Source organism: Streptomyces sp. NRRL S-1813 (assembly GCF_000719605.1).
In the GTDB taxonomy this organism is placed as follows: domain Bacteria; phylum Actinomycetota; class Actinomycetes; order Streptomycetales; family Streptomycetaceae; genus Streptomyces; species Streptomyces decoyicus.
The window spans coordinates 281,685-338,995 of sequence record NZ_JOHB01000003.1 but is presented as its reverse complement, the minus strand read 5'-3'; the positions used below and the strand labels follow the sequence as shown (position 1 = coordinate 338,995).

General features: G+C 70.7%; 48 protein-coding genes, 1 pseudogene and 1 riboswitch (2 of these 50 cut by a window edge). Of the genes and pseudogenes, 28 read left to right on the top strand and 21 right to left on the bottom strand.

Annotated elements, in window-relative coordinates:
* From IF67_RS0108670 to IF67_RS0108630, 9 genes are all read left to right on the top strand, one after another.
* Positions 1 to 1,324 carry the 3' portion of a mannose-1-phosphate guanyltransferase gene (locus IF67_RS0108670; protein ID WP_030983756.1) on the top strand. The gene continues 1,172 nt to the left of window position 1, outside the view, so only the last 1,324 of its 2,496 coding nucleotides appear in the window; its start codon lies off the left edge, out of view; its stop codon occupies positions 1,322 to 1,324.
* An 84-nt stretch (positions 1,325 to 1,408) separates the two neighbouring features.
* Entirely contained in the window at positions 1,409 to 2,332 is a 924-nt protein-coding gene (locus IF67_RS0108665) for a DUF881 domain-containing protein (RefSeq protein WP_030983754.1), read from the top strand.
* On the top strand, positions 2,329 to 2,661 hold the full coding sequence (locus IF67_RS0108660) for a small basic family protein (RefSeq protein WP_003984969.1): 333 nt from the start codon (positions 2,329 to 2,331) through the stop codon (positions 2,659 to 2,661). The genes IF67_RS0108665 and IF67_RS0108660 overlap by 4 nt, the downstream gene beginning before the upstream one ends.
* Before the next feature lie 233 nt (positions 2,662 to 2,894).
* Complete coding sequence (locus IF67_RS0108655; protein WP_051817812.1) at positions 2,895 to 3,767, top strand: DUF881 domain-containing protein; 873 nt, start codon at positions 2,895 to 2,897, stop codon at positions 3,765 to 3,767.
* Positions 3,768 to 3,885: 118 nt separating this feature from the next.
* Positions 3,886 to 4,734, top strand: coding sequence for an FHA domain-containing protein (locus IF67_RS41255; RefSeq protein WP_234341030.1), 849 nt, complete (start codon positions 3,886 to 3,888; stop codon positions 4,732 to 4,734).
* Between the two features lie 17 nt (positions 4,735 to 4,751).
* A complete protein-coding gene (locus tag IF67_RS0108645) occupies positions 4,752 to 5,498 on the top strand; it encodes a MerR family transcriptional regulator (RefSeq protein ID WP_030983750.1) in 747 nt (248 codons plus the stop codon).
* 56 nt (positions 5,499 to 5,554) lie between these two features.
* Complete coding sequence (locus IF67_RS0108640) at positions 5,555 to 6,028, top strand: bifunctional nuclease family protein (RefSeq protein WP_006606439.1); 474 nt, start codon at positions 5,555 to 5,557, stop codon at positions 6,026 to 6,028.
* 187 nt (positions 6,029 to 6,215) lie between these two features.
* Complete coding sequence (locus tag IF67_RS0108635; protein ID WP_030983746.1) at positions 6,216 to 6,821, top strand: MerR family transcriptional regulator; 606 nt, start codon at positions 6,216 to 6,218, stop codon at positions 6,819 to 6,821.
* A 66-nt stretch (positions 6,822 to 6,887) separates the two neighbouring features.
* Positions 6,888 to 8,357, top strand: coding sequence for a DNA polymerase IV (locus IF67_RS0108630; RefSeq protein ID WP_078889346.1), 1,470 nt, complete (start codon positions 6,888 to 6,890; stop codon positions 8,355 to 8,357).
* On the opposite strand, the gene IF67_RS0108625 is transcribed toward IF67_RS0108630, so the two are convergent.
* A complete protein-coding gene (locus IF67_RS0108625) occupies positions 8,261 to 8,650 on the bottom strand; it encodes a PRC-barrel domain-containing protein (RefSeq protein ID WP_030983742.1) in 390 nt (129 codons plus the stop codon). The two genes, IF67_RS0108630 and IF67_RS0108625, sit on opposite strands and share 97 nt — an antisense overlap.
* A 114-nt stretch (positions 8,651 to 8,764) precedes the next feature.
* Positions 8,765 to 8,862, top strand: a riboswitch (glycine riboswitch).
* A 188-nt stretch (positions 8,863 to 9,050) separates the two neighbouring features.
* Between IF67_RS0108625 and gcvP the strand changes: the two genes are divergently transcribed.
* Entirely contained in the window at positions 9,051 to 11,936 is a 2,886-nt protein-coding gene (gene gcvP, locus IF67_RS0108615) for an aminomethyl-transferring glycine dehydrogenase (RefSeq protein WP_030983741.1), read from the top strand.
* Positions 11,937 to 12,021: 85 nt separating this feature from the next.
* Here the strand turns inward: gcvP and IF67_RS0108610 are convergent, their stop codons facing one another.
* Entirely contained in the window at positions 12,022 to 12,216 is a 195-nt protein-coding gene (locus IF67_RS0108610) for a DUF5999 family protein (protein ID WP_030983739.1), read from the bottom strand.
* A gap of 341 nt (positions 12,217 to 12,557) precedes the next feature.
* Positions 12,558 to 13,148, bottom strand: coding sequence for a hypothetical protein (locus tag IF67_RS0108605; RefSeq protein WP_030983737.1), 591 nt, complete (start codon positions 13,146 to 13,148; stop codon positions 12,558 to 12,560).
* A gap of 567 nt (positions 13,149 to 13,715) precedes the next feature.
* Between IF67_RS0108605 and IF67_RS0108600 the strand changes: the two genes are divergently transcribed.
* Positions 13,716 to 15,269 carry a glutamate-cysteine ligase family protein gene (locus tag IF67_RS0108600; protein WP_030983735.1) on the top strand — a complete coding sequence of 518 codons (1,554 nt, stop codon included), beginning with the start codon at positions 13,716 to 13,718 and terminating at the stop codon, positions 15,267 to 15,269.
* Positions 15,270 to 15,324: 55 nt separating this feature from the next.
* On the opposite strand, the gene IF67_RS0108595 is transcribed toward IF67_RS0108600, so the two are convergent.
* Positions 15,325 to 17,112: a substrate-binding and VWA domain-containing protein gene (locus IF67_RS0108595; protein ID WP_030983734.1), complete on the bottom strand. Its 1,788-nt coding sequence runs from the start codon at positions 17,110 to 17,112 to the stop codon at positions 15,325 to 15,327.
* 194 nt (positions 17,113 to 17,306) lie between these two features.
* Between IF67_RS0108595 and IF67_RS0108590 the strand changes: the two genes are divergently transcribed.
* A complete protein-coding gene (locus IF67_RS0108590; RefSeq protein ID WP_030983732.1) occupies positions 17,307 to 18,128 on the top strand; it encodes a type II CAAX prenyl endopeptidase Rce1 family protein in 822 nt (273 codons plus the stop codon).
* A 69-nt stretch (positions 18,129 to 18,197) separates the two neighbouring features.
* Here IF67_RS0108590 and IF67_RS0108585 read toward each other — a convergent pair whose 3' ends face one another.
* The gene (locus IF67_RS0108585; RefSeq protein WP_030983731.1) at positions 18,198 to 19,019 is read right to left on the bottom strand and encodes a PhzF family phenazine biosynthesis protein; all 822 of its coding nucleotides are present in this window, start codon (positions 19,017 to 19,019) and stop codon (positions 18,198 to 18,200) included.
* A 444-nt stretch (positions 19,020 to 19,463) separates the two neighbouring features.
* Between IF67_RS0108585 and IF67_RS0108580 the strand changes: the two genes are divergently transcribed.
* The 3 genes from IF67_RS0108580 (at position 19,464) to IF67_RS0108570 (ending at position 22,810) form a co-directional block, all read left to right on the top strand.
* Positions 19,464 to 21,869 (top strand): ATP-binding cassette domain-containing protein, encoded by a 2,406-nt coding sequence (locus IF67_RS0108580; RefSeq protein ID WP_030983729.1) that lies wholly within the window; start codon positions 19,464 to 19,466, stop codon positions 21,867 to 21,869.
* A gap of 85 nt (positions 21,870 to 21,954) precedes the next feature.
* Positions 21,955 to 22,383, top strand: coding sequence for a helix-turn-helix transcriptional regulator (locus tag IF67_RS0108575; RefSeq protein WP_030983727.1), 429 nt, complete (start codon positions 21,955 to 21,957; stop codon positions 22,381 to 22,383).
* A 10-nt stretch (positions 22,384 to 22,393) separates the two neighbouring features.
* Positions 22,394 to 22,810: a VOC family protein gene (locus tag IF67_RS0108570; protein WP_030983725.1), complete on the top strand. Its 417-nt coding sequence runs from the start codon at positions 22,394 to 22,396 to the stop codon at positions 22,808 to 22,810.
* A gap of 132 nt (positions 22,811 to 22,942) precedes the next feature.
* Here IF67_RS0108570 and IF67_RS0108565 read toward each other — a convergent pair whose 3' ends face one another.
* Entirely contained in the window at positions 22,943 to 23,497 is a 555-nt protein-coding gene (locus IF67_RS0108565) for a hypothetical protein (RefSeq protein WP_037838993.1), read from the bottom strand.
* Positions 23,498 to 23,759: 262 nt separating this feature from the next.
* Between IF67_RS0108565 and IF67_RS0108560 the strand changes: the two genes are divergently transcribed.
* Positions 23,760 to 24,386, top strand: coding sequence for a PadR family transcriptional regulator (locus IF67_RS0108560; protein ID WP_030983722.1), 627 nt, complete (start codon positions 23,760 to 23,762; stop codon positions 24,384 to 24,386).
* 68 nt (positions 24,387 to 24,454) lie between these two features.
* Here IF67_RS0108560 and IF67_RS0108555 read toward each other — a convergent pair whose 3' ends face one another.
* Positions 24,455 to 24,883 (bottom strand): SRPBCC family protein, encoded by a 429-nt coding sequence (locus IF67_RS0108555; RefSeq protein WP_030983719.1) that lies wholly within the window; start codon positions 24,881 to 24,883, stop codon positions 24,455 to 24,457.
* 294 nt (positions 24,884 to 25,177) lie between these two features.
* Here IF67_RS0108555 and IF67_RS0108550 point away from each other — a divergent pair, with 294 nt between their 5' ends.
* The 3 genes from IF67_RS0108550 (at position 25,178) to IF67_RS0108540 (ending at position 28,132) form a co-directional block, all read left to right on the top strand.
* A complete protein-coding gene (locus IF67_RS0108550; RefSeq protein WP_051817800.1) occupies positions 25,178 to 25,708 on the top strand; it encodes a Clp protease N-terminal domain-containing protein in 531 nt (176 codons plus the stop codon).
* Positions 25,709 to 25,782: 74 nt separating this feature from the next.
* Positions 25,783 to 26,919, top strand: coding sequence for an EamA family transporter (locus IF67_RS38925; protein WP_078889336.1), 1,137 nt, complete (start codon positions 25,783 to 25,785; stop codon positions 26,917 to 26,919).
* Between the two features lie 244 nt (positions 26,920 to 27,163).
* Complete coding sequence (locus IF67_RS0108540) at positions 27,164 to 28,132, top strand: DMT family transporter (RefSeq protein ID WP_030983715.1); 969 nt, start codon at positions 27,164 to 27,166, stop codon at positions 28,130 to 28,132.
* A 100-nt stretch (positions 28,133 to 28,232) separates the two neighbouring features.
* Here IF67_RS0108540 and IF67_RS0108535 read toward each other — a convergent pair whose 3' ends face one another.
* Both IF67_RS0108535 and IF67_RS0108530 read right to left on the bottom strand, forming a co-directional pair.
* A complete protein-coding gene (locus tag IF67_RS0108535) occupies positions 28,233 to 28,895 on the bottom strand; it encodes an FMN-binding negative transcriptional regulator (RefSeq protein WP_030983714.1) in 663 nt (220 codons plus the stop codon).
* A 9-nt stretch (positions 28,896 to 28,904) separates the two neighbouring features.
* Positions 28,905 to 29,570, bottom strand: coding sequence for a pyridoxamine 5'-phosphate oxidase family protein (locus IF67_RS0108530; protein ID WP_030983713.1), 666 nt, complete (start codon positions 29,568 to 29,570; stop codon positions 28,905 to 28,907).
* Positions 29,571 to 29,605: 35 nt separating this feature from the next.
* Between IF67_RS0108530 and IF67_RS0108525 the strand changes: the two genes are divergently transcribed.
* Positions 29,606 to 30,937, top strand: coding sequence for an aminotransferase class I/II-fold pyridoxal phosphate-dependent enzyme (locus tag IF67_RS0108525; RefSeq protein WP_078889345.1), 1,332 nt, complete (start codon positions 29,606 to 29,608; stop codon positions 30,935 to 30,937).
* Positions 30,938 to 31,082: 145 nt separating this feature from the next.
* On the opposite strand, the gene IF67_RS0108520 is transcribed toward IF67_RS0108525, so the two are convergent.
* Complete coding sequence (locus IF67_RS0108520; protein WP_037839039.1) at positions 31,083 to 32,144, bottom strand: DMT family transporter; 1,062 nt, start codon at positions 32,142 to 32,144, stop codon at positions 31,083 to 31,085.
* A gap of 74 nt (positions 32,145 to 32,218) precedes the next feature.
* Between IF67_RS0108520 and IF67_RS0108515 the strand changes: the two genes are divergently transcribed.
* On the top strand, positions 32,219 to 33,127 hold the full coding sequence (locus IF67_RS0108515) for a LysR family transcriptional regulator (protein WP_030084883.1): 909 nt from the start codon (positions 32,219 to 32,221) through the stop codon (positions 33,125 to 33,127).
* A 21-nt stretch (positions 33,128 to 33,148) separates the two neighbouring features.
* Here the strand turns inward: IF67_RS0108515 and IF67_RS0108510 are convergent, their stop codons facing one another.
* The 3 genes from IF67_RS0108510 to IF67_RS0108500 all read right to left on the bottom strand — a co-directional run bounded on the left by IF67_RS0108510 (position 33,149) and on the right by IF67_RS0108500 (position 36,800).
* Positions 33,149 to 34,522, bottom strand: a complete 1,374-nt coding sequence (locus IF67_RS0108510; protein WP_030983708.1) for a carboxyl transferase domain-containing protein — start codon at positions 34,520 to 34,522, stop codon at positions 33,149 to 33,151.
* A gap of 133 nt (positions 34,523 to 34,655) precedes the next feature.
* Entirely contained in the window at positions 34,656 to 36,116 is a 1,461-nt protein-coding gene (locus IF67_RS0108505; RefSeq protein ID WP_030983706.1) for an acyl-CoA synthetase, read from the bottom strand.
* Positions 36,117 to 36,335: 219 nt separating this feature from the next.
* Positions 36,336 to 36,800, bottom strand: a complete 465-nt coding sequence (locus IF67_RS0108500; RefSeq protein WP_030983704.1) for a pyridoxamine 5'-phosphate oxidase family protein — start codon at positions 36,798 to 36,800, stop codon at positions 36,336 to 36,338.
* Between the two features lie 252 nt (positions 36,801 to 37,052).
* Here IF67_RS0108500 and IF67_RS0108495 point away from each other — a divergent pair, with 252 nt between their 5' ends.
* From IF67_RS0108495 to IF67_RS0108490, 3 genes and pseudogenes are all read left to right on the top strand, one after another.
* Positions 37,053 to 37,700, top strand: a complete 648-nt coding sequence (locus IF67_RS0108495) for an isochorismatase family cysteine hydrolase (protein WP_030983703.1) — start codon at positions 37,053 to 37,055, stop codon at positions 37,698 to 37,700.
* Between the two features lie 459 nt (positions 37,701 to 38,159).
* Positions 38,160 to 38,414: pseudogene (locus tag IF67_RS46180) on the top strand (hypothetical protein); the annotation flags it as partial.
* A 141-nt stretch (positions 38,415 to 38,555) separates the two neighbouring features.
* A complete protein-coding gene (locus tag IF67_RS0108490; protein WP_234341029.1) occupies positions 38,556 to 40,022 on the top strand; it encodes an IPT/TIG domain-containing protein in 1,467 nt (488 codons plus the stop codon).
* A 418-nt stretch (positions 40,023 to 40,440) separates the two neighbouring features.
* On the opposite strand, the gene IF67_RS0108485 is transcribed toward IF67_RS0108490, so the two are convergent.
* The 3 genes from IF67_RS0108485 to IF67_RS0108475 all read right to left on the bottom strand — a co-directional run bounded on the left by IF67_RS0108485 (position 40,441) and on the right by IF67_RS0108475 (position 44,390).
* On the bottom strand, positions 40,441 to 40,989 hold the full coding sequence (locus tag IF67_RS0108485) for a Rieske (2Fe-2S) protein (protein ID WP_078889335.1): 549 nt from the start codon (positions 40,987 to 40,989) through the stop codon (positions 40,441 to 40,443).
* 302 nt (positions 40,990 to 41,291) lie between these two features.
* Positions 41,292 to 43,454 carry a prolyl oligopeptidase family serine peptidase gene (locus tag IF67_RS0108480; RefSeq protein WP_037838992.1) on the bottom strand — a complete coding sequence of 721 codons (2,163 nt, stop codon included), beginning with the start codon at positions 43,452 to 43,454 and terminating at the stop codon, positions 41,292 to 41,294.
* Positions 43,455 to 44,051: 597 nt separating this feature from the next.
* Positions 44,052 to 44,390 (bottom strand): hypothetical protein, encoded by a 339-nt coding sequence (locus tag IF67_RS0108475; RefSeq protein WP_030983697.1) that lies wholly within the window; start codon positions 44,388 to 44,390, stop codon positions 44,052 to 44,054.
* Between the two features lie 169 nt (positions 44,391 to 44,559).
* Here IF67_RS0108475 and IF67_RS0108470 point away from each other — a divergent pair, with 169 nt between their 5' ends.
* Positions 44,560 to 45,543: a hypothetical protein gene (locus IF67_RS0108470; protein ID WP_030983695.1), complete on the top strand. Its 984-nt coding sequence runs from the start codon at positions 44,560 to 44,562 to the stop codon at positions 45,541 to 45,543.
* Positions 45,544 to 45,610: 67 nt separating this feature from the next.
* Here IF67_RS0108470 and IF67_RS0108465 read toward each other — a convergent pair whose 3' ends face one another.
* The gene (locus IF67_RS0108465) at positions 45,611 to 49,717 is read right to left on the bottom strand and encodes a toxin glutamine deamidase domain-containing protein (protein WP_158713060.1); all 4,107 of its coding nucleotides are present in this window, start codon (positions 49,715 to 49,717) and stop codon (positions 45,611 to 45,613) included.
* On the opposite strand from IF67_RS0108465, the gene IF67_RS0108460 reads away from it, so the two are divergent.
* From IF67_RS0108460 to IF67_RS43625, 3 genes are all read left to right on the top strand, one after another.
* On the top strand, positions 49,716 to 49,985 hold the full coding sequence (locus tag IF67_RS0108460; protein ID WP_030983692.1) for a hypothetical protein: 270 nt from the start codon (positions 49,716 to 49,718) through the stop codon (positions 49,983 to 49,985). The genes IF67_RS0108465 and IF67_RS0108460 overlap by 2 nt on opposite strands.
* Positions 49,986 to 50,282: 297 nt before the next feature.
* Positions 50,283 to 50,543, top strand: coding sequence for a hypothetical protein (locus IF67_RS40245; protein ID WP_051817798.1), 261 nt, complete (start codon positions 50,283 to 50,285; stop codon positions 50,541 to 50,543).
* Between the two features lie 662 nt (positions 50,544 to 51,205).
* A complete protein-coding gene (locus IF67_RS43625) occupies positions 51,206 to 52,099 on the top strand; it encodes a hypothetical protein (protein ID WP_158713059.1) in 894 nt (297 codons plus the stop codon).
* Between the two features lie 59 nt (positions 52,100 to 52,158).
* Here the strand turns inward: IF67_RS43625 and IF67_RS0108440 are convergent, their stop codons facing one another.
* From IF67_RS0108440 to IF67_RS0108425, 4 genes are all read right to left on the bottom strand, one after another.
* Positions 52,159 to 52,542 (bottom strand): hypothetical protein, encoded by a 384-nt coding sequence (locus IF67_RS0108440; protein ID WP_030983690.1) that lies wholly within the window; start codon positions 52,540 to 52,542, stop codon positions 52,159 to 52,161.
* A gap of 204 nt (positions 52,543 to 52,746) precedes the next feature.
* Positions 52,747 to 54,294: an ABC transporter substrate-binding protein gene (locus IF67_RS0108435; RefSeq protein WP_158713058.1), complete on the bottom strand. Its 1,548-nt coding sequence runs from the start codon at positions 54,292 to 54,294 to the stop codon at positions 52,747 to 52,749.
* A gap of 35 nt (positions 54,295 to 54,329) precedes the next feature.
* Positions 54,330 to 56,312: a hypothetical protein gene (locus tag IF67_RS0108430; protein WP_051817797.1), complete on the bottom strand. Its 1,983-nt coding sequence runs from the start codon at positions 56,310 to 56,312 to the stop codon at positions 54,330 to 54,332.
* Between the two features lie 268 nt (positions 56,313 to 56,580).
* Positions 56,581 to 57,311, bottom strand: the 3' portion of a protein-coding gene (locus IF67_RS0108425; RefSeq protein WP_030983685.1) for a DUF5954 family protein. It continues 286 nt past the right edge of the window; only the last 731 of its 1,017 coding nucleotides appear in the window; its start codon lies beyond the right edge, outside the window; its stop codon occupies positions 56,581 to 56,583.

Genomic DNA, 57,311 nt, shown 5'->3' with positions numbered 1-57,311 from the left:
CGGGATTCTCAATGTCGAGATCACGCCGGAACTCGCCGTGCGGCTCGCGGGCGCGTATGCGACCACGCTCAAAAAGGGCTCCACGGTCACCACCGCGCGAGACCACTCCCGTGGCGCCCGGGCGCTGAAGCGCGCGGTGATCTCCGCCCTTCAGGCCAGCGCCATCGACGTACGCGACCTGGAGAACGTCCCGCTGCCGGTCGCTCGCCAGCAGACCGCCCGGGGCAGCGCCGGCGGCATCATGGTCCGTACGACGCCCGGAGTGCCGGATTCCGTCGACATCATGTTCTTCGACGAGCGGGGCGCCGACCTCTCGCAGGCCGGTCAGCGCAAGCTCGACCGGGTCTTCGCCCGCCAGGAGTACCGTCGCGCCTTCCCCGGCGAGATCGGTGATCTGATCTTCCCGGCCAGCGTCTTCGACTCCTATACCGGCACCCTGCTGCGGGCCGTGGACATCACGGGCATCAGCGAGTCCGGACTGAAGGTCGTCGTGGATGCCTCGAACGGCAGCGCGGGCCTTGTCCTGCCCAGCCTCTTGGGCCGGCTCGGCGTCGACTCCCTGACCATCAACCCCGGGCTCGACGAGTCCCGGCCGACCGAGACGGCCGACGCCCGGCGTTCCGGGCTCGTCCGGCTCGGGGAGATCGTGGCCTCGGCCCGGGCGGCGTTCGGTGTGCGCTTCGACCCCGTGGGCGAGCGGCTGTCCCTGGTGGACGAGCGCGGCCGGATCATCGAGGACGACCGCGCGCTGCTGGTCATGCTGGATCTGGTCGCGGCCGAACGGCGCACCGGGCGGGTGGCGCTGCCGGTGACCACGACCCGGATCGCCGAGCAGGTGGCGGCGTATCACGGCACGCAGGTGGAGTGGACGACGACGTCACCCGACGATCTGACCCGGGTGGGGCGCGAAGACGGCACCATCTTCGGCGGGGACGGCATGGGCGGCTTCATCGTCCCCGAGTTCAGCAGCGTCTTCGACGGCGCGGCGGCGTTCGTCCGGTTGATCGGCCTGGTGGCCCGCACCCAGCTCACGCTCAGCCAGATCGATGCGCGGATCCCGCGGGCGCATGTGCAGCGCCGTGACCTGGCCACTCCCTGGGCGGTCAAGGGGCTCGTCATGCGGCATGTCGTCGAGGCGGCCGGTGACCGGGACGTGGACACGACCGACGGCGTACGGGTCGTGGAGCCCGACGGCCGCTGGGTTCTGGTGCTGCCCGACCCCGCCGAGGCCGTCACCCACCTGTGGGCGGAAGGCCCCGATGACGCCTCCGCCCAGCAGCTGCTGGACGAGTGGTCCGCAGTGGTGGACAGCGCAGGACGCTGACCCGGACCCCGCCGGCGGGCCGTGCCCGGGCACGCCGGTGGGGCCATTGGGAGACTGTGCGGCCGACGTGCGACGATGTGCGGCATGTCGCAGCAGCGCCCCGATCGGAGCAACACGAACACGCCGGCCGCGCGCCCCGATGCGTCCATGTCGCTGCTGAACAATGTGATGGATCACAGCCTCGACGACGGATACGCCGAGGCCGCCGCGCGGAAGTCCGAAGCCGGTGTGCGCGGTCTGCCGCGTACCTTGCGGGCGAAGTTGGGCCTCGCGGCCGGTCTGGTGCTCGCCGCGGTCGTGGTGACGGTGGGGGCGGCGCAGGCGCGGATATCCGCACCGACGCTGGCCAAGGAGCGTACGGAGCTGATCAACCGCATCCAGAAGGGCACCGGCGAGGCGGACCGGCAGCAGCAGCGGGTCGATGCGCTCCGGGACGACGTCAGCAGAATGCAGCGCGAGGCGCTGAAGCAGCAGGGTGGCGACAAGGCCGAACTGCTGGCTCTGCTGTCGGGTTCCTCGCAGGCCACCGGGCCCGGTGTGAAACTCGTCGTGGACGACGCCAAGGGCGCGGAGTCCAATGGCGGCGGTCCGCGCGAGAGCAGTGGTTTTTCGGACACGGGGCGAGTACGCGACAGGGACATGCAACGCGTGGTCAACGGCCTGTGGGCGTCCGGTGCGGAGGCCATCTCCGTCAATGGACAGCGGCTTACGTCACTCTCGGCGATCAGAGCCGCAGGAGACGCCATACTGGTCGACAACAAGCCACTGGTGCCGCCTTATACGGTGCTGGCGGTGGGGGACGGGCAGCGGCTGAGCACCGCGTTCCAGGACAGCGCCGATGGCCAGTACCTGCATGTGTTGCAGGAGAACTACGGCGTGCGTACCAGGATTTCCGCGGAGAACGAGGTCACGCTGCCGCCCGCGCCCAGTTTGATCGTACGTACCGCAAAGCCGCAGGCCGGTGCCGCCAAGGCGGACGGCGCCGACACAGGGAAGGGCACATCGTGATCGCCGTATTGGGCCTCATCGTGGGAGTCGTGGTCGGACTTGTCGTCCGACCCGTGGTGCCGACGGTGGTCGAGCCCTACTTGCCGATCGCTGTCGTCGCGGCGCTGGATGCCGTGTTCGGCGGTCTGCGCGCGATGCTGGACGGCATCTTCGACGACAAGGTCTTCGTGGTCTCCTTCCTGTCGAATGTCGTCGTCGCCGCGCTGATCGTCTTCCTCGGCGACAAGTTGGGCGTCGGCGCCCAACTCTCCACCGGCGTCGTCGTGGTGCTGGGTATCCGGATCTTCTCCAACGCCGCCGCGATCCGCCGGCACGTCTTCCGGGCGTGAGGCGGATGTCGACCGAGGAGACCCCGGAGCCGGTGAAGAAGCCCGAGCAGTCGGTCCACCCGGAGCGGGCGGAGCGGCCCGAACCGGTGGCGAAGTCGGAGCGGGCCGGGCCGGAGAAGAAGCCGCTTGCGTCGGAGCCGGACCAGTCGGATCCGGAGCGGTCGGAGCCCGACCAGTCGGAGCCGGGCCGGCCGGACGCGAGTCGGGACAGAGGCCCGGCCGGCCGGCTGCCGATGCCACCCGAGAGCCGGAGCACCCCGGAGCGGGCGGACTCCGAAGAGGAGACCGAAGCGCAGGAACCGGACAGTGCTGGACAGAAGACGGACAAAGGGGCAGACTCCTCGACTCCGGATGTGATCGCCGATGACGGGAGTGCGGAGCGCCCGAAGAACGGTCGGGACCGGCTGGTGGCGAGCTTGTGGCCGCCGCGGCTGACCCGGGCTCAACTGATCGTCGCGTTGCTCCTGTTCATTCTCGGACTCGGTCTGGCGATTCAGGTACGTTCCACAAGTGACAGCAGTGCGCTGCGGGGTGCGCGCCAGGAAGACTTGGTGCGCATTCTGGATGAGCTGGACAATCGCTCCCAGCGGTTGACCGACGAACAGCGGCGCCTGGAAGGGCAGAAGACCGAGCTGGCGAACAGCTCGGACCAGGCCGAGGAGGCCCGTAAACAGACCGTGGAGAAGGAACAGCAGCTGGGTGTGCTGGCCGGGACCGTCGCGGCGCAGGGGCCCGGCATCAACCTGACCATCGATGACCCGACGCACTCCGTCGAGGCGGACAAGCTGCTGGACACCATCCAGGAGCTGCGGGCCGCCGGCGCGGAGGCCATCCAGGTCAATGATGTCCGGGTCGTCGCGAACACCTCCCTCTCGGATCTTCGGGGCGGTGTCGAGATCGACGGCAAGCGCGTCACGCAGCCGTTCCGCTTCAAGGTCATCGGGAAGCCGGAGGACCTCGAACCGGCGCTGAACATCCCCGGCGGAGTGGTCCAGACGCTGGAAAAGGAGCAGGCCAAGGTGTCTGTGACCCGTGAGGAGAAGATCATTGTGGACGCCTTGCGAGAGGCGAAGCGGCCTGACTACGCTCGGTCGTCATCGCAGTGAGGCGTACACGTATGTCGAGTGCCCGGGGAGGGCATGAGGTAACGGGGGGTCGACGCACCGTGCGTGTGGTGTGTGGTGGAAACTGTCTGAAGGCCACGGACGTTCACAGGATGTCCGGATCGGCCGGTGTGTGTATCGAGGGTTCGTCCTGCCCCACGGGCGGGTCTATTTCGTTCAAGGGGAATCGCCCGTGAAGTTGTTTGGAAAGCTGTTCGGCAAGAGCGCGCGCCAGGAGGGCGGCAGCGGCTCCGCGCGGCACCGCGCGTCGGGCCGGCCCGACGAGAGCGGTGCGTCCGAGGACCGCCCGCTCTTCCGTGACGAGGTCAGCGGTCCGTCCGGGGGGTACGGCGCGGGTTCTGTTGACCCCTCCGGTCCCGGCCGCATAGGTTCCCAGGAACCATCAGCCGCACGCACGGGTGGAGGGTCGGCCTTGCCGGTTTGTACGAGGTGTGGGAACCGGAACGCCGAGGCGAGCCGGTTCTGTTCCAACTGTGGTGCGCCGCTGCGTCCGGGCGCTCAGCCCGAGCGCGCGTCCGAGACGACCTCGACCATCTCCATTTCGGGGCTGGAGGCCTACGACTCGGAGGCGACGGGCCAGAACCTGTCACCGTCGCTGTCCCCCGAGGCGCAGGCGGCCGTCGACGCCCTTCCGCTCGGGTCGGCGCTGCTGGTCGTCCGCCGGGGTCCGAATTCGGGCAGCCGCTTCCTTCTGGACAGCGAGCTGACGACGGCGGGCCGGCATCCGCAGGGCGACATCTTCCTCGACGATGTGACGGTCTCGCGCCGTCATGTGGAATTCCGTCGCGGTCCGGACGGTCTCTTCACGGTCGCCGACGTCGGCAGCCTGAACGGCACCTACGTCAACCGTGAGCGGATCGACTCCGTCGCCCTCGCCAACGGTGACGAGGTCCAGATCGGCAAGTTCCGCCTGGTCTTCTACGCGAGCCAGCGAGGCGCCGGTATCTGACCGGTCGGGGAAGGCATATGCGCGATACACCGAAAGGCGGTGCCGGCTCTGCCGGCGCCGCCTCCTCGGACGGCAGGCCGGTGAGCATCGGCACGGTGCTCAACCTCCTGCGCGAGGAGTTTCCCGAGGTCACGATCTCCAAGATTCGCTTCCTGGAGGCCGAGGGACTGGTCGAGCCGAAGCGCACGCCTTCCGGATACCGCAAGTTCACGCCGGCGGACGTCGAGCGGCTGGCCGGCGTCCTGCGGATGCAGCGGGACCACTATCTGCCGCTGAAGGTCATCCGGGAGCATCTGGACGCCCTGGCACGCGGAGAGCAGGTGCCGCTGCCGGCCCCGACCACTCCCTCCAGGGATCTGGTCGAGGGCGTACACGATCCTGGTGAGGAGCGCCCTACGGCTGCCCGGATCGGCCGGGCAGAGCTGCTCGCCGCCGCGGAGGTGGACGAGGCGGCGCTCGCCGACTGGGAGTCCTACGGACTCATCGTCCCTCATGCGGAGGGCGGATACGACATCGAGGCCGTCACGGTGGCCAAGCTCGTTGCGGACCTGGGCCGTTTTGGTCTCGAACCGCGGCATCTGCGTGCCGTGAAGGCGGCCGCCGAGCGCGAGGCGGGCCTGGTCGAGCAGGTCGTTGCACCCCTTCGGCGGCACCGTAACCCGCAGACCAGGGCCCATGCCGAAGCGACCGCCAGAGAGCTGGCGACGCTGTCCGTACGGCTGCATGCGGCACTGGTGCAGAGCGCTTTGCGGGTCCGGCTGTAGTGAGCAAACGAGTGCCCGACTACCCAAACCGGCCGGGCACGTCCTAGGGTTGCTGTGTGAACGAGCTCGACGTCGTGGGTGTCCGGGTGGAAATGCCTTCCAGCCAACCGATCGTGCTCCTGCGGGAGGTGGGAGGCGACCGATACTTGCCCATTTGGATCGGGCCAGGGGAGGCCACCGCCATCGCCTTTGCCCAGCAGGGCATGGTCCCTGCCAGGCCGCTGACGCACGACCTTTTCAAGGATGTGCTCGAAGCGGTGGGCCAGGAGCTGACGCAGGTCCGCATCACGGATCTGCGCGAGGGGGTTTTCTATGCCGAACTTGTCTTCGCGAGCGGGGTCGAGGTCAGCGCGCGTCCGTCCGACGCGATAGCGCTGGCTCTGCGCACCGGAACGCCGATCTTCGGTACCGACGGTGTGCTGGACGACGCGGGGATCGCCATCCCGGACGAGCAGGAGGACGAGGTGGAGAAGTTCCGCGAGTTCCTCGACCAGATCTCGCCCGAGGACTTCGGGACCAACAGCCAGTAATACCGGCCAGGCGAACCACCTGTTTCCAGCCAAACAACTAGCCTTTCCCCGTGCGAGGTCACGAGAAACCACTCGTAGGGTGATTATCACTCGGCGTGGCGAGCGCGGCGATCGTTGACGCACCCCGAGTGACTGCATACCGTCGATATGGCAGGTCCCGTCCGGGACGTGGAGGACGGAGGGCGGCGTGGCAATCACCGGCGACGGTATGGCGGCGGAAGGGGCGTTGCCGCTCCACTCGGGCGCAGCAGCGAATCCTGCCCCGGCACCGGCCGCGGCGGTGTCGGGGGACTGCGAGGCGCAGGACATCGGCTATCGCGGCCCGACCGCCTGTGCGGCAGCGGGCATCACCTACCGGCAGCTCGACTACTGGGCGCGTACGGGCCTGGTGGAGCCGAGCATCCGGCCGGCGTACGGCTCCGGCACCCAGCGGCTCTACAGCTTCCGGGACGTCGTGGTCCTGAAGATCGTCAAGCGGCTGCTGGACACCGGGGTGTCGCTTCAGAACATCCGCACCGCCGTCCAGCATCTGCGCTCGCGCGGGCTGGCGGATCTGACGCGGATGACGCTGATGAGCGACGGTGCGACGGTCTACGAGTGCACCTCGCCCGACCAGGTCGTGGATCTGCTCCAGGGCGGTCAGGGCGTCTTCGGGATCGCCGTGGGCGTGGTGTGGCGGGACGTGGAGAGCGCGCTGTCACAGCTCCACGGAGAGCGTGTGGACACCGGCGAGACCCTGGTCCGGAAAAACCCGCACGACGAGCTGGCGCGGCGGCGCAACCGCGCGGGCTGAGTCCCTGACGGCGGTACCGGCCCGGCATCGGGCCGATTGTCAGTGGCATGGGGCAGCATCGAACTTGTGAGACCTGCCCCGACGATCCTGCATCTCGACATGGATGCGTTCTTCGCGGCCGCCGAGCAGGCGGCCAAGCCGAGCCTGCGCGGCAAACCCGTGGTGGTCGGCGGGATCGGGCCGCGCGGAGTGGTCTCCACGGCGTCGTACGAGGCCAGGGTCTTCGGTATCCGCTCCGCGATGCCCACGGCGCAGGCGCGCCGGCTGTGCCCCAACGCCGCCTATCTCACCCCTCGCTTCACGTTGTACCGCCAGGTGAGTGAGGCGGTGATGGAGCTGCTGCACGCGCTGTCGCCGCTCGTGGAGCCGCTGAGCCTGGACGAGGCGTTCGTCGACCTGGAAGCGGGCGGGGTGCCGCCCGAGACGGCCGCCGTGCGGGGCGTGGGGGAGCAGCTGCGCCGCGACATCCGCTCCGCCACGGGCCTGACCGGCTCGGTGGGACTGGCGGGCGCGAAGTTGCTGGCGAAGATCGCGTCCGAGGCGGCCAAGCCGGACGGCCTGGTGGTGATCGAGCCCGGTACCGAACGGGAGCTGCTGGGGCCGATGACGGTGCGGACGCTGCCCGGGGTGGGGCCCGCGACGGCCGAGACGCTGCGCCGGGCCGGGATCCACACCGTTGCGGAGACCGCGGAGGCCGGTGAGGCCGAGCTGGTGCGGCTGCTGGGCAAGGCACATGGGGCGGGGCTGTATGCGATGGCGCTGGGCAGGGACGACCGGCCCGTGGTGGCCGAGCGCGATGCGAAATCCATCTCGGTCGAGGACACCTTCGAGGTCGATCTGACCGACCGGACCCGGGTGCGCAGCGAGGTGCTGCGGCTGGCCGACCGCTGCGTGCAGCGGCTGCGGGCCGCCGGGCGGTCCGGGCGGACAGTGGTCATCAAGGTGCGCAACTACGACTTCTCGACGCTGACCCGCTCCGAGACGCTCCGTGGGCCGACCGACGACCCGGCGGTGATACGGGAGGCCGCCGCGCGGTTGCTGGAGATGGTGGACACCACCGGCGGGGTGCGGCTGCTGGGTGTGGGGGTCAGCGGACTGGCCGACTTCACACAGGAGGATCTGTTCGCCCAGGTGGCGACGGAGCGGGAGGCGGAGGAGACCGCGAAGGCCGCGGCAGCCGCGGCGGCGGAGCCGGCCGGCGGCGGGACGGAGCCGCACGAGGCCGAGGAGGAGCGGCCGCGGCGCTGGCATCCGGGGCTGGACGTGGTGCACGACGAGTACGGCGCCGGCTGGGTGCAGGGCAGTGGGGTGGGGAGGGTGACCGTACGCTTCGAAACGCCGTGGTCCGCACCGGGAAGGGTGCGGACCTTTGCTGTCGAGGATCCGGCGCTGCGGCCGGGGGAGCCGCTGCCGCTGGTGCGCGGGGGGCCGGCGGACGGTCAGTCGTCCGAGCCGGCGATCTTGCCGAAGTTCTTGTCACCGGAGCCGGGGGAGGACACCGGGTCGGAGGTCGGGAAGGAGATATCAAGTCGGTAGTGGTGGTAGAGCTGAAGTTCCTGCTCAGGGGAGAGGTGACGGCCGACGCCGAAGTCCGGCGCATCCTTGATCAACTTGCGGTCGTAAGGAATGTGCAGGCCCTCGCCGACCATCTTGCTGGGTTCGAGGGGGACGAACGCGTCCCGGCTGAAGAGTCCGGTACGCACGGCCGCCCACTCCGGTTCTCCCGTCGCGTCGTCGAGATATACCTCGTCGATCGTGCCTATTTTGGTGCCGTTACGGTCGAACGCTTTGCGGCCGATCAGGCTCCGGGGATCGATATCGGTTTGCACGGCCCCTCCAATTGGTCGCAACTGCCCTCTGACAACTACCAAACGGCACATTTCATGCCCTGGCCACTCGAAGGAGCCTTCGACTGCGGCGCTGGTAGGCTGGCCAATGGCCGCAGACCCCGTGCGGGAGAGTCCTGTGTCGTTCGCGACCTGGGCGCCGAAGGAGCAAATCCTCCCCGGAATCTCTCAGGCACACGTACCGCATGGGTGAGGTCACTCTGGAAAGCAGGGCGGGCGACGGATGGCACAGTGCCGGGGCCCCTCCTCACCGACGGTGAAAGCCGGGCCGCCTCGTGCGGGCCGGTGAAACTCTCAGGTTGAGATGACAGAGGGGGAGGCCGTCCGGGCACCCGCGTCGCGGTGCCCCTCGTAGGTCGTACCGACCAGGAGGCCCCCGCAGATGACCACCAATCGCATCTCCTTGACCGAGCTGGAACGCGGCACCCCGTTCGAGCGCCGTCACATCGGTCCCGACCACGAGGCGCAGGCGAAGATGCTCGCGCACGTCGGGTTCGGTTCGCTGGACGAGCTCACCGCTACCGCCGTCCCCGATGTGATCAAGAGCGCGGAGGCGCTCGGCCTGCCGCAGGCCCGTACCGAGGCCGAGGTGCTCCAGGAGCTGCACGGCCTCGCGGACCGCAACCAGGTGCTGGCGTCCATGATCGGGCTCGGCTACTACGGCACGTTCACGCCGCCGGTGATCCTGCGCAACGTCATGGAGAACCCGGCCTGGTACACGGCCTACACCCCCTACCAGCCGGAGATCTCGCAGGGCCGTCTCGAGGCGCTGCTGAACTTCCAGACGATGGTCGCCGAGCTGACCGGACTGCCCACCTCCGGCGCCTCCCTGCTCGACGAGGGCACCGCGGCCGCCGAGGCGATGGCCCTCTCCCGCCGGGTCGGCAAGGTCAAGCAGGGCGTCTTCCTGATCGACGCCGACTGCCTGCCGCAGACCATCGCCGTGATCCAGACCCGCGCGGAGCCCACCGGCGTCGAGGTCGTGGTCGCGGACCTGTCCGACGGCATTCCGGCCGAGATCGCCGAGCGCGGGGTGTTCGGCGTGCTGCTCCAGTACCCGGGCGCCTCCGGTGCGGTGAGCGACCCCCGCGCCGTCATCGAGCAGGCCCACGAGCTGGGCGCGATCGTCACCGTCGCCGCCGATCTGCTGGCCCTGACGCTGCTGACCTCGCCCGGTGAGCTCGGCGCGGACATCGCCGTCGGCACCACCCAGCGCTTCGGCGTCCCGATGGGCTTCGGCGGACCGCACGCCGGCTTCATGGCCGTACGCGACCAGTTCGCCCGCAGCCTGCCCGGACGTCTGGTGGGCGTCTCCGTCGACGCCGACGGCAGCAAGGCCTACCGCCTCGCGCTCCAGACCCGTGAGCAGCACATCCGCCGGGAGAAGGCCACCAGCAACATCTGCACGGCGCAGGTGCTGCTCGCCGTCATGGCCGGCATGTACGCGGTCTACCACGGGCCCGAGGGCCTGCGGACGATCGCCCGGCGCACCCACCGCTACGCCGCGGTCCTCGCCGAGGGCCTGCGGGCCGGCGGGGTGGAGATCATTCACGGCGCGTACTTCGACACGCTGACCGCGCGGGTGCCCGGCCGGGCCGCCGAGGTCGTCGCGGCCGCTCGCGAGGCCGGTGTCAACCTCCGGCAGGTCGACGCCGACCTGGTCGGCATCGCCTGCGACGAGACCACCGGGCGCGCGCAGCTGGCCGGCGTCTGGGGTGCCTTCGGTGTGCACGGCGATGTCGAGCAGCTGGACGCGGCCGCCGCGGAGACGCTGCCGCAGGCCCTGCTGCGCAGCGACGACTACCTCGCCCACCCGGTCTTCCACCAGTACCGCTCCGAGACCGCGATGCTGCGCTACCTGCGCACCCTCGCCGACAAGGACTACGCGCTGGACCGCGGCATGATCCCGCTCGGCTCCTGCACGATGAAGCTGAACGCGACCACCGAGATGGAGCCGGTGACCTGGCCCGCCTTCGGCCAGCTGCACCCGTTCGCGCCGGCCGCCCAGGCCCAGGGCTACCTCACGCTCATCCAGGAGCTGGAGGAGCGGCTGGCCGCGGTCACCGGCTACGACAAGGTCTCCATCCAGCCGAACGCCGGATCGCAGGGCGAGCTGGCCGGTCTGCTGGCGGTGCGTGCCTACCACCGCGCCAACGGCGACGAGCAGCGCACCGTCTGTCTGATCCCGTCCTCCGCGCACGGCACCAACGCCGCCAGCGCGGTGATGGCCGGGATGAAGGTCGTCGTCGTCAAGACCGGTGAGGACGGCGAGGTCGACACCGACGATCTGCACGCCAAGATCGAGAAGCACCGTGACGAGCTCGCGGTCCTGATGGTCACCTACCCCTCCACGCACGGCGTGTTCGAGGAGCACATCACCCAGATCTGCGCGGCGGTGCACGACGCCGGCGGCCAGGTCTACGTGGACGGCGCCAACCTCAATGCGCTGGTCGGCCTCGCCGAGCCCGGCAAGTTCGGCGGCGATGTCTCGCACCTCAACCTGCACAAGACGTTCTGCATCCCGCACGGCGGCGGTGGCCCGGGGGTCGGTCCGGTCGGCGTACGCGCCCACCTGGCGCCGTACCTGCCCAACCACCCGCTCCAGCCCGCTGCGGGCCCCGAGACGGGCGTGGGACCGATCTCCGCAGCGCCCTGGGGCTCGGCCGGCATCCTGCCGATCTCCTGGGCGTACGTCCGCCTGATGGGCGGCGAGGGCCTCAAGCGCGCCACCCAGGTCGCGGTGCTGAGCGCCAACTACATCGCCAAGCGCCTGGAGCCGCACTACCCGGTGCTCTACACCGGCCCCGGCGGTCTGGTCGCGCACGAGTGCATCATCGACGTCCGGCCGCTGACCAAGGCGACCGGTGTGAGCATCGACGATGTGGCCAAGCGGCTCATCGACTACGGCTTCCACGCGCCGACGATGTCCTTCCCGGTGGCCGGCACGCTGATGATCGAGCCGACCGAGAGCGAGGACCTGGGCGAGCTGGACCGGTTCTGCGACGCGATGATCGCCATTCGCGCGGAGATCGAGAAGGTCGGCTCGGGGGAGTGGGCCAAGGACGACAACCCGCTGCGCAACGCCCCGCACACGGCGGCCGCGCTCGGTGGCGACTGGTCGCACCCGTACACCCGCGAGGAGGCGGTCTTCCCGGCCGGCGTCGAGGCCTCGGAGAAGTACTGGCCGCCGGTGCGCCGCATCGACGGTGCCTTTGGCGACCGTAACCTCGTTTGCTCCTGCCCGCCGCTGGACGAGTACGACAACTGAGTTAGCGCAACTGAGTCACGGCAACATCAAGGGGCCCTCGGCAGATCTGCCGGGGGCCCGGTGGCTCGTGCTGCGCGATCGCGGGTCAGGCGGCGGCGGTGGCCCGTGCGCGGTGCGGGGCGATGACCTGCCCGTTCGGCAGCAGCTCACCGGTGTCCTCGAAGAGCAGGACGCCGTTGCAGAGCAGGCTCCAGCCCTGTTCCGGGTGGTGCGCCACAGGGTGTGCGGCCTCCCGGTCGCTGGAGTCGGCTGACGGGCAGGGCGGTTGGTGCTGGCACATGGAAGTTGTCTTTCGCTGCGGTGTGGTGAACGTCGACGTGCGGCTCGATGAGGTGTTCATGGCCGCTCCCCCGTTTCCTCGGTCGATCCCAGTGTTGCCCCACGGACGGGATTCCGCAGGGATTTCGCAGCAGCGGTACTCACTCGGTATGGACGCGTCACCCATGCGGGCGGTTGCTCCCAATTGCACTCCTCCCCAAGAGGGTTGGGAGTGGTATCCGCGGGCTAGGCCGCGCGGGTGAGTGCGACAGAGCGCCCCGGGGCCGGAAGAGGCCGCGGGGCATGCTCAAGCGGGTGGCGGGCGCCGGTGTCCGCGCAGGAGAACGGGGCCGGCGCGCCCGTTCAGGCGGGTTCGGCGAGGAGCGGGGTGGTGGGAGTGAGGCGCAGCGTCAGCCGGGGGAGCAGGTCGGCGATGCGCTGCGGACGGTGCGAGGCGATCCCCGGCGGGGCGGGCGCGAGCGGTACCAGCAGGTCGGCGGGCGTGGGCAGCCCTTCGGCGCCGTCGGAGGCGATGTCGTGATGCAGCCACAGGGTGAGCATGTAAAGCTCGGGGACGGACAGCAGGCGCGGCTGGTAGGGCGTGCCGAGCGACTCGGCCTGCGCCAGCGCCTGCTCGGTCGCGGCGACGTACGGGCCGCCGCAGAAGCGTGAGAACGTCCAGCCGTCCGCGGTGAGCATCGCCTCGGCGGTGGCCACGGCACGTTCCCCGCCGCGGACCAGGAAGCGCCAGCCGGCCAGACGGGTGTGCGGCATACCGCCGGCCCGGCTGACGTCGTCCCAGACGTGGACGGGCAGCGGGTGGTCGGGGCTGAGCGGACCCTGATGGGCGCGCAGTGCGGAGACCGGGGCCTCGCGGACCGCGGTGGGCGAGCCGAGGGCGGCGAGAACGCTGCGCAGGGCAGGCGCGGGGGCAGGGGGAAGGTGCAGCGGCATGGTGGGTCGCCTCTCACTTCGGAGACACGGTGGAGCGTGGCAGGGTGCAAACGACGCTGTCTGCGTGCGGGTCAGAGCGTGGCCGGCCGGGGCTGCGGCCCGGCGAGGTCAGTCGCTGTGCCCCGGTGCCGGCGAGAACACCGGGACGCTGGGCGCCAAGTCTCTGCCTCGTAAGCGGAGTTTATACGACGTATGTTCTGAAAGTGTTTCGACTACCGGCCTTGTGGATTTCGGGCAAGGTGAAATCCAGACCCTTGTGCGAGGTGTTTTCCGCCGCTTTGTGCAACGGTTTTACGGCGCCACCTCGCATTACCTCGGCAGCGCGGTAGGCCGGATCTCGTCAGTGTTTCTCACCAAGGAAATGCGGTCGGCTGTCGCCAGTGAGATATGCCTTCGGGATGTGCCGGTGGCTGGGCCACTTCGAGCCTATCGGTACCGGCATGCCTCCGCGGCGTTATCGATCAGATTGCCGGGGCATCATCGACCGTAGCGTGAGCCCCGGTGGAGTCGGGGAAGGCCCCAAGCGGCCCGTGGCCGCGGGCCGTTCACTCGAGGAGGGACCCTTCGATGGGGGAGAAGGTCGCCGCGGACGGGATCGACCTGGCGGACCGGGAGCGTTATCGAAGAAAGCTTCACGAGTGTCTCGAGGGTTTGCAGAGGCTCCTGAAGGAGGAGAGGTTCGACCGGCCCAGGAATCTCATGGGTCTGGAGATCGAACTCAATCTGGCCGGTGCCGACGGGCTGCCCCGCATGATGAACTCTCAAGTTCTCGAGCGCATCGCCAGCTGTGATTTCCAGACCGAACTCGCCCGGTGCAACCTGGAGGTCAACATCCTTCCGCACCGATTGAGCGGCCGTGTCCTGGACCAGCTCGCCGAGGAACTCCGTACGGGGCTCGCCTACGCCGAAAGGAAGGCACGCGAGGTCGCCGCCCGGATCGTGATGATCGGCATTCTGCCCACCCTGCACGCCACCGACCTCACCGCTGCCAGCCTCTCCGAGAACGACCGCTATGTGCTGCTCAACGACCAGATGCGGGCGGCCCGCGGCGAGGACTTCGCACTCGACATCCGGGGCGTGGAGCATCTGGTCTCCCGCTCGCCCTCGATCGCACCGGAAGCCGCCTGTACCTCGGTCCAGCTGCACCTCCAGGTGACGCCGGGCCGTTTCGCCGCCGTCTGGAACGCGGCCCAGGCCATCGCCGCGGTGCAGGTGGCGGTCGGCGCCAACTCGCCGTTCCTCTTCGGGCGTGAGCTGTGGCGCGAGTCCCGGCCGCCGGTCTTCCAGCAGGCCACGGACACCCGCGTGCCCGAACTTCAGGCCCAGGGAGTGCGCCCCCGCACCTGGTTCGGCGAGCGCTGGGTCGACTCCGCATATGACCTGTTCGAGGAGAATCTGCGCTACTTCCCCCCGCTGCTGCCGGTGTGCGGGCCGCAGGAGCCGCTGCGGGTCCTCGATGAGGGCGGGGCGCCCGACCTGGCCGAACTGGTGCTGCACAACGGCACGATCTACCGGTGGAACCGGCCCGTCTACGCGGTCGCCGACGGTGTCGCGCACCTCAGGGTCGAGAACCGGGTGCTGCCGGCCGGTCCCACCGTCGCCGACGTCATCGCCAACACCGCCTTCTACTACGGACTCGTGCGGGCACTGGCCGAGGAGCCGCGCCCCATCTGGTCGCGTCTCCCGTTCGCCGCCGCGGCCCGCAACTTCGACACCGCCTGCCGGTACGGCATCGACGCCACCTTGGACTGGCCCCGTCCCGGACGGGCCGGCGGTCTCGCCCGGATCCCGGCCCTACGGCTGGTACGCCAGGAACTGCTGCCGCTGGCGGCCCGCGGGCTGGATGCCTGGGGGGTGGAACCAGCCGATCGTGACCATTACCTCGGCATCATCGAGGAGCGCTGCCGGCGCCGGGTCAACGGCGCGTCCTGGCAGGCCGCGGCCTGCCACCACGCCCGGCGCCAGGGCCTCGACCGGGATGCCGCGCTCGCCGCGATGACCCGGCGCTACAGCGAGCTGATGCACACCGGGGAGCCGGTGCACACCTGGCCGGTCGCCTGGCCGGTCACCGGGCGGGCCGCCGTACCGGAGCCTTGGGAGGCGGCGGCCGAGGGGGCGTAGGGCGTGTCTTTCGGATCTGCACGGGCCGCGGCCCGGAGCCCCGGCATCCGGGGGCTCAGCGCGGCTTCTTGCTGCCCGCCGCCATGATGGCCTTGAGGATCACCTGGTGGATCTGCGACGGGTCGCTGACCTGGTGCGCCGATCCGCCGGTCGGCGCCGCGATGCGGTCCAGGGCCGCGGTGTCGGCCGCCGGGCCGATGGCGAGGGCGATCAGCGGCACCGGCCGCTGGGGGTCGGAGAGCTTCTTCAGCTTCTCGGCCAGGGCATCGAGGCCGAGGCTGCCGGCGTCGTCGTTGGCGCCGTCGGTGACGATGACCAGTGCGTTGAACTTCCCGCTCGCATACGTCGAGCAGGCTTCCCGGTATGCGGCGAGCGTGGTGTCGTACAGGCCGGTGGCGCCACGGGGCGCCGGGGCCAGTGAGCTGAATGCGGCGGTGAGCGTGTCGCGGTGGGTGCCGCCGGCGGTGTCCCGGTCGCCGAGGCGGCTGGTGGGGGACAGTTCCACATAGTCCTTGTCGCCGTCCAGGAAGGTGGCGAACTTCCACAGCCCGATCTCGTCCTCGGGCGTGAAGGTGGCCAGCGCCTGGAGCAGCGAGTTCTTGGTGAGGTCCATGCGGGTCCGGCCGCCGCTGCCCGGGACCGGGGTGCCCATCGACGGTGAGGCGTCCACGACCGTGGTGAGCCGGGTGTTCTGCACGGTGACCGTCCACATGCCCATCAGCGCCTGGAGTTCCTCGACCGTCGGCGGATCGGCGGGATCGGCCGCGTACGGCTGCGGATCGCGCCCGCCGGCCGCGGTGGTCACCTTCGGGTCCGCCTCGCCGTTGCCGGCCCGGAAGCCGTGCCGGCGCAGCGTGCGCTGTCCGTCGCTCTCGCCCAGCAGCGTCATGAAGCGGTTGGCGGCGCGGGTCTGCTCGGGGCTCAGCTCCGTGTCGTCGACCAGCGTGTACGGGAAGTCGAGCCGGGCCGTGCCGTCCTGGGGATAGAACAGGTCCAGATCGGGGCCGCCGCCCGCCTTCGTGTTGTGGGTGTAGGCGGCCTGCTCCGAGAGCAGCAGCGCCTGGTTGCGGCGCGGATCGGCCTGCTCCGCAGCGGAGTTGTCGCGCGGCAGGGTGGCCAGTACCCGACCGTCGCCGTCCGTGACCCGCTGGTAGAGGAGCTTTGCCGTCGCGGCGGTGCGGGTGTCGGCCTCGTCGCTGTCCTTGGTGTCCTTGGCGTCGGCGGCGCCGATACGGGCCAGGGCAAGCATCCCGGTGGCGCTGCGGGCCGGGTCGGCGAGGCCCAGGCGCACTTCGTCGCCGGAGGTCACGGTCCGGGTCAGCTTCGTCCAGGTGTAGGTCTTCTTCGGCCAGCCCATTGACGTGGCGGCCGCGGGGACGGCGCCCAGCGCGATCGGGGACGAGGCGATGGTGCCGACGGCGGTCAGCGGAGTGCCGCGCTCCGCTTCGACCCGGTCCACCCACAGGCTCGAATCCGGTATCCAGACCTGGAAGTCGGGGCTGACCGGCCGCTGCCCGAATGCGTCGGCGATGTCATTGGCGGCGCGCGGGGTGATCCTGACGTCCAGACATCTGCCGTCGGTGCGCGTCGCGTCCTCGCGGGCGGTCTTGGCCACCGCTTCGAGTGCCGGGGCGATATCCGGCGAGGCCGCCACGTCGAGCCGCGCCGACCGGCCCTCGCACGGGCCCCCGAACGGGAGCAGACCGCTGCGCAGTGCCACCACCGAGCCCGCGGCCACGGCGAGAACGAGACCGGTGGAGATGATGATGGTGCGCCGGCGAAGTCCCGGTCGGGCCCCCGTGTGCTCCGTCGGGGAGCCGTCGGGCAAGCTGTGTCGTCCCATTGCGGTAGCGCCTCTCCTTCTCGGAGCTCGATCGGGAATCGATGGGGAGAGGGGAAACGCGCCACGTGGATGGCGCCCGTCCCCGGCCTGTCGCGCGCGATCTTCGTACCTGCTGTCGAGACCCTAGCGGGGCGGTGGTGGCGAAGAGACGGTAATGCGGAAGTGGAGGAAGCGTGCAGTCGGATACAAGTCCCGTGGCTGGTGCGGACGTTCCAGGTAAGGGGCCCGGGAAGGGATCGGGAACCGGGGTGGCCGAGGAGCCGTCGCGGAGCATCCTGCGGAGCGAGACGCTGATCGTCCTGGCCCTCTCGCTGGGGGCCAGCGGGGTGTCGGCGCTGATCAGCTTCATCGGATCGGTGACCAAGCCCGGCGGCCTCAAGGACCAGGCGGCGACGCTCAACGGCTCCCACGCGCCCGGTCGCCCCTGGCTGGATCTCGCCTGGCAGCTGTTCGGGATCGCCAGCGCCCTCGTCCCCGTGGTGCTGGTGGCACACCTGCTGCTGCGGGAACGGGCCGGCGGACTGCGGGCGGTCGGCTTCGACCGGAAGCGGCCCGGTTTCGACCTGAGCCGCGGCGTCGCGCTGGCGGCCGTCATCGGCAGCAGCGGTGTGCTGCTGTATCTGGGCGCGCGGGCGGGCGGATTCAATCTGACGGTGGTGCCCGAGGCGCTGCCCGCGGTGTGGTGGAAGATCCCGGTACTGATCGCCTCCGCGGTGCAGAACGCCGTCGTGGAGGAGGTCATCGTCGTCGGGTATCTGCTGCGCAGGCTGGGGCAGTTGGGCTGGACTCCGCCGGCCGCACTCGCGGCCAGCTCCCTGCTGCGCGGTTCCTACCACCTCTACCAGGGCCTCGGCGGCTTCGTCGGCAACATGGTGATGGGCGTGATCTTCGTCCTGCTCTACCGGCGGTGGGGACGGGTGGGGCCGCTGGTCGCCGCCCATGCCCTGATCGACACCGTGGCGTTCGTCGGCTATGCGTTGCTCGCGGGGCACGTGGGGTGGCTGCCGACGGCGTGAGGCGGGTGAGGCGCGGGGCACCGCCGGTGCCTGCCGCGCCTCCTGGCGGCTGCTTCCGCCGGGGGCCGCTCAGCCGGTGACCAGCAGCTCGCCGTCGATGACCGTGACCGCCGAACCGGTCAGCAGCGTACGGTCGCCGCGCAGCTCGGTCCGTACGAAGCCGGTGCGGGCGGCGCCCTGGAGGCCGACCAGCGCGTCACGGCCCAGGCGCGCGGACCAGAACGGGGCGAGCGCGGTGTGCGCGCTGCCCGTCACCGGGTCCTCGTCGATGCCCACTCCGGGGAAGAAGCAGCGCGAGACGAAGTCATAGCCACCGTCGGGACGGTCGGCGCGCGCGGTGGTGATCACGCCGCGGCCGCCGTGCCCGGCCAGCGCCTTGAGGTCCGGGGCGAGCGCCCGTACGGACTTCTCGTCGGCCAGCTCGACCAGGAGATCCCCCACATCGGGACCGGTGTCGTACGCGGAGCGGATCTCGGTGCCCAGCGCTCCCGCGACGGCCGGCGGTACCTCGACGGGGGTGAGCGGGGCGGTCGGGAAGTCCATCGTGATCGCCCCGTCGGCACCGGCCGTCGTGGTCAGCACCCCGCTACGGGTGCGGAAGCGGACCGTCCCGGTGGCCGTCCCGGTGGTGTGCAGCACGTGTGCCGTGGCCAAAGTGGCATGCCCGCACATGTTCACCTCGGCGGCCGGAGTGAGCCAACGCAGCGCCCAGTCGGCGTCTCCGCCCTCGGGCAGCGGGTGCGCGAAGGCGGTCTCGGAGAGATTGACCTCGGTGGCGACCTGCTGCAACCAGGGCGTATCGGGAAAGGCGCGGGAGCCGAGGAGTACGACTCCCGCGGGGTTGCCGGTGAACGGACGCTCACTGAACGCGTCGACGATACGAATCCTCATGGCCGTGAGCGTAGAGGTGCCACTAGGCCGCGAACCAAGGCCAATCCGGGGGAATTGGACACGGAGCGGGGGCCTGGTGGTGGCCTGGCGCGGGCCACCGGTGGCGCGGGGCGTGTGGATACGGCGGTCCCGGTGACCTGTGCCGGTGACGGCTGCACGGCTGCACGGCGGAGATGCCGTCGTGCGCCGGGAAACAGGTGACCGGACCGATCAGGAATGGAGAAGCGCGGGCCCCGAGCCGCGGCTAGCGTGACCGCGGGCCGGTGCGCGACGGCCGCCGACTGGTCCGACACCTCGGCCGGGTGCACCGCGTGGCCCCGGGCCCGGAAGCTGCACGGGCCGAAGCGGAGGAGAACCAGAAGCACTGTGCGAGGCTGGTCGGACCGAGCCAGGCGACACCCACGGAGTCCGCGAAGGCGGCCTTGACCAACAAATGGAGACACGATGAGCATGGCCACGAGGACGGACTCGCAGTCGCCTGCGCTGCACGTTGCCGACAGCCACGACCTGATCCGTGTGCACGGCGCGCGCGTGAACAACCTCATGGACGTCAGCATCGAGATCCCGAAGCGCCGGCTGACGGTGTTCACCGGCGTCTCCGGCTCGGGCAAGAGCTCTCTGGTGTTCGACACGATCGCCGCGGAGTCGCAGCGGCTGATCAACGAGACCTACAGCGCCTTCGTCCAGGGCTTCATGCCCACTCTGGCGCGGCCCGAGGTCGATGTCCTCGAAGGGCTGACGACCGCGATCATCGTCGACCAGCAGCGGATGGGTGCCGACGCCCGCTCCACGGTCGGCACCGCCACCGACGCCAACGCGATGCTGCGCATCCTCTTCAGCCGGCTCGGGAAGCCGCACATCGGCCCGCCCGGCGCGTACGCCTTCAACGTCCCTTCGGTCCGGGCGAGCGGTGCCATCACCGTCGAGCGCGGTGCCAAGAAGACGGTGAAGGCGACCTTCAACCGCACCGGCGGCATGTGTCCGCGCTGCGAAGGCCGGGGCACGGTCTCCGACATCGACCTCACCCAGCTCTACGACGACTCCAAGTCGATCGCCGAGGGCGCGTTCACCATCCCCGGCTGGAAGTCCGACAGCTTCTGGACCGTGCGGGTCTACGCCGAGTCGGGGCTCCTGGACCCGGACAAGCCGATCCGCAAGTTCACCAAGAAGGAGATGCAGGACTTCCTCTACCGGGAGCCGACCAAGGTGAAGGTCGAGGGGGTGAACCTCACCTACGAGGGGCTGATCCCCAAGATCCAGAAGTCGTTCCTGTCCAAGGACAAGGAGGCGCTTCAGCCGCACATCCGGGCATTCGTGGAGCGGGCGGTCACCTTCACCACCTGCCCCGAGTGCGACGGCACCCGGCTCAGTGAGGGGGCCCGGTCGTCGAAGATCATGCGGATCAACATCGCCGACGCCTGCGCGATGCAGATCAACGACCTGGCCGCATGGGTCCGCGGACTCGATGAGCCGTCGGTGGCACCGCTGCTCACCGCGCTTCAGCAGACCCTCGACTCGTTCGTGGAGATCGGCCTCGGCTACCTCGCGCTCGACCGGCCGTCGGGCACGCTGTCGGGCGGCGAGGCGCAGCGCGTGAAGATGATCCGCCACCTCGGCTCCTCGCTCACCGACACCACCTATGTTTTCGACGAGCCCACCATCGGGCTGCACCCCCATGACATCCAGCGGATGAACGACCTGCTGCTGCGGCTGCGGGACAAGGGCAACACGGTGCTCGTCGTGGAGCACAAGCCGGAGACGATCGCGATCGCCGACCACGTCGTCGACCTCGGCCCCGGCGCGGGTACGGCGGGCGGCACGGTCTGCTTCGAGGGCACCGTCGAGGGGCTGCGGGCCGCCGGCACCGTCACCGGCCGCCATTTCGACGACCGGGCGGCCCTCAAGGAGACGGTGCGCAAGCCCATCGGCCTGCTTCCGATCCGCGGCGCGACGGCGCACAACCTGCGCAACGTCGACGTCGACATCCCCCTCGGGGTGCTGGCCGTCGTCACCGGCGTCGCCGGCTCCGGCAAGAGCTCGCTCGTGCACGGGTCGCTGCCGGGCAAGTCGGGGGCCGTCGGCGAGGGTGTGGTGTCGGTCGACCAGGGCGCGATCCGCGGCTCGCGACGGAGCAACCCGGCGACGTACACCGGACTGCTCGACCCGATCCGCAAGGCGTTCGCGAAGGCCAACGGCGTGAAGCCGGCGCTGTTCAGCGCCAACTCCGAGGGCGCCTGCGCCACGTGCAACGGCGCCGGGGTCGTCTTCACCGACCTGGCGATGATGGCCGGCGTCGCCACCACCTGCGAGGAGTGCGAGGGGAAGCGGTTCCAGGCTTCGGTGCTGGAGTACCACCTCGGCGGCCGCGACATCAGCGAGGTGCTCGCGATGCCGGTGACCGAGGCCGAGGAGTTCTTCGGCTCGGGCGAGGCGTACACCCCGGCCGCGCACAAGATCCTCGACCGGCTCACCGATGTCGGGCTCGGCTATCTCAGCCTCGGCCAGCCGCTCACCACGCTGTCCGGCGGCGAGCGGCAGCGGCTCAAGCTGGCCACCCATATGGCAGAGAAGGGCGGCATCTACATCCTCGACGAGCCGACCGCCGGTCTGCATCTGGCCGACGTCGAGCAGCTGCTCGGCCTGCTCGACCGGCTCGTCGACTCCGGCAAGTCGGTCATCGTCGTCGAGCACCACCAGGCGGTCATGGCGCACGCCGACTGGATCATCGACCTGGGCCCCGGCGCCGGCCACGACGGCGGCCGGATCGTCTTCGAGGGCACGCCCGCCGACCTCGTCGCCGCCCGCTCCACCCTCACCGGCGAGCACCTCGCGGCCTACGTCGGCGCCTGAGGCGAGGCCCGCGCAGCGGGGAGCACCCGAGGGCGTCGTCCCTGCTTCCCCTCATCGGCCTCGGGTGCTGTGGGAAGCTGAGCAGGTGAGACAGCAGGATCTCGACGACCTCGTCCGGCTGCGGCGGGCCCGTGACCGGATGGACCGCGACTACGCCGAGCCGCTCGACGTCCCGGCGCTGGCGCATGGCGCCCTGATGTCGCCGGGCCATTTCTCCCGCAGCTTCCGCGCCGCTTTCGGCGAGACGCCCTACAGCTACCTGATGACCCGCCGCATCGAGCGGGCCAAAGCGCTGCTGCGGCGCGGCGATCTCACGGTGACCGAGGTCTGCTTCGCGGTCGGCTGTACGTCGCTGGGCTCGTTCAGCTCGCGCTTCAGCCGGCTGGTCGGCGAGAGCCCGAGCGCCTACCGCGCCCGGAGCCATGACCAGGGCGCCGCCATCCCGGCCTGCATCGCCAAGATCCACACGAGGCCGGTCAGGAACGGAGAAGCGAGCCCCGCCGCCGGGCCGTAGCGTGAACGGCATGGACATCAGGCTTTCCACCACCTTCATCGCCGTCGACGACCACGACAAGGCGATCCCCTTCTACCGCGATGTGCTCGGCCTCGAGGTACGCAACGACGTCGGCTTCGAGGGGATGCGCTGGGTGACCGTCGGGGCACCCTCGCAGCCGGATGTGAACATCGTCCTGGAACCGCCGCTCGCCGACCCGAACGCCTCACCGGCCGACAGACAGACCATGGCGGAGCTGATGGCCAAGGGCCTGCTGCGCGGTGTCCTCTTCGCGACGGACGACTGCGATGCCACCTTCGAGCGCATCAGCGCCGCGGGCGGCGAGGTGCTTCAGGAGCCGATGGACCAGCCCTACGGCGTCCGCGACTGCGCGTTCCGCGACCCGGCCGGCAACATGTTGCGCTTCACCCAGCCCCTCCGGAAGTGAGCCCTCGGCGGGCTGCCTGGCATTCCGTCTGACAACGGATCTTGCTTGATCGTGGCCGGTGGCCGGTGGCCGGTGGCCGGTGGCCGGTGGCCGATGTGGCCGAAGCGGCCGAAGTGGGGGAGCGCGGTCCGCCTACAGGCCGACGTCCAGTTGGCGGGCGCGCGCCCACTGTTCCTCGAACTCGTCCCGGCCGATCTGGAGCCCCACGAGTTCCGGGTCGAAGAGATCCACGACCGGAGGGTTGAACGGCCAGTCGTCGGGGCCGCTCTTGACCGCGGCCCCGTCCTCGGCCAGCTCCACCTGGCGGAGGCGGCGGCCGTCGGGGCTCACCTCCATCAGATAGACGGCCGGATCCTCGTCGTCCTCGTCGTCCCATCGGCGACGCAGGTACACGACGTCCCTGTCCGCGAGCGCACCGAAGCCCGGACGACCGCGCTGTGCGTGACGTGTGGCGCGCAGGCCGTCCAGACCCGGAGGCATCCGCGGGGCGTCGATGTCGACTTCCTCCAGCTCGCCGTCCTCTTCCTGCCGTGCCACCGTCTCCGGGTCGGTGACGATCTCGATCCACGCGAACGTTTCGAGGATCTCCCGCGCGGACCGCGCCTGGATCCACCACCACACGCCGCCCATGCCGTAGTCGTGCAGGGCCAGGAAGCGCGACTTGGGCGCGGCGTCGTTACTGCTCACAGCGGTTGACGGTAACAAGTCCGTGCGTGGGGACAGGCGTTGGCCCATGACGCCAAGGGGCATTCCGGTTCCGGGCCAGGCAGGCGGCGACCGTCCTCCTCGCTCCTTCGGCAGGCACCTGCACCGGTCGCCCGGTGGGAACTCGACTCGGTCGAGTGCACCAGGCCCTCCGGACACCGCTCAGGGGGTTGCTTCGACGAACAGTCCCGATATATCGTTGAGGCATCGCGACCGATCAGTGAAAGAAAGGGAGGACGCCCTCATGCGTTCCCAAGGAAACGAACACGGACATGAGCATCGGCATGAGCACTGCGGACCCGGGCGCCATGGCGGCCGCGGCGACTTCGCGGGCGGCTGGGAGCGGCGCCGCTCCGCCTTCGGCCCGTTCGGCCCGCCTTTCGGGGGCCCGCCCTTCGGCGGCGGCCGGGGGCGTGGCGGACCGCGCGGCCGGGCGCGGCGCGGCGATGTGCGCGCCTCGATACTGGCGCTGCTCAAGGACCGCCCGATGCACGGCTACGAAATGATCCAGGAGATCGCCGAGCGCAGCGGCGGGGCGTGGAAGCCCAGCCCCGGCTCGGTCTACCCGACGCTGCAACTCCTCGAGGACGAGGGGCTGATCGCCAGCGCCAGTGAGGGCGGCAAGAAACTGTTCTCGCTGACCGACGCCGGGCGTGCCGAGGCCGACAGCGGTTCGGACGCCCCCTGGGAGGACGCCGGCCGCGGCGTCGACTGGGAGGCGATGAACGAGATCCGTAAGGCGGGCGGGGGCCTGGTCGAGGCGTTCCGGCAGGTGTGGGCCACCGGCAGTCCCGAGCAGCGGGAGAAGGCCATGGCCGTGGTCAACAAGGCGCGCAAGGAGCTGTATCTGATCCTCGCCGAGGAGGACTGACCCTGTGCGGGGTGGCGGGGGGGGGGAGGAGCCTTCGGGGGCCGCGCGTGCGGGTGGCTCCCGAAGGCTCAGGCGACCAGGGTGGCGAGCCTGTGCAGCGACTCGTTCAGTGCGGCGCTCGCCGAGTCCCTGAGCTTGCCGGCCATCAGTGAGACCGCGGCGCCGGTGAACGCCCCGTCGATCCGCACGGCCGTCGCCTCGCCGTCCGGGGTGAGTTCGTAGCGCATTCCCAGGTTGACGCCCATCGGGCCCTTGCCCTGGATGTCGAGCAGCCGGCCCGGCTCCAGCTCCCGGACGGTCCAGGTGACCTCCGCGGGGAAGCCCATCAGTTTCATGTTCTCCTCGTAGCCCGCGCCGACCTGGAGTGATTCCGGTCCGCCTTTGGGGAAGGCGGTGTGGGTGGCGTTCCACTCCCCGTACGAGTCGAAGTCGGTGAGCCGGTCCCAGAGCTTGTCGGCCGGCGCTTCGATACGGGCCTGCGCGGTGACTTCGGCCATGCGATCACCCCTTCGGTGACGGTCCCTGGCTGGTGCCGCGGAACGTAGCCGTACGGGGGCGAAGGTTCAATACCGATGACCGACCTTGCTGATGGGGTGTCAGGATTTGGTGGTCGGCCCGGCAGGGGGCGACAGGGTGACGGCCGTCCCCTGTCCGTATGTCCGGCCTCCACGGTTCCCCCGCATCTCCTCCGTGAGGATGAGAGGTGTGCGGCCGTGCCCAACCACCGTGGGATGCGCAAATGCTCCCCGGCGGGGATGTTGCGGCGCTGGGAGGCTGGTGGGGTGGGTGCTGTGCAAAACCGTACTGCGTACAGTGGTGGCGACGGGCCCGCCCAGGAGGAGCTCGACAGCCGGCTCACCGTCGAACTCGCGACGGTCGTATCCGCTGCTCGCAGGCGGGCCACCCGTGACGGCGACCGGCAGGTGGACACCGCGCATCTGCTGCACGGCCTCCTGGAATCGGACCCCGCCGTACGCGCCGCCTTCGACGGTCCCCCGCAGGTCGCAAGGCTGCTGGGCTACCTCGTCCAGCGCAGCATCGGCTACGGACTCCAATGGCACGGCACCATCGAGGACTCCGGCGCGGTCCCCCTGGTCGCCGAGGGCGGTGTCACCGGATGGTCACCGGCCGCGGCCGCCGCCATGGACGGCGCGCTGGACCGCGCCCATGCCGGATACGCCACCCGTGCCGGCTGCCTGGACCTGCTCGCCGCCTTGGTGGACGACCCCGAATCCCGGGCCATCGAGGTGCTGCGCCGGGCCTCCGTCGACACCGCCCGGCTCGCTGCGCGGCTGGACGGGGAACGCCCCGGGGGCGACTGACGAGAACGCCCCGGCCGGGGATGACAGGGGTATCGGGGGGTGGCACTGCTGACGGCGGCTGCCATGATGGCCGGATGCACGCGTCTTCGGGGAGCCCGGCGGGTCCATCGACCGGTCCGGGCCAGGGAACTCCAGGGTCCCGGGGGACCCAGCCGTCACCACCCGCCCTCGGGGCGAGCCGCAGCGGGGCGCCCCGGGGGCGCCGGGCCGGCCTCGGCATCGCCCTGGTGTCCGCCCTAGCCTTCGGCGGTTCGGGCGTCGCCGCCAAGCCCCTGATATCCGCCGGTCTCGAACCGCTGCATGTCACCTGGCTGCGGGTGGTCGGTGCCGCGCTGGTCATGCTGCCGGTCGCCTGGCGCCACCGGGAGCTGGCGCGGCGCAGGCCCGTGCTGCTCGCGGGCTACGGGCTGCTCGCCGTCGCGGGCGTACAGGCCTGCTACTTCGCCGCGCTCTCCCGTATCCCCGTCGGCGTCGCGCTGCTCATCGAATATCTGGCTCCCGCGCTTGTGCTGGGCTGGGTCCGCTTCGTTCAGAAGCGGCCGGTCACCCGTGCCGCCGCGGTCGGGGTGGTACTGGCCGTCGGCGGACTGGCCTGTGTCGTCGAGGTCTGGTCCGGGCTGAGCTTCGACGTCATCGGACTTGCCCTCGCGCTCGGCGCGGCCTGCTGCCAGGTCGGCTACTTCGTGCTCTCCGATCACGGCAGCGACGGCGACGACACGGTGGACCCGCTGGGCGTGATCGCCTACGGACTGCTGATCGGCGCCGCCGTCCTCACGGCGATCGCCCGCCCCTGGGACATGCACTGGCCGGTACTCGGCGGCAGCGCGGAGATGAACGGCACGCAGGTGCCCGCCGTCCTGCTGCTCGCCTGGATCGTGCTGATCGCGACGGTGGCCGCCTACCTCACCGGAGTGGTCTCCATCCGCCGGCTCTCGCCGCAGGTGGCCGGGGTGGTCGCCTGTCTGGAGGCGGTCATCGCGACGGTGCTGGCCTGGGTCCTGCTCGGCGAACATCTCTCCGCGCCGCAGATCGTCGGTGGCGTGGTGGTGCTGACCGGCGCCTTCATCGCGCAGTCGGCGAAGCCGAAGGCGACCGAGACCGTGCGGGTGGCCGGAGCCGGAGCCGGAGCGGGGGTGGGGCCCGGGACGGAGGAGGGCGCGGGCGCCGGCGCTCCGGGGGGCGGCGTGTCCCCGGCGTCCTCGGCTCCCTAGGCCTTCTGCCGCACGGCCCCAGGAGCGCTCCAGGGGCCGACTTGGCGGTCGGTTTGAGCTCGACGTAAGGTGACGATCATGCATTCCACTGTGCTGCCCCCTCCCGCCGCGTAAGGCGGGCGGCGGCCTCCGAGAAACCCGGTTCGGGCAGGTTCCCGAGCCGTTCGTCGCTGCCTGCACACGGGACCACGCGACCACTCCACGGCGCCCCGCGCCGTCCTGGATTTCCCGGAGCACCTCTCTCATGCATGCCACTCCTTCCTCCGCCCTGCCCGTGGGCCGGGGGCTGCTCTACGTCACGTTCGCCGCGACCGCCTGGGGCACTGCGGGTGCGGCCGCCGCCCTCCTCTACCGCGGCAGTGGACTGGGGCCGCTCGCCCTCACCTTCTGGCGCACCTTCGGCGGCCTGGTCCTGCTGCTCGCCGTACGGGCGCTGATGCGCCGCCGCTCCGGCACCGCCGTCGTCCCCGCCCCGAACGAGCCGCTGCGCCGGCGGATGGCCCGGGTCGTGGTGACCGGTACCGCCCTTGCCGTCTTCCAGGCCGCCTACTTCGCCGCCGTCGAGGCCACCGGTCTGGCCGTGGGCACCGTCGTCACCATGGGGGCGGGCCCCGTCCTCATCGCCATCGGGGCACGCGTGACGATGGGGGAACGGCTCGGCGGGGGCGGGGTGCTGGCCGTCGCCGGGGCGCTGGCGGGGCTGGCGGTGCTGGTCCTCGGCGGCGGCGGCGCCACGGTCCGCCCGGCCGGCCTGGGATTTGCCCTGCTGTCCGCGGCCGGCTGTGCCGCGATGACGCTGGCCACCCGGCGGCTGGGCAAGGGCGGCGGCAGCGATCCGTACGCCTCCACGATCGGCGCGTTCGCCGTCGGTGCGCTGGGTCTGCTGCCGCTCGCGGCGGTGGAGGGGCTGTGGCCCCAGGCGCACGACCTGGGACGCAGTCTCCTGCTGCTGGGCTACGTCGCGGCCGTGCCCACGGCGCTGGCCTACGGGCTGTACTTCGCGGGCCTGGCCGCCGTCCGCGCCGCGACCGCGTCCGTGATCTCGCTGATCGAGCCGGTATCGGCCGCGGTGATCGCGGTGCTGTTCCTCGGGGAGCGGCTCACGATGGCGACGGTGATCGGCACCGGCGTGCTGCTGTCGGCCGTGGCCGCGTTGGCGGTGACGGAGGCGCGCGGAGCCGTGACCGCCGCGCGGTCCGCGGCGCCGGCGTGAGCTGAGGACGGGTGCCCGGCCGGTGGTGTGCCGGCCGGGTGCCGGCCTCGGCTCACGCCCGGCCGGCGACCGGCCGTGAGGGGCGGGGCAGGGGTGCCGTTCAGGAGCGGGGCGCCTCCGTGGCGGTGCCGCCGGTCGCCAGGCGGCGCTGCTGGTGGGTGCGGGCCGCCGCGTCCCCGGGGCCGTCCCGTTCGGTGAGGCGTTCCGAGATGCGGTGCTGGACCGCCTCGCTCCGCTTGCCTCCGTACTTGAACTTGGCGCGGACCTCCCGCACTTCGAGGCGCAGCCCGCGGATGCCCGAGAGCAGCCGTCCGTACGGAGGCGCATCCGCGGCGACCGGAGCCGAGCCGCCGTCCGGCTGGAAGTGGCCCAGCTGCCGTTGCAGCAGTGCCGCCTTCGCCTCCGGGTCGTCCACGACATGGGCGGTGCAGGTCAGCTGGACCGCGGCATAGAAGCTGGTCGGGACGCCGTGCTCGGGCGGCTGGTCCTCGGCCGCCTGCCAGGGGCCGGGGATGAAGGTGTAGTCGTCCACCACGCTCAGCAGCACCGTCGGCCGTTCCTCCAGCGCGCCCCAGAGGGGGTGGGGGCGGGCCAGGTGGGTGACGGCCTCGCGCCGGGACGGGTCGTAGGCGAAGTGCAGCGGTTGCAGCATGGGCGGTTCGCCGGGCGGCCCGTTGGCGGCCAGCTGGCCAAAGTCATGTGTCGTGAGCCACTGTTGCCACTCGGCGTCGTCGGTGGGGGCGTCCCAGGGATGGATCAGCACGCGGGCTCCTCAGCGGGCGGAGAGGTACGCCGGCTCGGGCGTGCCGGGCGCGAGATCGTCGGACGGTATGGGGGCGCCGTACACCGGTGCGACGGGCAGGACACCGCTCCAGTACGGCAGCGCGAGGTCCTCCGGCTCGTCGTTGGGGCCGCCGGTGCGGAGCTTGGCGGAGACATCGCGCAGGTCGAGCCGGATGACGGCGGTGGCGGCCAGCTCCTTGGCGTTGCCGGGGCGGGAGTCCGCGGCGCGTCCGGGCAGGACATGGTCGACCAGCGCGTCGAGAGCGGCCTTCTTCTCCTCCTCGTCCGTCACCTGATACGCCGTGCCGTGCACCACGACGCTGCGGTAGTTGATGGAGTGGTGGAACGCGGACCTGGCCAGGACGAGGCCGTCGACGTGGGTGACCGTGACGCAGACCTCCAGGCCGGGGTCCGGCGCGGCACCGGTCATCCGCAACGGGCGGGAACCGGTCGAACCGTGCAGATAGAGGCGGTCGCCGACGCGGCCGTAGAGCGTCGGCAGGACGACGGGGGAGCTGTCGCGGACGAAGCCCAGATGGCAGACGTAGCCCGCGTCGAGGATGGCGTGCACCGTCTCGTGGTCGTATGCGGCGCGTTCGCGGGCGCGGGTGGGGGTCGTGCGTGCGGTCGGTTCGTACGCCTCGGATCGTGCCATTGCCAACTCCATTGCACTAGTGCATAATCATGTTTGTGCTAGGAGAGTATCGGATCCAAGGGCGGCGCGCATCGGAGATTGCCGCCAGTGTCGAGCGAGCCGTCGGTGCGGGCGAGCTCCAGCCGGGCGAAGTCCTGCCGCCGCTGAGGGAGTTGGCTGTCTATCTGGAGGTGAATCCGAATACGGTCGCGGCCGCGTACCGCACGCTCCGCGACCGCGGAGTGATCGAAACCGCGGGCCGGCGCGGCAGCCGGGTCCGTCCCCGCCCCGCGAGCACGCCGCGCGAGGCCCTGCGGGTGGAGGTGCCGCCGGGCGTCCGTGACGCCTCCGACGGAAACCCCGATCCGTCCCTGCTGCCCCCGCTGGAGCGGGCGCTGGCGGCGGCCGCGGCGCGCAGCGTGCGGCGCCCCGTGCTCTACGGCACGCCTGCCGTGGACGACGACCTCGCGGCCCTCGCCCGCGCGGCGTTCGCCGACGATGGTGTGCCGGTGGGCCCGGTCGCCGTCACCAGCGGCTCACTGGACGCCATGGAGCGGGTGCTGGCCGCCCATCTGCGGCCCGGCGACACCGTGGCGGTGGAGGACCCGGGGTGGGGCAGCCTGCTGGATCTCATTCCGGCGCTCGGACTGCGCCCCGCTGCCGTCGGCGTGGACGACGAGGGCCCGCTGCCGGAGCAGTTGGCGCGCGCGCTCCAGGACGGCGCCCGTGCCGTCGTCATCACGGACCGGGCGCAGAACCCCACCGGAGCTGCCGTAAGCCGCGCCCGCGCCACCGAACTCCGCACCCTCCTGGCCGCGCACCCCGGCACCCTCCTCATCGAGGACGACCACGGCCACGGCATCGTCGACCTCCCGCTCCATCCGCTCTCCGGCGTCACCGACCACTGGGTCCTGGTCCGCTCGACGGCCAAGGCGTACGGCCCGGATCTGCGCCTGGCGGTGCTCACCGGCGATGCGCTGACCATCGACCGGGTGCGGGGCCGTCAGGGCCTCGGGCCGGGCTGGATCAGCCATCTGCTCCAGGACACGGTCCTCCACCTGTGGCGGACGTCCGCGGTCGACCCGAAGGCGGTGGCCGAGGCGTACGGCCGGCGGCGCGATGCCCTGATACGGGCGCTGGCGGAGCGCGGAGTCCGCGCGCGGGGCCGCAGCGGTATGAACGTGTGGGTGCCGGTCCCGGACGAGACCGGTGCGGTGGCCCGGCTCCTGCACTCCGGCTGGGCGGTGGCCCCTGGCGCACGCTTCCGCCTCCAGTCACCACCGGGCATCCGCATCACGGTCTCCGCCCTCGCCGATGGCGACATCACCCCGGTCGCGGACGCCGTGGCCGCGGCCACCGGGGTGGGGGAGGTGCGGCGGTACGAGTGAGGGGTGGGAGGCGTTCGGGCCGACGGGCCGACGGGACCTCTGATGGTGGTCACGGCCGGTCGGCGGGTGGTGCTGTGCCTGCGCGCAAGGGCCCCGGCGCCGGTAAGTGGCCAGGGTCCTCGGTGCGTTGTGTGCTTGGGTGCCGTCAGTCTGTGGTCGTGCCCGGCCGGGGGAGCGACGGGCTGCTCGGGCGGGGCCTGCTCTGGGTGAGGGCGGCGCCGGCCAGGACGATGAGGGCGCCGACCGGAGTGTTCCAGCTCAGCTGTTCGTGCAGAAGGGCCACTCCGGCCGTGGTGGCGATCACGGGGATGAAGTACGTGACCATCTGGGCGGTGGTGGGGCCGACCTCGGCGACCAGGCCGTACTGGAGGAGGAAGGCGAAGCCGGTGCCCAGGGCGCCGAGTGCGAAGACGGCGAGCAGCGGGATGACCGGGTAGTCGGCCGGTGCGGTGGTGAACAGCGGCGTCACGACGGCCAGTTGGGCGGTGGCCAGCAGCAGCTGGGTGCTGGACATGGACAGGTGGGAGTGCCGGCTGCCCGCCAGGGTGCGGCGGACGTAGATCCAGCCGATGGCGTAGCAGAGCGAGGCGCCCAGGGCCATCGCGGTGCCCGTGAGATCCGTGCCGGAAAAGCCCTGCCAGGCACCGAGCACGGTGAGCACGCCCAGGAACCCGATGCCGAGGCCCGCGACCCGGCGCCGGCTGGGGCGGTCCTCGGAGAGTGCGACGACCGACAGCGCCATCCCCCACAGCGGGGAGGTGGCATTGCAGATGCCGGCCAGCGTGGAGGGGATGGTCAGCTCGGCGTAGGCGAAGAGGGAAAACGGCAGCGCATTGAGGAGGAACGCGGCGACGGTGAGGTGGGCCCAGGTGCGGGGCGAGCGGGGGAGCCGCTCACGCTTGATCACGAGCATGGCCAGCAGCACCAGCGCACCGAACGCCACCCGGCCCAAGGTGACCTGGAGCGGGGCGAAGCCCTGGGTGCCCACCTTGATGAAGAGAAAGCTGAAACCCCAGACGAGGGAGAGGGCGGCGAAGCGGATCGGCCAGCGGTGGGCCCGGCCGGTGGCCTTCGGGGGCGTCGCCGCGGTCCGGGGCGCGGCGGTCGAGGCTGCCGCGGTGTGCTCGTCGGAAGTGGGGAGGCCAGTCGTGGCCGGGGAGTTCGTGGTGTCGGATGAGGCGGTGGGTGCGCCGGTGGCGGTGCTCATGCCGTCCACGATGCGGCGTACAACTTTGAAGCACAAGCGAGAATTCGTGGCGGGTATCACTTAGCATTGCTTATATGTTGAACCTTGATCGCCTGCGGACGCTGAGTGCGGTCGCCCGGCACGGCTCCGTGAGCGCCGCCGCCGACGGACTGCATGTGACGACCTCTGCCGTCTCCCAGCAGATCGCCAAGCTCGAGCGGGAGACCGGACAGCAGCTACTGGCCAAGAACGGCCGCGGGGTGCGGCTGACCGACGCCGGACGGCTGCTCGCCGACCATGCGACGCGCATCCTCTCCCAGGTCGAGCTGGCCCAGGCCGAGCTGGAAGCGCATCGCGGCCAGGCGGTGGGTGAGCTGCGGCTGGGCGCGTTTCCCACCGCTGCGCGCGGGCTCTTCCCGGCCGCGCTGGTGGCTCTCCGTGCCGAGCACCCACAGCTCCGGGCGCGGCTGACGGAGATGGAACCGGACGAGTCGGTACGTGGCGTGGTGCGCGGTGATATCGATCTGGCCGTCGTCCTGGACTGGTACAACCGGCCGCTGTCGTTGCCCGAAGGGCTGGCGAAGGCGCCGCTCCTGGACGACCCGGCCGATGTGGCGATGCCGTCCACCCATCCGCTGGCCCGACGGCGGTCCGTGGAGCTGGAGGAATTCGCGGACGAGGAGTGGATCTCCTGGCCGCAGGGGGAGTTCTGCAATGAATGGCTGATGTTCACGCTGCGCAGCAAGGGCATTGAGCCGCGCGTCGCCCACATGGCGGAGGAGCACGGGACTCAGCTCGCCCTGATCGCGGCCGGGCTGGGGGTCGCGGTGGCTCCGCGCCTCGGCCGCGGGCCGGTGCCGGAGGGGGTGAGCGTGGTGCCCGTACGCCATACGATGCGCCGTCATGTCTATGCCATCTGGCGCGCGGATGCCGACCGCAGGCCCTCGATCCGTGCCGCCGTGGGGGCGCTCCGCGTGGCCGGGAAGGGTGTGGAGAGCAGCTGAGGCCGGTGCTCCCGGCCCGCCTCAGGTCGGTGGGACGATCCCGCGGATGACGCCCAGTTCCCGCAAGTCCTGTGGGCGGATGCGGAGTTGGTCGGCGGTGTCGTGGATCTGTGCTTCGCCGCGTTTGAGGATGGCCGCGGCCAGCTCCGGGGCGATCACGGAGAAGTAGCTGTCCGGTGTGGCCCAGAGCCGGTCCGGTGCGGCCAGGGCCAGCGCGCCGCCCGAGCCGCCTTCGCCGATGAGCAGGGAGGTCACGGGCACCTGGGCAGTGGCGAGCGCGGCGAAGGCATCGGCGATGGCCGCGCCGGCGCCGGCCTGCTCGGCCGCCGCGTCGTTGGCGGCGCCCGGGGTGTCCACGAGGGTGAGGACCGGGATGCCCAGCCGGCCGGCGAGCCGGACGAGCCGGGCGGCGGTGCGGAAACCGGCCGGGCGGGTGGCCGTGCCGCACTGGGCGGCGAAGGCGATCGTGCGCCCGTCACGATGCCCGAATCCGCACCGTATGCCGGGGTCGATACCGCCACAGCGGTCGCCGCTGATCTCTTCCCGGTCGTCGAAGTACGCGCGCAGATACGCCTCGGCGCGCGGCCGTGCTGCCTCACGGGCCCGCACCACCGCATCCCAGCCGGTCTCCGGCAGCTCGGGCGCCCCCAGCGCAGCCGGCGGGGGCGCCGGCTCCACGGCGTGAGTGCGGTACTCCGTCGGCGGGCACAGCAGTTGCAGCCAGCGCTGGAGCGTGGCGCGCAGCCGGTCGGGCGGGACGACGGCGTCGATGTGGCCCGAGGCGAGCTGCCCCTCGGCGGAGTAGGCGTGGGGATCGGCGTCGGGGGGCCGCACCCGCGAGCCCGCGAAGCCGATCTGTGCTCCCGGGAGCGCGAGGATGACATCGGCGCCCGCGCCGAGGGTGGCCCAGCCCCCGCCGGTCGTGGGGTCGCGCAGCACGGCGATCTGCGGCAGCCCCGCGGCACGGTTCAGCGCCGACTGCCGTGCCACCCGCTGGAGTTGGGTCAGCGCGCGCATCCCTTCCTGCATCCGGCTGCCGCCCGTGGCGATCAGCGAGACGACCGGCAGACCGCGCTCGCGGGCCAGGGTGTAGGCGGCCTCCAGACGGTCGCCGGTGCGCTCACCGAGGGAGCCGCCCAGATAGCGGAACTCGAAGGAGAGCACGACCGTTTCCCTGCCGCCTATCGTGGCCAGGGCTGTGACCACCGACTCGTCCTCGCCGGTCCGGGAACGGGCGCGGGCCCGCGCGTCGTCGTAGCCGCGCCAGCCGAGCGGGCCGTCCGGTGCGGAGGATGCCGCGGCCGATGTGCGATGACCGTCGGGAACGGGCGTCTCGGTGTACGTATCCGCCACGGCCGCGATGGCTTGACGGGCCGTCAGCCGGGCGCACGGCATCGGCGAGGCGGGCGAGGCGGGAGTCCGGTTGTCGGCCGTGCCCTCGTGGGCCGCGCCCCGGCCGTCGTCCCCGCCGTGGCGCCCGCCCCCGGCTCCGTTGCCGGCAACGTTCCCTGCCGCGCCGCCTCCGTCGTTACGCACGGAGCTCACGCTTCAGGATCTTGCCCATGTCATTGCGCGGCAGGGCGTCCAGGAAGTGCACGGTGCGGGGGCGTTTGTGCGGCGCGAGCTGGCGGGCGACATGATCGGCGAGCTCCTGGCCGGTCGGCGGCGGGCCGGCGTCCGGCCCGGTCTCGGCCACGATCCACGCGACGATCCGCTCGCCGAGGTCTTCGTCCGGAGCGCCGGTGACGGCCGCCTCGGCGACCCCGGGGTGGGCCAGCAGCGCATTCTCGATCTCACCCGCGCCGATCTTGTAACCGCCGCTTTTGATCAGGTCGGTGGCCTTGCGGCCCACGATGCGGTAGTTCCCGGCGGCGTCCCTGACCGCCATGTCGCCGGTGCGGAACCAGCCCCCGTCGAAGGCGGCGGCGGTGGCATCGGGGCGGTTGAGGTACTCGACGAAGAGGTTCGGGCCGCGGACCTGGATCTCGCCGACCGTCTCGCCGTCGTGCGCCTCGATGGCCTGGCCCGCGTCGTCGACCAGCCGGACGTAGACCCCCGGCAGCGGCACCCCCACCGTGCCCACGGCATCCGGGCCGTCCGCCCGCACGCTGGTGTTCATGAGCGTTTCCGTCATGCCGTAGCGCTCGATCACCCGTCGGCCGGATGCCGCAGCGATCCGCTCATGATCGGTCAGCGGCAGCGCGGCCGAACCGGAGACCAGCAGCCGGGCACGGGAGAGCGCCTTGGCGAGCGTGGGGTCATCGCCGGCCTCGGCGGCCAGGCGGTGGTACATCGTCGGTACGCCGAACAGCATCGTGCCGTCCGCGGACAGCTCCCGGGCCACCGCGTCGGTGCTGAAGCGCCCCAGGTGGTGGACGCTGCCGCCGCGGCGCAGCGGTCCGAGGATGCCGAGGATCAGGCCGTGGACATGGAAGAGCGGCAGGGCGTGGACGAGGACGTCGTCGGCGGTCCACTGCCAGGCGTCCTCCAGGGCGTCGAGGGTGTGCGCAACGGCGCGCCGGGGGAGGACAACGCCCTTGGGCGGCCCGGTCGTACCGGAGGTGTAGACGATCAGGGCCGGAGCCTCGTCGCCCGGTTCGTACGGAAGCGGAGCCGGCTCGGCGTCCTCGGGCGGCTCCGCGGCCTCGATGTCGAGCCGGGACAGTGCGGCGAGCGGGTCCGGCAGCTCGGCGCCCGGCTCGGCCAGGACGAGGGACGGGGCGCTGTCCGTCACGATGTGCGCCAGCTCGCTCTCGCCGATCTTCGGATTCACCGGGACCACGGCCACACCGGCGAGCAGCGCGGCCACCACACCGACCGAGGTCTCCAGCGTCGGCGTCGCCCAGACGGCGATACGGCTCTGACCGGCGATCCGCTCGGCGAGCGCACCCGCCACCGACGCCAATTGGCGATAGCTGAGACCACGGTCGCCGAAGCGCAGCGCGGGTGCGGGCGAAGCGTCGCGCAGCGCGGGGAAAAGCACGTTCACCGGATCTCCTTCGTCCTCGTCGGAGCCCGGCCCGTCGCGGCCGGGCCGTCCCGCTCGCGCACCTGCCGGTGCCGAGCGGGCTGACCCACACCACTCTCGCAGAGACCACCGACAACGCGATCACATCCGGGGGACCGATCCGCTCCGCCCGCGGTGATCGACCCCATACCTGCCCCCTCGCACCCGCCCCCACATCGCCCCGCTTGCTTGCCCCGACCCTCACCCCGGGATCTTGCGGAAGTCCCACGACGCGACCGACTCCGGCGTCAGACGCAGCCACGCATGGCGGCCGTCGTGCGGCATCCGGGACATTCCGAAGTACTTCTCCGCGAACTGCCGCTCCGGGGCGTCGAGCGCGGGGCACGGCTCGCCGGTGCGCGGAGCCTCGCCGACGAAGTCCGCGTGGCCCGTCAGCTCGGCCCCGCGCAGCTCGTCGTATGCGTGCCCGTCGTCGATGACCACCGCGATCCGGGGGTCCTTGCGCAACTGGGCCCACCGCTTGCTGTGGGTGATCGAATACAGCCACAGCGCCGTGCCGTCCCAGACGAACCACAGTGCCCCGACGTGCGGGGCGCCGTCGCCGCCGACCGTCGCCACCCGGCAGGTGCGCTGCGCCGCGAGGAACGCGTCGAGCTCGCCCTGCGTCATCATGATCCGGCGCCCGCGCCGCTGTGTGTCGGCCATCCGTCATCGCCCTCCGCCGTGTGCCCCCGCTCGTGGGGCACTGACCCGCTTGCCTGACACCGACCTTTACCTTTACCTGACTGGGTGTCAGAAATCATGAGGGCTCTTCCTGGTGTGCGCAATGCCCGGTACTCTCGCCCGGCTCGGACAGGCCGGTACATCAGGTCCGGCAGAAAATCAGCCCAGGCCGGGCATCAGGTCCGGCAGGTAAGCACGTCCGGCAGGGAAGCGAGACCGCCAGAGGGGGATGCGATGTCTTCGGGCGCCGCACGGATCGTCGAGCAACTGGACCCGGCGTCGACGGTGCTGCTCACCGTCGAGTGCCAGCGCGGTGTGGTCGGTCCGGACAGTGCACTGCCCGAACTTGCCGACGCGGCCCGTAAGTCGGGGGCGCTGGCGAATGTCGCCCGGCTGGTGGCGGCCGCCCATGAAGCCGGCGTCCAGGTGCTGCATGCCGTGGCCGAACGCCGTCCCGACGGCCGCGGCGCCAGCCACAACGCCCGCCTCTTCAAGGCGGCCGAGCGGCTGCCCGTTCAGCAGCTCACGGGATCCACCGCGGTGCGCATCGCCGATCCGATACCCGTCTCCGGGGACGATCTGGTGGTGCGCAGACTGCACGGCCTCTCGCCGATCGCCGGCACCGACGTGGACGCGCTGCTGCGCAACTTCGGGTGCCGGACGCTCGTCGTCACCGGGGTGTCGGCGAATGTGGCGATCCCCAACGCGGTGTTCGACGCGGTCAATCTCGGTTACACGGCCGTGGTGCCCGCGGACGCCATCGCAGGGGTGCCATCCGACTACACCCCCGCGATGGTCCGCAACACCCTCGCTCTGGTCGCCACCGTCACCACCACCGATGACCTTCTGACCAGCTGGAGACGACCGCGCCGTGGCCGCTGACCCGGGCGGGGGCGGGCGGCCGGGGGACGCCCGTTCCCTCAGCCGAGGGTGACCGAGCCGCCCTCCACGTTCACCTTTGCGGGCGCCAGCTCCTTGACTGGCCGGCTCCCTGGGTGGCGAAGGCTCACTCGGCCCTCAAAGGGGCGCCGCGGGTCACCAACCTCTTGGCCGAGTACACCTAGGGGCGTCCCATGCGCCGGTGTCCTGTCGTTCACGACCGGACGCCCTTACGGTCGTCGGCGGCGCAGGAGGGGGCACCGTCCTGGGGCGCCGTCAGGACGTGGGGCGCCTCAGCCGGCGGCCCATGAGGAGGGCTCCTGCGCCCGTGATCAACGAGGCGGCGGCGATGCCGGTGAGTGCGGTCTCGGCCCGAGCGCGATGGGTGGATCCAGTGGCGGGCAGCTCGGGCCGGGGCATGGCTGTGGATTCGGTAGCAGTCTTTGAGACGCCGCCTCGGCCGGATGGCGGGACCGCCTGCCGACCGTGGCGGCCGCCCCTGCCGACCGCGGCGATCTGCCGGCCGCGTTCATCCGCCCCGACGGCATCGTCGCCTGGGCCGCCGCCCCGGGCCTGCCCCCGGACACCGCAGCTCTGGCGACCGTGCTGCGCACCTGGCTCGGCGTACCGCACACGCGTATGACGAACGGCCAACAAGGTGAACCTGGTCAACCTGAAGGCAGGAAAAGCACCGGACAACGCAGAGGGGAGGTCTGATGGTGCGCGATCCGATCTGACGGTCGGTTCGGCACAGACCTGCCCTGATGCTGCCGAAAGGCCGTCCCGCCTCCGCACCGGCAAAACATCCGAGGAGCAGGAACGACGATGGCACCCGATCCGACAATCGCCCAGGTGACCATGACCCTGGCTGCCCTTGCAGCCACCGGGGCCACCCCGCGTCCGTCCGGGGAAACCCTGGAGCAACAGACCAAACGAATCATCACCGGCATCGACGCGCAGCTGAGCGATCCCAGCCTTGCGACGCAGGGCACGTGGCAGCTGGTGTGGCTCGCCCTGAGCGAGGCCAACGCCAATATGGCCTACATCGCGCGGAGCACCAACGGCTCGAACGAGTTCGCCGTGGTCGCTCGCGGCACGGACGCCGATCTGGCCGACATCCTCGAGGACCTCGATGTCGGCACAGTCGTCCCGTTCCCCGAAAGCGGATCGCCGAAGCCCATCGCCGTTTCCAAGGGGGCGATGGATGCGTTCAAACGGCTTGTCAACGCCCGCTCGATCGCCTCACCCTCCCCGAACGCCACGCTCAATCAGGCGCTCTCCGTCGCGCTCAAGTCGGCGCCCTCCTCGCCGCAGCCGACCGTCTATCTGACCGGTCACAGCCTGGGCGGTTGCATCGCCACCATGCTCGCGCCGTACCTACAGGCACAGACCTGGACGAAACAGCCGAAGTTCGCAGTGATCACCTATGCCGCTCCCACCGCCGGCACGCAGAGCTTCGTCGACTACTTCGACTCCGTGCCGTGGGTCATCGACGAGCGCCAGAACAACGCCTACGACCTGGTACCGCACGCGTGGGCCGATCTCGACACCGCCGCCGGCTGGTACCCGAGCCCGGGACCGCAGGCGACCGAAGAAGTGAAGCTGCTCATCGGGGCGATCTCCAAGCGCACCAAGGGCAACGTCTACGTCCAGCCCGGCACGCTCAGCCCGATGAACACCGGATACACGAGCCTCGCCAAGAACCTGGTCAACAAGACCACCCAGGACTTCCTCGGCCAGGTCGCCTTCCAGCACGCCAACTCCACCTACCTGGACCTGGTGGGGGCGCCTGCCGTCCCTTCCGGGCCGGTGGTGACCGACGTGACCCCCACCTTCGGCGCACCACGCGCCACGGTGACCATCAACGGCAGCGGTTTCAGTCCGGACAGTATGGTCGACTTCGGCCACTTCGCCTGCACCGAGCGCGTTATCGACGCCTCCGGCACCAGGATCACCGCTAAGGCCCCCAACGGAAACGGCGTCGTCCACGTCCGCGTCACCAACACCCTCGGCACCTCCCCGGCCGTCGCGATGGGGCAGTACGCCTATGGCGGACCCGCACCTGTGGTGGTCAGTGCGGTCAGCCCGACCAGCGGAAAGGTCGGCACCCCGGTCACCATCAGCGGCTCGGGCTTCGCCGATGGCGCCACCGTGCACTTCAAGGACAAGGCATCCGATTCGGTCACGTTCGTCTCCACCGGCCAGCTCACCGCAACCGCGCCCGGTCAGCTCGACGACCACCAGACGGTGAACGTCACCGTGACGGTCGGCAAGGCCACCTCTCCCACCAGCCCGGCCGACGAGTTCACCTACACCGGACGGTAGCGTCCGCACGCCCCGTTCCCGGGGTGGCCTTCGAGCAGCCCCGGGCCCTTGCCGCCGACCGGTCGACCCGTGCCCGGCGAGGGATCGCCGCAGGACCGTTCGCCGGTTGCCTCCGCGTTGGCCGAGAATTTCGCGGTGTACCCGGCCGTAGAGGGTGAGTTGACGTGGGGCGTCCCTGAACCTGAGCGGTAAAGGAAGGCATTCCGCCTCATCCTCACTACAACATTCGGCCGTGCCATCCGCGCAATATGTTCAACCCAGATGTGTGGAAGCCCGCCCTGGCCGCAGCCGGAGTCATCCCCATGCGAACGGAAGGGGAGCGTGGGAAAGTTTCCCGCAAGGAAGGCTTCCATGTCCTTCCAGCCCGGCCCCCGGCCGGGGCCGACCGGGGGCGGGCCGCCGGGGACGGCCCGTTCCCTCAGCCCAGGGTGACCGAGCCGCCCTTCACGTTCACCTTGGCGGGCGCCAGCCCCTTGGTGGCGGGGCCCTTCTTCACGCTGCCATCGGTGATGTCGAACTTGCTGCCGTGACACATGCAGTTGATGGTGCCGCCGGTGACCTCGCCGACGACGCATCCCGCGTGGGTGCAGATCGCGGAGAACGCCTTGATGTCGCCGTCCTGCGGCTGGGTGACGACGACCTTGTCGGCTTTGAAGATCTTGCCGCCGCCCTTGGGGATCTCCGAGGTCTTGGCGAGGATGGTGCCCCCGCCCCCACCCCCGCCGGCGGCGCCGTCGCCCCCACCGCTCGCCCCTGAACCATCGGCCTGATCGCCGCCCTCAACCTTGGAAGCGCCGCTCCCCGCGTCCGCCGTGCTGCCGCCACAGGCCGCGAGCGCCGCCGTCAGCCCGGCCGCGCCGACCGCCGCGACGACGGTCCGCCGCGCCGCCCCGCGCCCCGCCGCCTGGCCGGTCTCCTCCGTCACCGCTTCGGTCTCCGTCCGCTCCGACGCTGCCTGTCGAGCCATGGTGTGCCTCCGGTTCTTGGTGGTGCCTTCGGTGCGCGTTGTGCTCAAGGACGTTGCACAGGGTGCATACGGCGGGACGGCCCCGCGTGTTCAACCCGTGCGCGTTCCTTTCACCGGAGCGAAAAAGCCGACGGCGAACCGCCCGGACGAACCGCCGCAAGTGAGCCGCCGCAGGGGAACGGGCGAGGGGAATGGGCGCGAGGCGAACAGGCGCGAGGGGAACGGGCGAGGGGGCCGCCGAGCCCCGAAACGCCAGGGTGAACCACCAGGGCCCCTCAGCCCCCTCAGCCCCCTCAGCCTTTTCAGTCCCCGTCGACGCGCCTCTCCAGCGCGTCCAGCAGGAAGTCCCGCTGGAAGTGCAGCAGCTGCTCGTTGACCGCGTCGCCGGCCGGCAGATGCGTGGCGCCGGGCAGCGGGAGCACGCTGTGCGGTTTGCCCGCCGCGAGCAGCTCGGCCGAGAAACGCAGGGTGTGCGCGGCCGCCACATTGTCGTCCGCGAGCCCGTGGACCAGCAGCAGCGGACGGCGCAGCAGATGGCCGTGGCCGGTGAGGGAGGAGCGCACGTAGTTCTCCGGCTGCTCCTCCGGGTGGCCCAGGAACCGCTCCTTCCAGTGGGTGTCGTACAGCCGCTGGTCGGTGGGCGGGGCGCCGGCGACCGCGGCGTGGAAGATGTCGGGATGGTGCAGCACCGCGGCCGCTGCCAGGAACCCGCCGAACGACCAGCCACGGATCGCCACCCGTGTCAGGTCCAGATCACCGAAGCGCGCCCCGGCCGCCCGCAGCGCGTCCACCTGGTCCTCCAGCGCGGGCGTGAGCTGGTCACCGTGAATGGTCTTCTCCCAGGCCGGGCCCCGATTCGATGTTCCGCGCCCGTCCACCACCAGCACCGCGAAGCCCTGCTCGGCGAACCACTGCGACACACAGGTGAACCACCCCCGGGCCCGTCCCACGAGCTGCATGGCCGGGCCCCCATAAGGGTCGAGGAGCACCGGCAGCTTCCCGGCGCCCTCCCTGTGCCATGAGGGCAGGAAGAGCGCGCCATGCAACTGCCGCTCGCCGAGAGTGAGGTGGAGCGGTCGCGGGGTGACCGAAGGCTCCTCGGCGAGCGACGCGAGGGTCTCGTACGGCACCTCCCCGGCCGGCCCCGCTTCCCCGGCCGATCCCGTGCCTGTGCCTGTGTCTGCGCCCGTGCCCGGTTCCGTTCCCCGCAGCACGCCCACTTCGTTGCCCCGCGGCGTCACCCCCGCCAGGACAACAGTGCCGCCCCGCCCCACGCCGCTGTACCTGCCGGGGCCCCGGCTCAGCCGACGGCTGCCGTGGCCGGGCTCATGGCACCACACATGGGTCTCCAATGGGTCCTCGCTCGCGGTGAACAGCACCCGCTCGCCCTCGACCCCGAGGACCGCGCACAGCTGAAGCCCCTCCGGGGTGACCCGTCGGCCGCCCACGGTCAGATACCGGGTGTCGCCGGCGTCCTCGGGGAGCACCAGGGCCCCCGATGCCGTACGGGCCGGGGTGCCGTCGATGAGCTGCACCCATGCGGGATCGGTCCGCTCATGCAGCACCTCGGTGGCCCCGGTCGCCGGATCGACCGAGAGCGTACGGACTATGCGCTGGTCACGGCTTTGTACGGCGAGAAACGGGCCGTGCGCATCCCAGCCGGCGTCCACGAGATACTCGTACGTCTTGCGGTCCCAGTCCACGTCGACCCGTTCCCCCTCCAAGGAGAGGAGCTGCACGGTGACCTCCGCATTGGGGGTGCCGGCCGCCGGGTACGGGATCGCCTGCGGCGGCTTCGTCGGGTCGGCCGGATCGCTGACGTAGCGCCGTTCCACCGGGCTGGTGTCGACCCGGGCCACCAGGACGTGGCGGCTGTCCGGCGCCCACCAGTAGCCGCGCAGCCGGTGCATGGACTCGGCGGCCACATATTCGGCGAGTCCGTAGGAGACCTCCGGGCCCTCGGCGCGCGCCAGTTGACGGTCGGCGCCGGTCAGGTCGACGACGTGGAAAGAGCGGCGGCTCACATAGGCGATGTGCCGGCCGTCGGGGGAGGGGCGGGGGTCGACCACCGGACCGGCCGCGGGGACGGAGAACGGCACGCCGCCGTCGGTACGCACCGCCCACAGCGCTCCGGACAGTGCGAACGCCACCACACGGGCGGTGTCGTCCGTCGCGTAGGACACCACGCCCACGGACCGCTCACGGGCCCGCTCCCGGAGCAGCCGCTCCTCCTCGGGGACCGGCCCGGTACCGGCTCCCACCAGGAGGGCCGGATCCGCCACCAGCCGTTCCGCGCCGTCCTCGTACTGCCACAGACGGCCGACGGGATCGGTGCCCGAGACCGTTCGGACGAAGAGCACCCGGCTGCCGTCGGGGGAGACGGTGAAATGCCTGGGCACGCCGAGGGAGAAGCGACGACTGCGGGCGAATTGGCGCGGGAAAGCGGCGGAATTCGTGGAATCCATGGAGTTCGTGGAATCTGTGGAGCTCGGGGTGTGCGCGGAAGGCATGGCGCTGCGGTGCAAGGTGCTGTCCTCCAAGGTGCTGTCGTCCAGGATGCTGAGGGGTCCGGTCGGCAGTGGTCCGGGTACGGCGATCCCTGGGGAAACATAGGCATATCCGGGATTCACGGAAAAGGCCGTGCCGCGACGAGTTTTTCCGCAGCACTGAGCGCCGGTACCTGACCGGGCACAAGGGGAAATTCCGGGATGCTGCTGTAGCTTCGGGGATGCCGACCGAAGTCATGGCGACGCGCCGGTCACGCCTGTGCGTGCGGGCGGGTCGCTACCGGGGCCGTCGAGTCCGACGGCCCCGGTACATATATCACGTAACCCCGAGGACGGCTTCCGGCCTTGCGATTCCAAGGGGCTTTCAAGCGCTCTCAAGGGGCTTTTGAGGGGCCTTCGAGGGGGAGCGTGGTGCGCCGCGGCGCACGTCACAGGCTTCCGCGCCCTGCTGCGTCCATGTGCGTAAAGCGTCTCGTCGAACCCGTGACCGCGGTGGGTGTCGAGCACACACCCGGGCGACCACCGTGGATTCCGAGGGCAGTTTCTGCCGCGGGGCTATGCCTCCGGGGTGTCCGCGCGCCGGAGCTGCTTACGGTAGAGCGCGATGGCCTGGTCCGGCGGATAGTTGGGGACGGTCGAGATCGCGCCGCTGTCCTTCGCCACCACGAAACTGCTGCCTCCGGGCGGCGCGGGCACCGGCCGGCCGTTCCGGTCGACGGGCTTGGCGTACGTCGCGTACACCAGATATCCCAGGTCGAATTCCTGGACATGCAGGGGCGCGGGGGTGCCGTCGAAGGACTGGGGCCGGCCGAATTGCCGGCGAACCGCTTCCAGCGCCTCGTCGGGATTCGTGGGCACATTCTGCCGATCTGTCGGAGAGTTGTCCGAAGTCATGGGAACTCCTTCGTCTCACAGCAAAGCGTCTGTCATCAGACGGATGTGCTGAGTCATGGCGCTGCGTCCATCGATTCCATCGTGAGCAGCCGGCCCGGCGATTGTCCCTGACCGTACTCCACAAGCAGCCCCGGCGGAGTCAGGTACCGGCTCGGTTAGGGTCATTTCCATGAGTGAGGACATCGCCGCACTGGCACGTCAACTGGCAGCCGTGGACCGGGCCGAGCGAAGAGCGGCGAGGGACCGGCTGGTCGCCCTCGGCGCCCCGGTCGTGGAGCACCTGCTGCCGCTGCTCGGTGACGAGGAAGGGACCGGCCGATCGGCCGCGGAGTCGTGTCTGCAAGACCTCGGTGCCACGGCGATCGAGCCCTTGCGAAGGGTCCGTAGTGAGGGCCCCGGAGGCCTGCGGCCTGCCGCCCTGCGTGCGCTCGCGAGCCTCGGCGGCGGCGATGCCCTGGGCCCCGCCGACCGGGCAGCCGTCGAGCGGCTCGTACGGGTCAAGCTGCTGGACGAAAGCCCCGGCGACCTTCCGGCGGAGACCTGGATAGCGGTGCCACGGGCGGAAGTGAAGGACATCGTGCGGGCGTTGGAGCTGCACGACGCACGCCCCGTCACGACGGCCCTGGGGGTGTCCGCCGCCGTCCACCACGAGAATTCGCTCGAGCACCGTTCCGGTGACGGCACCTCCTCCACCGAATACCGCGTGTTCATCACCCCGGAATTCGACGGCTGGCGGCTCGTCTACGGCGCCGACTATCTCAACGACTACTGGGCCCAAGCCGTGGAAAAGCTCAGCGCGCAGTGCCGGGAGGCGCACTTCTACGCCGTGGACGAGTACAACGGCGCGCGGGTGTGGTGGGTCGCGGAGAACGGGCAGGACAAGCGCGGCCACCGCACCTACGGCGATCCCGAATGGGTCGGCGAACCCATGGAGTTCGAGCGGGATCTGATGCAGGACGAGGACGACGAACTGTACGACCCCGAAGAGGCCGAGGAGTACGCCGAAGGTGTCCGTGACCCGGAGGAGGTGGCCTCCTGCATCTCCATCCAGCCGACGACCGTCGAGGTGCTCGACAGGGTGGGCCACGGCTGGCTCGCGGTGACCAGCCCGGACGTCGGACACGGCCGGTTCCGGGGCGCACTGGACATCTGAGGGCCGGACGGGGGCCGGTGCCGCCGCCCTGGTGCGGGCGGCGGCAGCGGGGAGCGGTCCGACCGGATCACATCAGGCTCGGCTGGATCTTCCGCCAGGTCGTGTCCAGGTGGTCGATGTGCCGGTCCATTTCCCGGACCATGGCCTGCTTCTCCTCCGTGGTCGAGCTTTCCTTCCGCTTGCTGTAATCGCGCTCGATGAGCTTCTTCAGTTCCTTGCGCGCGTCCGCCTCGCTGAGATTCTGGGCCGCCGCGATTTCCTTGGCGGCGCGGTCGGCGGATTTGTCCGTACGCGCGTTGATGCGGTCGGCGATGTTCTGCTGCACGTCGGCCGCGGCCATACTGTCGACCTGCTTCTTCTCCGCGGTCTTCGCCGTGTCGAGCTTCTTCTTTGCCGCGACATCGGCCGGGTCGGTGCGATAGGTCGTGCTGTAGTAGACCTTTGAGTCGTCGAGTGCCTTTTCCCGCAGCACTGTTGAACACTTCGCATGGCCCTGTCCCATTCCGCAGGGCTCACGCTCCGTGTAGACGGCCTGTGGCGTGTATTTTGTGTCGCCCTGATTGACCCGCTTCAGCCAGTCGGCGAGATGCTTCTCCGAATGCCGGCCCGACACATATTTCTCACCCACCGGCACCGAGGAGTCGGTGACGTAATGCGTCTCGCGGCCGGGCGGCGGGCCCTCGACCTCCAACACCGCGTAGTTGCGGTCCGTGAGGTCCGGACTGTTGTTCGTCAGGCTGGGCGGAACGGTGCCGAGCTTCAGGCTGTTGAGGAGTTTGTCGCTGCTCTTCCGGTGCCCCCGCACACCGAGCGATTCCTCCGCGTTCTTGGCCGCACTGTCCTTGCTCTCCGGCTTGGGCGCATCCTCGCCCTTCTTGCGGTACGGCTTGTCGACGTTCTCGGGATTCTTGCCCACGCCGTGCTGCTCGTGGAATCCCACGCTGAGCCGGGCCAGGGACGAAACGACCGCGAGCCGCTCCCCGCGTTCGAGGTCCTTGAATCCGGGCAGCCGCTGCTCCAGATCGCTCTGGGTGAAGGCGCGCGGCCCCTTTCCGGCATCGCCCGACGTGGGGAGGGCATCACCGGTCGAGGCACGCAGAACCTGCGCCAGACTCCCGTCCTTGGCCCAACTGTCCAGATGGTCATGGACGTTGTCGAGCGGGACGCGGTGTACGTCCCGGTCCCGCCGGAGTTCGTTCTGTAGCCTGTCCGGCGGAATCCCGTACTCCTTGGACCCCTCCGCCTCCGCGTCGAGGGTGCGATCCCCCTTCTGTTCCTGCTCGGAGGTGTCGCTGTCACCGCGGTCGTGCGGGTCGGAGTAGGGCTGCTTCTCGTCGACGTCCATCGCGTCGTCGTCGGGGTTCGGCTTGTCGTCGGGGTTCGGCGACGGCGAATCGTCCAGCTTCAGCGCGGCGAGCCCGTCGTGGTCCGGCTCGGTCCGCTTCTTCTTGTGGCTGCTTCCACTCCCCGAGGAGGACCCGGTGCCCGAGCCGGACGGCTGGTCGTCCGTGGGCGGCGGATTGCTGGCCTTCCGTTTCCCGGCGGGGGCGTCGGGAGCCGGTGGTTTGGGACGGCTGTCGGCACGTGTCTGGTCGGGCCGTCCGCCGGGCGTGCCCGTGGTGGTGTCCGGCCGCGCAGGGGCGGGCCGGTTCTGCTCGTGGCTCTGGGGATCGCCGTCGCGCGGCGGGGTGTCACCAGGATTCCGGGAGCTGCTGTTCGCACCGGTGGGGGTCTCGTGACCACCGGGCCGCGGCTGTCCACCGGGCGAACCGTCCGCAGGGGCATCCGAGGAGAGCGAGGTGGACTGCTCGTGCCCGCGCCCACGGTCGGGTCCGGGGTTGGGGTTGGGCTCGCGGCCGTCCTGCTTCGAGTGGTCCTGGTTCGGGCCGTTGTCCGGGGTGGGTGACGGGTTGTCCGGGGTGGGTTGTGAGTTGTCGGGGGTGGGCGATGGGTTGTCCGGGGTGGGCTGTGAGCTGTCCGGGTCGGGAGTTGTGGTGTCCGCAGGGGAGGACGTGTCGGGACCGGAGTCCGGCTTGCTGTCCGCGGGCGCGTGGGGCGCGGCGTCACCGGCATCCACGCTGTTCCCGGGCGACGACTGGCCAGGGGCGTCGCCGGCCGGGTGCGTGGCGGAGTCGTTCGCGTCCGGCGTGCTGTGGTCGCTTGAGTTGTGGTCGCCCTGTGGCGGGTCGGACTGCGGCGGGTTGGACTCTGCCGAGTCGGGCTGCGTCGAGTCCGGCTGTGGGGAGGGGGCGGACGGGGTGTCTTCTGTCTGCTCGGACGTGGAGCCATCGGTCGGCGGGCCGTCGTGGGAGTCGTCCGACGGGTGTGAATCGGCCGACTGGGCACCGTCGGACTGGTCGCCGTCGGACTGGTCGGATGTGGAGTGGTCGCCGTCGGACTGGTCCGAGGTGGAATCGGCATCGCCCGACGAGTCGGAGTCGGCTGCCGGATCCTGAGCCGGATGGAGCGGATTACGGTCGGCGTCCAGCGGGATGTAGAAGACATCCGTGGCACCGTCGGTGTTGATGGGCTGCTCGCTCACCTCGCCGCTCTGGGTGTCCACCCACACGATGCGGCCGTCGTGGTTGACGGCGTTGAACGCATGGCCGCCGCCCCCGTCCCAGTTGACCTGCACGATCGCGGACGAGCCCGGACCGGCGTTCAGGAGGTCCTGGGCGATCGCGGCGTGACCGTCGGGGCTGGTGCCGGCGTAGGAGTGCGGCGCGCCTGTCCAGTCGATGATGTTCTCGTTGGCATCCGTCTCGGGTGACCAGCGGTCCGGGTTCCCGTCCGCATCGAGGTCCGGGGTGCGAGGCGCTGAGACCTGCGGGTTTCCGTACCAGGTGTCGAGGAACGAACGGCTGCAGTCGGCACAGTTGTTGGAACGGCCGGGCACATTCGTACCGCCGTCGTTCTGCAACTGGGCCCAGTCCCCGAACGGATCGGGAAAGCGCTGGGGAGTGCCGTCGTCATTCCGCGGGATGGCGTCCTCGAGCGCCTGCTGATCCGCGGGGTCGGGCGGCAACAGGCCACCAGGTGCCTCCTGGATACCGTCTCGTACGTCCTGGAGGCTGGGCCGGTCGTCCTGCGGGTCGGGATCGGAGTCCGACTCTGATGATGAGTCCGGGGCCGGGGCCGGGGCCGGGTCCGAGTCCGGGTCAGAGGACGATTCCGAGTCCGTGTTTGTGTCCGGCTCCGGCTCCGGCTCCGGGTCGGCGTCGGAGTCCGAGTCCGAGTCCGAATCTGAATCCGTGTCGGGGTCCGACGCCGTGTGGGGGTCCGCGTCGGACGGGTCCTTGTCGCCGGAGTCGGAATCGTCGGCCTGGGGGGCGTCGTTCTTGCTGTCGCTGTCGCTGTCGCTGTCGCTGTCGCTGTCGCTGTCGCCGTTGTCGGGTTGTTGGTCCTCGGACTTGCCCTCGTCGGGCTGGGTGTCCTCCGGCTTGTTGGCATGGGGCTGGGCGTCGTTCTGGTGCTCGGAGTCGGGACCGGATTTGTCGGCTTCGGGCTTGTCGGCTTCGGGCTTGCCGGGCTCCGGTGTCTTCGTGCCGTGGTCGGGCGTGGGCGGTGTGTCGTCGCCCCGCGGGTGCTGCGGATCGGGGGTGCGCTGGTCCGGAGCATTCTGGTCGGGGCCGTGCTGCTCCGGCCCCCTGCTCGGTGGTGGAGTCTGCCGCTGCTGAGGGGACGACTCATTGCCGCGCGGCTGCTCGGTACGAGGTGGTTCGGCGCGCGGAGGCGTGGGCCGGGGACGCGACGACTGGTCGGGAGCACCGGGCCGTTGGCGCGGGGGAGTGCTGCGTGGGTCACCGTAGGGCGCGGTGCGGGGGTCCCGGGCGGGCGGGGCGCCGTGGCCGGCCGGTGTGGAGCGCGGGGGTGCGGAGGCGGGCGGAGCACCTGCTGAAGCGTGCGCGCCGGCGGGGGCACTCGGGGCGGGCACGGGGCCACCGCCCATGGCAACGCCGGGCGGCGCAGTGGAAGCGGAAGCGGGCGAGGAATTGGACGGCTCGCCGCCGGTCTGAGACGCGGGCGGCATACCGGTGGGAGGCGGCGCGAAGGTGGTCGCGCTGTCCGTGTGCGTGGTGACGTCGCTGTCGTCGTTCGCCGGGTGGGCGCTGTGCTGCTGGGGCGAGCCGTAGGAGGAAGCGGGCGAGGCGTGCGCGGTGGCCGCATGAGGCATGGCGCCCGAGGGCATACCGACCCGGCCGCCGCTCCCGTTGGAGCTGTTGCCGTTGTCGTGCTGCGACGGCGAGTGGGAGGAGTCCGATCCCTCCGGTGCGTTCCCCGGTGCGTTCCCCGGTGCGGGCGACGGGGAGGGGACGTTCGCCTCCGGACTGCTCACGGCATCCGGTGATGGCGAGGGGGACGGGGACGAAGAGGGCGACGGCGCATGCTGCGGTGACTGGTGGGAGTCGGGGCCCGCGTCACCGGCACCGGAGGCGGCGTGATGCACCGGGCCAGAGGGCGGTCCGTCAGCGTGGGCGGGCGTCGGTGAAGGCCCGCTGTCCGGCCGGTTACCCGTGTCGGGCGTGGGCGAACTGTCCGTATGCAGGGGCTGGGACGACGACCCGTGATCCGGTCGTGGTGCTGCCTCGTCCGCTCGCGGTGCCGTCTCGTCCGCTCGCGGTGCCGTGTCATCCGGTCGCGGTGCTGTGCTATCCGGTCGTGGCCCCTCATCCGGGGAGGGCGAACCGTCGCCACGGGAGGGCTCCGACCCGGCCGGGCCGCTGTCCTGAGGAGGGCTGGTGTCCGGCGTACCGCCCGCATCGGGACGGTTGCCCGAGTCCGGGGACGGTCCCGCGCCGGAGTCCGACACCGAACCCGGCCCGGAATGGGGGGAACCGGCCCCATCCGGCGGGGCTCCGGTTTCGGAGGACGGCGACGCATCAGGCCGGGACGGTCCCGAGTCGGGGGACGGTCCCGAGTCGGGGGACGATCCGGAGTCCGGGGACGGCCCGGAGTCCGGGGACGCGGAGGCCGACGACGCGGGCGGCGTGGACGAGTGAGAGGAGTCGGCAGGGGAGCCCGATGAGGTGTCGCCGCCGCCCTGCGGTTCGCCGCCCTGCGACTCCCGGTATCCCGCGTCGAACGGAGTCAGGTGGCTCGGAGCTGACGAGTCCGCATGCGAGGGTCCGGACCGGCCGCCACCGTCCGAGGAGTGACCGCCACCGGAATCGGGGCTGCTGTGGCCGCCGGACGGAGCACCCGTGTCGCCCCCGGCAGCCGAGTTCGTGGACGTTCCGCCGCCGGGCCCGCTGCTGCCCGCAGCACCGCCGCTGTGCGAAGGGCCACCACTGGACGAACCGTCAGCCCCCGAAGCCCCCGAGGACGGCGAGTCACCCGACGGCGACGAGCCACCCGAGGACGAAGAACCACCCGAGCCACCCGACCCGGCCCCAGTCCCTGCCCCCGACCCGGACCCCCCGGTCCCGGACGTCCCCCCGGACGGCGACCCCGCACCCGAACTGCCCTCGCCGGAACCGTTGCCAGTGCTGCTGCCGGAACCGCTGCCGGAGCCGCCGCTGCCGGAACCGCTGCTGGTCTCCCCTCCAGCACCGGAACCCCTACTCGAACCATCAGCGGAATCGTGCCCTGAATTCCCAGCGGAGTCGTGGCTCGAATCCCCAACGGAGTTGTGCCCGGCCGCCGATTCCATCCCGTTGCGGACGTGGTGCCCGGCCTTGGCCCCCGCACCGTCACGCAGCGACTCGGCGAACGTCTGGCCGGAGTTCTTGAGCGCATTGACGCCTTCCTCGGCGCCCTTCTTCACGGTGCGGCCGGCGTCGAAGCCGTTCTGTGCATCGAAGTTCATGTTCACGGACTGCGCGATGACATCCGAGATCATGGCTTGAAGCGCCGAGACCGCGGGTTCCTTCGCCGTCTCCAGGGCTGCGTCGAGGAGCTGCTTGGCAACTTCCTTGATGATCTTCCGCACGACCGCACGGGTCGCGGCGGTCGCGGCCACGGCCGCCACTTCGGACAATCCGAAGGTGAACGGCGCCGCTGCTTGAGCCGCGATGATCTCCGCTGCGAGGATCGCCAACTGGGCGATCACCGCGACTTTCATCCCGATGACGAGTCCGGCCGCGGCGTCCAGGGCGGTGGCGATGGCGTTCGCGGCGCTACGGGCGTCGGCGAAATAGCCCGAGCCGCCCGCGAACTTCTCCCACGTGGTGTGGAAACCGTCGATGGAGTCGCCGGAGTTCTGCGACAGCACATTGCCCGCCGCCCGGACGCCCTGATGCTGGAGATCCTCCACCCCGGTGGCGAAATCCCGCCACTTCTGGGCGGAATCCATCAACTTGTCCTCGTCCGCCGTGGGCCAGTTGAACCCGAGCATTTCAAGGACCCACTCAAGTGCGTCCGGCAGCATCAACGACACGGGCTGCGTTCTCCAGGCTGGCTGTGGTGCGGGCAGGGACGGATCAAGGACGGGCAATTCGGGGAGGGCGGCTTCAAGTTCACGGGAAATGAACTGAAAAACTTGGTAGGGGGTCTTGGGCCCGTCTGTGGGGGCGGAACGGGGGACGGGCCAGAGGCGGCAGGAGCTGACAGGGGCTAACAGGAGCCGGCACGGGCGCGGAATCGGGACGGATCTGGGGCGGCCGGAGCTGACCGGCCCTAGGCGGTGGTGGGCCGCTTGAACTGGGTGATCAGTTGGCTCTCCGCCTCTTCGTTCGCCACATGCTGCTTCATCATGGACTCATTGAAGTTTTCGTCGGCCTCGTGGTTCTTGGCCATGTTGTTCAACCCGCCGCCGATTTCCTGCAACTTCGCGGCGAGGTGGCCCATCGACTCGTACATGCCGTCCCGCAGGCCTTCGTAGACGACGCCGAATTTCTCCCCCAGGTCGTCATCTCCCCAGGGCGGGGTGTCCTGGCCCTCCAGGGAGGTGAGTGCGCTCTGCAACTTGTCGACAAGGCCTTGGTAATCCTTGCCGATCCGGTCGAAGTCTGTGCCGCCCGTACGCAATACCCCGATGTCGGCCTTGAGTCCGTCTCCCATCGAGTCCCCCTCGTTTGGACGTCGCCACCGCCACGTCGGTGCTGGAAAGTTTAACCAGCTGAGGTGACGCCCCCTCAAGAGGGCTCTCGTAGAACCCGGTTGCGGGCCGGTACGAAGGCGCCTGACGGGCTTCAGCAGCCCAGGTCAGACGCCTTCTCGCCGCTCTGCCGTGCCGGTGCTGCGCACCTCGCAGCCGTCAGGCGCTCACGGCACCAGATAGGGCGCACCGGGATTCTTGAGGGGCTCGGGCAGCCGGATGACGGGAACCGGCTTGTTGTGCGGCCAGCCGTTGGAGGCGTCGTCGAAGCTGAGCTCTCCACCGGCCGCGGGAACGGTGCTCGCGTCGTGCAGATTGGTGATCTCGTTGTACACGTCCTGGACGTCGGGCGCTTCCTTGCCGGTCTGGCCGGTGACGTTGCGGGTGGCCCATATCGCGGTCAGCACGGCGTCGTGATGCATGATCGCGTATCCGTCGTTCATCACCGAGTCGTCGAAGTTCAGATCCCGCAGGGCCTGGTGGAAGGGCTTGAAGCCGGACGGGGCATGGACGCCGCTTGTCCACTGGTCGGGGCTGGTCGCCGCGACGTCCAGGATGGAGATCTTGTTGCTCTTGAGCAGTCCCTGTACCTGCTTTCCCTGCGCGAACGTGCCGGTCGCCCCGGTCATCACCGTGATCGGTATGTCATGACCGCACTGACTGCGGGTGGACAGGGCACGGACGAGATCGGCGAGATCGCGGTCGCGCCCCGCATAGAAGATCACTTCCGCCTTGGTCAGACAGATGTTGTTGACGGCGTTGTAGAAGAGCCGGGGAACGCCCGCCGGCTGGTGGCCGGTCGTGCCGACGAACGAGGCGCGCCGTCGGCCGACGTAGTCGCCGAACTCCTCGTCGAACGCCTTGCGCATGGTCTTGACGTAGTTGTCGTCCCTGCTGTCGAAGACGAGATAGCCGCGGCGTCCCTTCAGCGAGGAGCCGTCCAGATACCGGCGGAGCGCCTTGGCGTAGTCGACGTTGGACGGCGACACCTTGAACAGACGGGGCGCGTTGAGGTCGGTGGCGGTCAGGACCGCACCGATCGCGGGGATCTTCAGCCGGCTGAGTTCGGTGGCCGCTGCCTGGGTCTCCGGGATGCTGACGCCCATGCCGGTGACCGCGACGAGGGGGTGCTCGTCGTCGACCAGGCCGGCCAGTTGGTCCACCACCGGCTTCCAATGCGTCTCATTACGGCCCTCGTTCGCCAGGACCAGCTGGATCAGCGGCGTCTTGCCCTGGATGCCGGTGGAGCTGGTCGGGGAGAGCGCGGGGCAGGCGTTCGCCCGGCACTGCGCGAGGAAGGCGCCCTCCAGGCTGGAGCGGATCTCCCCGATCGGCAGCGCACTGGTGTCGCTCTCCGTCAGGGGCGACAGTACGGCGACCTTGACGTAGGGCAGGCGGCTCTTTCCGGACGCGGGCTTCTCCCACTGGGTGCGGACCCGCCTGTTCTCCTGCGCGATCCGGTCGGTGATCCCTTTGAGCCGGGGGTCGAAGGGGAACGCCTTGTCGTCCGTGATGCCGACGCACTCCCGCAGTGGCCCCGTACCGGCCCAGTGCAGCCCCGGCTGGTCCGGCGCGCAGCTGTCGTCCTCCTCGACCGGCCAGAAGTACCAGAGCCCGCCGGCTATCAGGGCCAGGGCCACTACGAGGGCGGCGATTCCTCGCCACCCCTTCCACCAAGGGGGGAGGTCGTCGGCGGGTTGCGAGGGCAGATGCATGTGCCAGCTCCTAGGGGACGGGTGCTCCAGCGCGCTCACACGTACTTGGCGGCCTCGTGCATGAGCCCGATCCGGCGGGGAACGGAGCGCATGGCCAGGTCCTGGAGCATCGCGTTGACCGTGCGATTGAGCTCGGGATTCGCCCCGGGCAGGCGATTGCGTGGATCGGACGCCAGCCACAGCCCGACCACCAGCAGCGTCAGGGGGGTGTGCTCCGCGAACGAGCGGGGCGCGAGGTCGGCGGCCAGCTGCTCCAGCCGCAGCGTGGCGGACTGCTCCGGCACCACCGGTACACGAAGCGGCGCGGCGGTGATCGTGTAGAGCTCGTACAGCCAGATGTCCGTATCGGAGAGTTCGACCAGACGCCGGGCGAGATGCTCGATGACGTCGTCCACCCGGTGGAGCGCAAGCGAGTGATACAGCACCTCCAGCGGGTGGCCGTGGTGGGCGTGCCAGGTCCGCAGCTTTCCGTGGACGGCGTCCCAGCGGTCCGGGAGGGCCGCCAACTCCTGCAACAGCAGCAGGCGCAGCCACGGATGCAGAACGGAGCTGCCGCGCAGCGGGTGCGGATGGACCCGTTCCAGATATCCGGAGCCCCGGCCACCACGGGCCTCGGCATCCTGGGGTACCGGATCGGTCAGCCATAATCGGGTCGCGACCACCCGGGCCAGCGAATCGCGGGTGTGCAGCTGGAAGCGGTCGAGGATCCCCGCGTCGCATGCGGCGTCGAATTCGCGGGCCGCACAGCACTCGACGAGCGCACGATGCTGGTCGTCGGTCAGATCACGGAGCAAATACTGCCGCGCCTCTTCTTCCAGCAGCGGCCCTTCGTCGGCGCCTTCCGCGGACGGCGCGGTGCTGGAGAGGACCGCGCGCAGCAGCGTCTCCGGCTCCTCACGGCCCACAAGGCGCGCCGAGGCGGTCAGCAGCTGCCGGACGCTCCATGGATGCCCGCCGGTCAGCTGGTGTGCGAGCAGCGGCGCCTCCGGCAGCCGCCCGGCGATGTTCGTGCCGAGTTGGGCGGTCTCGCCGGCGGTCAGACCGCGCAGCTGGACGCAGTACCAGCGCCAGGACCGGTTCGGCGGCGGGTCCGGGACGGCCCGTACCCAGTCGGCGTGGCCGGCCTGCTCGGGGGCGCGGACCCGTACGCCCGCCGGTCCGGTCGCGAACATCGCGGGCACCCGGCCGACGTTCGCCGCGGCGGCCACGGCCAGCAGCGGATCCGGTTCCCCGCTGGCGTCGCGGAGCTCCATCAGCAGGTCCAGGAACTCCCGTCCGCCGGGAGCGTCGATGTTGTCCAGCAGCACCACGCAGTTGCGGTCGCGCTGGCGTCGCGCGTACTCGCTGCGCAGATCGGCCAGGAACGCCTCGCACAGCCGCCGGTCCACCGCGGCCCGGTCCGCAGGCTCCTCGCTCTTGCTGAGCTGGTTGAGTTCGACGAGGGCGTCCAGGGCGGCCAACGGACCGGCATACCAGGCGAATCCGGTGTGCCGGGTCACCCGCAGCGGCATGCTGGGCGGCTGCCGGATGAGACTGGCCAGCAGACTGACGCCGGGGATCCGGACCAGGTTGAGGTCCTGCAACAGCCCGGCGACCGCGGCGACCCGGTCGCCCGCGGCGTTGGGTTCCTGGGGCCCGCGCAGCGCCTGGCGCAACTGCTTCTTGGCCCGCTCGGGATCCGTGGCGTCCAGGGACAGCTCGGGAGCCACCACGAACAGACCCAGCGTCAGCCGTGGGAAGACCAGCGGCGTCTGCCGGGGAAAGCGGTGCGACAGCCCGTACGCCAGACGGCCGGCGACCTCATGGGGCCTACGGGGCGTGGCGGACCCGAAGTCGAAGTAGGCGTGGGGCCGCCGCGATCCGAGGTAGCCGAGCCAGTTCAGCGTCGTGGTCTTGCCGCTGCCGCGCGGCCCGACGAGGACGATCGCGGGAAGTCCGCGCCCCGTATCAGCGGTCCTGCCGTCTTGTACGCGAGTGCGACACTCCTCGTACAGGGCCTCGATCCCCTGTATCCCCAACGGACGTTCCGCCACGTTGCTCGGCCCCCTGTGAAGACAGCGACTGTGATGACAGCAACTGTGATGTCAGCGACGACAGTCGTCGGCTGATTACAGAAGGTTGGCACGCGTACGCACAACGTGCCACCGGTTCACGCAAGGTGCCGGAGTGTCGCCTGTCGTATGGGGGTGCGGCGGTCCGCGGTTCCTGCGGAGCGGGCCGCCGATCGGCCGGCTTCGGCAGGTTCCGACCGCATTCGGTCGGAGGCGCCGACGGGCTCGCCGGTGTTCAGTTGCCGTGGTGGACGGTGCCGCTCTCGTCCATCGTGGGATGGATCTTCGTCGGGCCGTAGTCGTCCTGGTCCGAGGGGCGTGGTGGTTCCGGACCGTCGGGTCCGGACCGGACCATGCGCTCGATACGGCAGATCCGGAACAGGGTGTCGCCGACACGCGCTTCGTCGGCCTGGCCTGCGGCTCGGAACTGCTCGGCAGCCTGGGCGTACTGGGCTCGTTGGCGGTCGGTGAACTTGTGGAGCAGGGGCCAGAACTCGGTCATGCCGTCGAAGAGCAGCCGCCGGGCGTCGTGTGGTGTGGGCATGAGGGCGCCTTTCGGCAGCCAGCCGCGGCCGTGGCGTTCGACCACTCCGAAGCCGACGGGGAGGAGTGCGACATCGGGGTGGGAGGCGACGGCCCGCTCGGAGTCGTGGCGTACGTCGGCGGGGAACCGCGGGCCGGAGTAGGCGAACCCCTTGAGCGCCAGTTTCATGGCCCCGGCCATGAAGCCGTCGTCCCTGTCCGGAGTGAGGGTGAACTCCAGGTCGCGTAAGGGTGCTTCGTGCCGGCCCTCCCAGGACGGGTCGGTCGGTGGTGGGTCTGTGGGGCGTGGCGGTTCGAGCCCGCTGGGGCCACTGCGGGCGAACTCGTCTCCGCGGACGACGCGGTAGCGCACGCCCAGGACGGTCAGCTCGTCGACAGGGTCGTGCTCGAGTACGGAGACGGCGCTGAGGAGTTCGCGTCGCC

Bases quoted from the DNA above. Each gene is read 5' to 3' on its own strand.
- IF67_RS0108665 (WP_030983754.1), top strand. From the start codon at position 1,409: ATGTCGCAGCAGCGCCCCGATCGGAGCAACACGAACACGCCGGCCGCG.
- IF67_RS0108655 (WP_051817812.1), top strand. From the start codon at position 2,895: ATGCCACCCGAGAGCCGGAGCACCCCGGAGCGGGCGGACTCCGAAGAG.
- IF67_RS0108645 (WP_030983750.1), top strand. From the start codon at position 4,752: ATGCGCGATACACCGAAAGGCGGTGCCGGCTCTGCCGGCGCCGCCTCC.
- gcvP (WP_030983741.1), top strand. From the start codon at position 9,051: ATGACCACCAATCGCATCTCCTTGACCGAGCTGGAACGCGGCACCCCG.
- IF67_RS0108610 (WP_030983739.1), bottom strand. From the start codon at position 12,216: ATGTGCCAGCACCAACCGCCCTGCCCGTCAGCCGACTCCAGCGACCGG.
- IF67_RS0108605 (WP_030983737.1), bottom strand. From the start codon at position 13,148: ATGCCGCTGCACCTTCCCCCTGCCCCCGCGCCTGCCCTGCGCAGCGTT.
- IF67_RS0108600 (WP_030983735.1), top strand. From the start codon at position 13,716: ATGGGGGAGAAGGTCGCCGCGGACGGGATCGACCTGGCGGACCGGGAG.
- IF67_RS0108595 (WP_030983734.1), bottom strand. From the start codon at position 17,112: ATGGGACGACACAGCTTGCCCGACGGCTCCCCGACGGAGCACACGGGG.
- IF67_RS0108585 (WP_030983731.1), bottom strand. From the start codon at position 19,019: ATGAGGATTCGTATCGTCGACGCGTTCAGTGAGCGTCCGTTCACCGGC.
- IF67_RS0108580 (WP_030983729.1), top strand. From the start codon at position 19,464: ATGAGCATGGCCACGAGGACGGACTCGCAGTCGCCTGCGCTGCACGTT.
- IF67_RS0108570 (WP_030983725.1), top strand. From the start codon at position 22,394: ATGGACATCAGGCTTTCCACCACCTTCATCGCCGTCGACGACCACGAC.
- IF67_RS0108560 (WP_030983722.1), top strand. From the start codon at position 23,760: ATGCGTTCCCAAGGAAACGAACACGGACATGAGCATCGGCATGAGCAC.
- IF67_RS0108555 (WP_030983719.1), bottom strand. From the start codon at position 24,883: ATGGCCGAAGTCACCGCGCAGGCCCGTATCGAAGCGCCGGCCGACAAG.
- IF67_RS38925 (WP_078889336.1), top strand. From the start codon at position 25,783: ATGCACGCGTCTTCGGGGAGCCCGGCGGGTCCATCGACCGGTCCGGGC.
- IF67_RS0108540 (WP_030983715.1), top strand. From the start codon at position 27,164: ATGCATGCCACTCCTTCCTCCGCCCTGCCCGTGGGCCGGGGGCTGCTC.
- IF67_RS0108530 (WP_030983713.1), bottom strand. From the start codon at position 29,570: ATGGCACGATCCGAGGCGTACGAACCGACCGCACGCACGACCCCCACC.
- IF67_RS0108520 (WP_037839039.1), bottom strand. From the start codon at position 32,144: ATGAGCACCGCCACCGGCGCACCCACCGCCTCATCCGACACCACGAAC.
- IF67_RS0108515 (WP_030084883.1), top strand. From the start codon at position 32,219: ATGTTGAACCTTGATCGCCTGCGGACGCTGAGTGCGGTCGCCCGGCAC.
- IF67_RS0108510 (WP_030983708.1), bottom strand. From the start codon at position 34,522: ATGCCGTGCGCCCGGCTGACGGCCCGTCAAGCCATCGCGGCCGTGGCG.
- IF67_RS0108500 (WP_030983704.1), bottom strand. From the start codon at position 36,800: ATGGCCGACACACAGCGGCGCGGGCGCCGGATCATGATGACGCAGGGC.
- IF67_RS0108495 (WP_030983703.1), top strand. From the start codon at position 37,053: ATGTCTTCGGGCGCCGCACGGATCGTCGAGCAACTGGACCCGGCGTCG.
- IF67_RS0108490 (WP_234341029.1), top strand. From the start codon at position 38,556: ATGACCCTGGCTGCCCTTGCAGCCACCGGGGCCACCCCGCGTCCGTCC.
- IF67_RS0108485 (WP_078889335.1), bottom strand. From the start codon at position 40,989: ATGGCTCGACAGGCAGCGTCGGAGCGGACGGAGACCGAAGCGGTGACG.
- IF67_RS0108480 (WP_037838992.1), bottom strand. From the start codon at position 43,454: ATGGATTCCACGAATTCCGCCGCTTTCCCGCGCCAATTCGCCCGCAGT.
- IF67_RS0108475 (WP_030983697.1), bottom strand. From the start codon at position 44,390: ATGACTTCGGACAACTCTCCGACAGATCGGCAGAATGTGCCCACGAAT.
- IF67_RS0108470 (WP_030983695.1), top strand. From the start codon at position 44,560: ATGAGTGAGGACATCGCCGCACTGGCACGTCAACTGGCAGCCGTGGAC.
- IF67_RS0108460 (WP_030983692.1), top strand. From the start codon at position 49,716: ATGGCGCCCGAGGGCATACCGACCCGGCCGCCGCTCCCGTTGGAGCTG.
- IF67_RS0108465 (WP_158713060.1), bottom strand. From the start codon at position 49,717: ATGCCTCATGCGGCCACCGCGCACGCCTCGCCCGCTTCCTCCTACGGC.
- IF67_RS0108440 (WP_030983690.1), bottom strand. From the start codon at position 52,542: ATGGGAGACGGACTCAAGGCCGACATCGGGGTATTGCGTACGGGCGGC.
- IF67_RS0108435 (WP_158713058.1), bottom strand. From the start codon at position 54,294: ATGCATCTGCCCTCGCAACCCGCCGACGACCTCCCCCCTTGGTGGAAG.